The organism is Chromobacterium sp., assembly GCF_041912965.1.
Classification (GTDB): Bacteria; Pseudomonadota; Gammaproteobacteria; order Burkholderiales; family Chromobacteriaceae; genus Chromobacterium; species Chromobacterium aquaticum.
The window spans coordinates 1-57,671 of sequence record NZ_JAYSGF010000012.1 but is presented as its reverse complement, the minus strand read 5'-3'; the positions used below and the strand labels follow the sequence as shown (position 1 = coordinate 57,671).

47 protein-coding genes and 1 tRNA gene (1 of these 48 running past the window's edge) are annotated in these 57,671 nt (G+C 62.8%); 24 read left to right on the top strand and 24 right to left on the bottom strand.

The genetic code is table 11. The features are described from left to right. Positions 1–780 carry the 3' portion of a methyl-accepting chemotaxis protein gene (locus ACE3QM_RS08685; protein ID WP_374421416.1) on the top strand. 861 nt of this gene lie to the left of the window's left edge, so the window shows 780 of its 1,641 coding nt (coding positions 862–1,641); its start codon lies beyond the left edge, outside the window; it ends in the stop codon at positions 778–780. Between the two features lie 470 nt (positions 781–1,250). Further along, complete coding sequence (locus ACE3QM_RS08680; RefSeq protein WP_231461743.1) at positions 1,251–2,888, top strand: APC family permease; 1,638 nt, start codon at positions 1,251–1,253, stop codon at positions 2,886–2,888. Positions 2,889–2,906: 18 nt separating this feature from the next. On the opposite strand, the gene cynR is transcribed toward ACE3QM_RS08680, so the two are convergent. After that, positions 2,907–3,833, bottom strand: a complete 927-nt coding sequence (cynR, locus tag ACE3QM_RS08675) for a transcriptional regulator CynR (RefSeq protein WP_374421415.1) — start codon at positions 3,831–3,833, stop codon at positions 2,907–2,909. Between the two features lie 109 nt (positions 3,834–3,942). Here cynR and ACE3QM_RS08670 point away from each other — a divergent pair, with 109 nt between their 5' ends. The 5 genes from ACE3QM_RS08670 to ACE3QM_RS08650 all read left to right on the top strand — a co-directional run bounded on the left by ACE3QM_RS08670 (position 3,943) and on the right by ACE3QM_RS08650 (position 9,159). After that, on the top strand, positions 3,943–4,578 hold the full coding sequence (locus ACE3QM_RS08670; RefSeq protein ID WP_048408696.1) for a carbonic anhydrase: 636 nt from the start codon (positions 3,943–3,945) through the stop codon (positions 4,576–4,578). 39 nt (positions 4,579–4,617) lie between these two features. Beyond that, positions 4,618–5,088 carry a cyanase gene (gene cynS, locus ACE3QM_RS08665; protein WP_374421414.1) on the top strand — a complete coding sequence of 157 codons (471 nt, stop codon included), beginning with the start codon at positions 4,618–4,620 and terminating at the stop codon, positions 5,086–5,088. A 297-nt stretch (positions 5,089–5,385) separates the two neighbouring features. Further along, the gene (locus ACE3QM_RS08660; protein ID WP_374421413.1) at positions 5,386–6,945 is read left to right on the top strand and encodes an OPT/YSL family transporter; all 1,560 of its coding nucleotides are present in this window, start codon (positions 5,386–5,388) and stop codon (positions 6,943–6,945) included. An 11-nt stretch (positions 6,946–6,956) separates the two neighbouring features. Then, the gene (locus ACE3QM_RS08655) at positions 6,957–7,934 is read left to right on the top strand and encodes a DUF1177 domain-containing protein (protein ID WP_374421412.1); all 978 of its coding nucleotides are present in this window, start codon (positions 6,957–6,959) and stop codon (positions 7,932–7,934) included. Positions 7,935–8,043: 109 nt separating this feature from the next. Continuing rightward, positions 8,044–9,159 carry a diguanylate cyclase gene (locus ACE3QM_RS08650; RefSeq protein WP_231461749.1) on the top strand — a complete coding sequence of 372 codons (1,116 nt, stop codon included), beginning with the start codon at positions 8,044–8,046 and terminating at the stop codon, positions 9,157–9,159. A 212-nt stretch (positions 9,160–9,371) separates the two neighbouring features. Here ACE3QM_RS08650 and tpx read toward each other — a convergent pair whose 3' ends face one another. The 7 genes from tpx to ACE3QM_RS08615 form a co-directional block, all read right to left on the bottom strand. Then, the gene (tpx, locus tag ACE3QM_RS08645; protein WP_048408624.1) at positions 9,372–9,869 is read right to left on the bottom strand and encodes a thiol peroxidase; all 498 of its coding nucleotides are present in this window, start codon (positions 9,867–9,869) and stop codon (positions 9,372–9,374) included. Positions 9,870–9,966: 97 nt separating this feature from the next. Beyond that, positions 9,967–10,794 (bottom strand): ABC transporter permease, encoded by an 828-nt coding sequence (locus ACE3QM_RS08640; RefSeq protein WP_374421411.1) that lies wholly within the window; start codon positions 10,792–10,794, stop codon positions 9,967–9,969. Between the two features lie 40 nt (positions 10,795–10,834). After that, complete coding sequence (locus ACE3QM_RS08635; protein WP_374421410.1) at positions 10,835–12,094, bottom strand: ABC transporter permease; 1,260 nt, start codon at positions 12,092–12,094, stop codon at positions 10,835–10,837. 60 nt (positions 12,095–12,154) lie between these two features. Beyond that, complete coding sequence (locus ACE3QM_RS08630; protein ID WP_374421409.1) at positions 12,155–13,189, bottom strand: ABC transporter substrate-binding protein; 1,035 nt, start codon at positions 13,187–13,189, stop codon at positions 12,155–12,157. Positions 13,190–13,502: 313 nt separating this feature from the next. Then, positions 13,503–14,609, bottom strand: coding sequence for an ABC transporter ATP-binding protein (locus ACE3QM_RS08625; RefSeq protein ID WP_374421408.1), 1,107 nt, complete (start codon positions 14,607–14,609; stop codon positions 13,503–13,505). A 148-nt stretch (positions 14,610–14,757) separates the two neighbouring features. Continuing rightward, on the bottom strand, positions 14,758–15,387 hold the full coding sequence (locus tag ACE3QM_RS08620) for a response regulator (protein ID WP_374421407.1): 630 nt from the start codon (positions 15,385–15,387) through the stop codon (positions 14,758–14,760). Continuing rightward, positions 15,384–17,771 carry a PAS domain S-box protein gene (locus ACE3QM_RS08615; protein WP_374421406.1) on the bottom strand — a complete coding sequence of 796 codons (2,388 nt, stop codon included), beginning with the start codon at positions 17,769–17,771 and terminating at the stop codon, positions 15,384–15,386. The genes ACE3QM_RS08620 and ACE3QM_RS08615 overlap by 4 nt, the downstream gene beginning before the upstream one ends. Before the next feature lie 322 nt (positions 17,772–18,093). On the opposite strand from ACE3QM_RS08615, the gene ACE3QM_RS08610 reads away from it, so the two are divergent. Beyond that, a complete protein-coding gene (locus tag ACE3QM_RS08610; protein WP_048408694.1) occupies positions 18,094–18,642 on the top strand; it encodes a cupin domain-containing protein in 549 nt (182 codons plus the stop codon). A gap of 286 nt (positions 18,643–18,928) precedes the next feature. Here ACE3QM_RS08610 and ACE3QM_RS08605 read toward each other — a convergent pair whose 3' ends face one another. The 4 genes from ACE3QM_RS08605 to ACE3QM_RS08590 form a co-directional block, all read right to left on the bottom strand. Continuing rightward, the gene (locus ACE3QM_RS08605) at positions 18,929–20,365 is read right to left on the bottom strand and encodes a sodium:solute symporter family protein (protein WP_048408623.1); all 1,437 of its coding nucleotides are present in this window, start codon (positions 20,363–20,365) and stop codon (positions 18,929–18,931) included. Between the two features lie 315 nt (positions 20,366–20,680). Beyond that, entirely contained in the window at positions 20,681–23,491 is a 2,811-nt protein-coding gene (locus ACE3QM_RS08600; RefSeq protein WP_374421405.1) for an ATP-binding protein, read from the bottom strand. Next, on the bottom strand, positions 23,491–24,243 hold the full coding sequence (locus ACE3QM_RS08595; RefSeq protein ID WP_231464033.1) for a hypothetical protein: 753 nt from the start codon (positions 24,241–24,243) through the stop codon (positions 23,491–23,493). Before ACE3QM_RS08595 ends, ACE3QM_RS08600 begins: the two co-directional genes overlap by 1 nt. Beyond that, positions 24,243–25,520: a hypothetical protein gene (locus ACE3QM_RS08590; RefSeq protein ID WP_231464035.1), complete on the bottom strand. Its 1,278-nt coding sequence runs from the start codon at positions 25,518–25,520 to the stop codon at positions 24,243–24,245. Before ACE3QM_RS08590 ends, ACE3QM_RS08595 begins: the two co-directional genes overlap by 1 nt. A gap of 153 nt (positions 25,521–25,673) precedes the next feature. Between ACE3QM_RS08590 and ACE3QM_RS08585 the strand changes: the two genes are divergently transcribed. Then, positions 25,674–26,801, top strand: coding sequence for a succinylglutamate desuccinylase/aspartoacylase family protein (locus tag ACE3QM_RS08585; protein WP_374421404.1), 1,128 nt, complete (start codon positions 25,674–25,676; stop codon positions 26,799–26,801). Between the two features lie 18 nt (positions 26,802–26,819). Then, positions 26,820–27,056: a DUF333 domain-containing protein gene (locus tag ACE3QM_RS08580; protein ID WP_048408618.1), complete on the top strand. Its 237-nt coding sequence runs from the start codon at positions 26,820–26,822 to the stop codon at positions 27,054–27,056. Between the two features lie 111 nt (positions 27,057–27,167). Here ACE3QM_RS08580 and ACE3QM_RS08575 read toward each other — a convergent pair whose 3' ends face one another. The 5 genes from ACE3QM_RS08575 to ACE3QM_RS08555 all read right to left on the bottom strand — a co-directional run bounded on the left by ACE3QM_RS08575 (position 27,168) and on the right by ACE3QM_RS08555 (position 31,401). After that, positions 27,168–27,935, bottom strand: a complete 768-nt coding sequence (locus tag ACE3QM_RS08575) for an ABC transporter ATP-binding protein (protein ID WP_374421458.1) — start codon at positions 27,933–27,935, stop codon at positions 27,168–27,170. A 15-nt stretch (positions 27,936–27,950) separates the two neighbouring features. After that, entirely contained in the window at positions 27,951–28,664 is a 714-nt protein-coding gene (locus ACE3QM_RS08570; RefSeq protein WP_048408617.1) for an ABC transporter permease, read from the bottom strand. After that, complete coding sequence (locus ACE3QM_RS08565; protein WP_048408692.1) at positions 28,661–29,350, bottom strand: ABC transporter permease; 690 nt, start codon at positions 29,348–29,350, stop codon at positions 28,661–28,663. The genes ACE3QM_RS08570 and ACE3QM_RS08565 overlap by 4 nt, the downstream gene beginning before the upstream one ends. A gap of 293 nt (positions 29,351–29,643) precedes the next feature. Then, entirely contained in the window at positions 29,644–30,423 is a 780-nt protein-coding gene (locus ACE3QM_RS08560) for an ABC transporter substrate-binding protein (protein ID WP_374421403.1), read from the bottom strand. A 525-nt stretch (positions 30,424–30,948) separates the two neighbouring features. Next, a complete protein-coding gene (locus ACE3QM_RS08555; protein WP_374421401.1) occupies positions 30,949–31,401 on the bottom strand; it encodes a winged helix-turn-helix transcriptional regulator in 453 nt (150 codons plus the stop codon). Between the two features lie 111 nt (positions 31,402–31,512). On the opposite strand from ACE3QM_RS08555, the gene ACE3QM_RS08550 reads away from it, so the two are divergent. Beyond that, complete coding sequence (locus tag ACE3QM_RS08550) at positions 31,513–32,748, top strand: MFS transporter (protein ID WP_374421400.1); 1,236 nt, start codon at positions 31,513–31,515, stop codon at positions 32,746–32,748. A 173-nt stretch (positions 32,749–32,921) separates the two neighbouring features. On the opposite strand, the gene obgE is transcribed toward ACE3QM_RS08550, so the two are convergent. The 3 genes from obgE to rplU form a co-directional block, all read right to left on the bottom strand. Continuing rightward, positions 32,922–34,082 (bottom strand): GTPase ObgE, encoded by a 1,161-nt coding sequence (gene obgE, locus ACE3QM_RS08545; protein ID WP_048408613.1) that lies wholly within the window; start codon positions 34,080–34,082, stop codon positions 32,922–32,924. Positions 34,083–34,226: 144 nt separating this feature from the next. Next, entirely contained in the window at positions 34,227–34,502 is a 276-nt protein-coding gene (gene rpmA / locus ACE3QM_RS08540; RefSeq protein WP_048408612.1) for a 50S ribosomal protein L27, read from the bottom strand. 12 nt (positions 34,503–34,514) lie between these two features. Then, positions 34,515–34,826, bottom strand: a complete 312-nt coding sequence (rplU, locus tag ACE3QM_RS08535) for a 50S ribosomal protein L21 (protein WP_039753142.1) — start codon at positions 34,824–34,826, stop codon at positions 34,515–34,517. Between the two features lie 230 nt (positions 34,827–35,056). Here rplU and ACE3QM_RS08530 point away from each other — a divergent pair, with 230 nt between their 5' ends. The 5 genes from ACE3QM_RS08530 (at position 35,057) to ACE3QM_RS08510 (ending at position 41,510) form a co-directional block, all read left to right on the top strand. Next, positions 35,057–35,986, top strand: coding sequence for a polyprenyl synthetase family protein (locus ACE3QM_RS08530; protein ID WP_374421457.1), 930 nt, complete (start codon positions 35,057–35,059; stop codon positions 35,984–35,986). A gap of 155 nt (positions 35,987–36,141) precedes the next feature. Then, positions 36,142–36,216: transfer RNA gene (locus ACE3QM_RS08525), tRNA-Arg, on the top strand. Between the two features lie 102 nt (positions 36,217–36,318). After that, entirely contained in the window at positions 36,319–36,507 is a 189-nt protein-coding gene (locus tag ACE3QM_RS08520) for a hypothetical protein (RefSeq protein ID WP_374421399.1), read from the top strand. 811 nt (positions 36,508–37,318) lie between these two features. Further along, positions 37,319–39,574: a hypothetical protein gene (locus ACE3QM_RS08515; RefSeq protein WP_374421398.1), complete on the top strand. Its 2,256-nt coding sequence runs from the start codon at positions 37,319–37,321 to the stop codon at positions 39,572–39,574. An 871-nt stretch (positions 39,575–40,445) separates the two neighbouring features. Continuing rightward, positions 40,446–41,510 carry an alpha/beta hydrolase family protein gene (locus ACE3QM_RS08510; RefSeq protein WP_374421397.1) on the top strand — a complete coding sequence of 355 codons (1,065 nt, stop codon included), beginning with the start codon at positions 40,446–40,448 and terminating at the stop codon, positions 41,508–41,510. A gap of 32 nt (positions 41,511–41,542) precedes the next feature. Here ACE3QM_RS08510 and ACE3QM_RS08505 read toward each other — a convergent pair whose 3' ends face one another. Further along, positions 41,543–42,496, bottom strand: a complete 954-nt coding sequence (locus ACE3QM_RS08505) for a LysR family transcriptional regulator (protein WP_374421395.1) — start codon at positions 42,494–42,496, stop codon at positions 41,543–41,545. A gap of 84 nt (positions 42,497–42,580) precedes the next feature. On the opposite strand from ACE3QM_RS08505, the gene ACE3QM_RS08500 reads away from it, so the two are divergent. The 3 genes from ACE3QM_RS08500 (at position 42,581) to ACE3QM_RS08490 (ending at position 45,111) form a co-directional block, all read left to right on the top strand. Beyond that, positions 42,581–44,077 (top strand): MFS transporter, encoded by a 1,497-nt coding sequence (locus ACE3QM_RS08500; protein WP_374421394.1) that lies wholly within the window; start codon positions 42,581–42,583, stop codon positions 44,075–44,077. A 76-nt stretch (positions 44,078–44,153) separates the two neighbouring features. Continuing rightward, a complete protein-coding gene (locus tag ACE3QM_RS08495; protein ID WP_374421392.1) occupies positions 44,154–44,654 on the top strand; it encodes a hypothetical protein in 501 nt (166 codons plus the stop codon). Between the two features lie 4 nt (positions 44,655–44,658). Then, positions 44,659–45,111, top strand: coding sequence for an N-acetyltransferase family protein (locus ACE3QM_RS08490; protein ID WP_374421391.1), 453 nt, complete (start codon positions 44,659–44,661; stop codon positions 45,109–45,111). 15 nt (positions 45,112–45,126) lie between these two features. Here the strand turns inward: ACE3QM_RS08490 and ACE3QM_RS08485 are convergent, their stop codons facing one another. Then, positions 45,127–46,185 carry an ATP-binding protein gene (locus tag ACE3QM_RS08485; protein ID WP_374421390.1) on the bottom strand — a complete coding sequence of 353 codons (1,059 nt, stop codon included), beginning with the start codon at positions 46,183–46,185 and terminating at the stop codon, positions 45,127–45,129. After that, complete coding sequence (locus ACE3QM_RS08480; RefSeq protein WP_231460851.1) at positions 46,182–46,919, bottom strand: response regulator; 738 nt, start codon at positions 46,917–46,919, stop codon at positions 46,182–46,184. The genes ACE3QM_RS08485 and ACE3QM_RS08480 overlap by 4 nt, the downstream gene beginning before the upstream one ends. A gap of 133 nt (positions 46,920–47,052) precedes the next feature. Here ACE3QM_RS08480 and ACE3QM_RS08475 point away from each other — a divergent pair, with 133 nt between their 5' ends. The 5 genes from ACE3QM_RS08475 to ACE3QM_RS08455 all read left to right on the top strand — a co-directional run bounded on the left by ACE3QM_RS08475 (position 47,053) and on the right by ACE3QM_RS08455 (position 55,635). Continuing rightward, complete coding sequence (locus ACE3QM_RS08475; protein ID WP_374421389.1) at positions 47,053–48,195, top strand: efflux RND transporter periplasmic adaptor subunit; 1,143 nt, start codon at positions 47,053–47,055, stop codon at positions 48,193–48,195. An 18-nt stretch (positions 48,196–48,213) separates the two neighbouring features. Next, positions 48,214–51,354 (top strand): multidrug efflux RND transporter permease subunit, encoded by a 3,141-nt coding sequence (locus ACE3QM_RS08470; RefSeq protein ID WP_374421388.1) that lies wholly within the window; start codon positions 48,214–48,216, stop codon positions 51,352–51,354. A gap of 3 nt (positions 51,355–51,357) precedes the next feature. Next, positions 51,358–52,758 carry an efflux transporter outer membrane subunit gene (locus tag ACE3QM_RS08465; RefSeq protein ID WP_374421387.1) on the top strand — a complete coding sequence of 467 codons (1,401 nt, stop codon included), beginning with the start codon at positions 51,358–51,360 and terminating at the stop codon, positions 52,756–52,758. A gap of 344 nt (positions 52,759–53,102) precedes the next feature. After that, positions 53,103–54,674, top strand: a complete 1,572-nt coding sequence (locus ACE3QM_RS08460; RefSeq protein WP_374421386.1) for a diguanylate cyclase — start codon at positions 53,103–53,105, stop codon at positions 54,672–54,674. Between the two features lie 223 nt (positions 54,675–54,897). Next, positions 54,898–55,635, top strand: a complete 738-nt coding sequence (locus tag ACE3QM_RS08455) for a hypothetical protein (protein WP_374421385.1) — start codon at positions 54,898–54,900, stop codon at positions 55,633–55,635. A 592-nt stretch (positions 55,636–56,227) separates the two neighbouring features. Here ACE3QM_RS08455 and ACE3QM_RS08450 read toward each other — a convergent pair. After that, positions 56,228–57,106, bottom strand: a complete 879-nt coding sequence (locus ACE3QM_RS08450; protein ID WP_374421384.1) for a DUF5677 domain-containing protein — start codon at positions 57,104–57,106, stop codon at positions 56,228–56,230. Positions 57,107–57,671: the final 565 nt, after the last annotated feature.

The window sequence follows — 57,671 nt, the reverse complement described above, 5'->3', positions numbered from 1 at the left end:
GCCGCCCACGCCGTGGCCGACAGCGCCCAGAGCGTGGCCGGCCATCTGCAACAGGCTGACGCCCACACCCGCCAGGCGGCGGCGGACACCGAGAGCGCGCGCGAACTGGGCCAGCGCAACGCAGAAGCGATGCAGGCGCTGGCCGGCAATATGGAGCACGCCCAGGCGGAAATGCGTCAGCTCAAGCACAGCCTGGACGATATCGCCGGCGTCAGCGGCCTGATCCGCGATGTGGCCGAGCAGACCAATCTGCTGGCGCTCAACGCCGCGATCGAAGCCGCCCGCGCCGGCGAAAGCGGCCGCGGCTTTGCCGTGGTGGCCGACGAAGTGCGCAAATTGTCCGAGCGCACCCGCGCCGCCACCGGCAGCATCTTCGACGCGCTGGGCAAGGTGGAGGGCGCCACCGGCTCGCTGCATGCCGCGCTGGAACAGGCCGGCGACGCCTGCGCCGACAAGCTGGATTCGCAGCAGGCGCTGGACCAGGCGCTATTGCAAGTGGACGCCGGCCTCGGCCGGCTGAACCGGCTGATGGCCGATATCCGCGAACACAGCGCCGCCCAGGCCCGCGCCGGCGGCGACATCCGTCAGCATGGCCACGAGGTGGCCCACCTCGCCGCCGCCATCGATCAGCAGATGCAGCAAGCCGCGCCGGTGATGCAGCACCTGGCCGACGCGGCCCAGGATCTGAACCAGACCCTGAGCTGGTTCCGCATCGATGCGCCGCAACCCGCCGCGGCCGATCCTGCGCCGAGCTGGCGGCTGCAACAGCAGCCGGCCTGACGCGCCGCGCCGCCGGCAATTAGGCATAAAATTGCCGGAGGCGAAAATTTCGAGCATTTATTCCAGACAAAGACTTGCCATGCGCTCATGCGCGCAATGGTTTGCCCTTTTCATCGCCATTTTCAATCTTCTGTCATAAGCGAGAATACATTTCGTTACATACCGTAATGAAAAGCAAAGGTAGATTAGCCCCCTCTTATAAAAGAGCACATCAGACCGGGCCCACCCGGCACCCGGGACAAGCTCGCCGGCGCTCTCCGCGCCGACGCATCCAGCACGCCGTCATCCTCTATGCCATGCCTCCGCCCCGGACGGCCGGGCGAGCGCGTCGTGGCCGGAACTTGTCTCCATCGCTTGCCCGCCGTGTCCGGCGCTGACTCCACCGGGCCGTCGGGTTTTTAGAACCCGTCTTCGCCTTGCCGCGCGTTTGCGCGCGAGATCGCGAGCGGGCTCTTTGACAGGAGATACCTTTGACACAGCAACACTCGCGCCATATCGGCCCCATCGCCCTGATGCTGACCGGCCTGGGCTCCATCATCGGCTCCGGCTGGCTGTTCGGCGCCGCCCATGCCGCCCAGATCGCCGGCCCGGCCGCCATCGTCGCCTGGATAGTCGGCATGGTGATCATTCTTTCCATCGCCCTCAGCTACGCGGAACTGGGCGCCATGTTCCCGGAAAGCGGCGGCATGGTGCGTTACGCCCGCTACTCCCACGGCTCCCTGCTCGGCTTCATCGCCGGCTGGGCCAATTGGATCGCCATCGTCTCGGTGATCCCGATCGAAGCCGAAGCCTCGGTGCAATACATGAGCTCCTGGCCCTATGCCTGGGCGCAGCATTTGTATTCCCAGGGCGAGCTGACCCCGCCCGGCCTGATGCTGGCCGCGCTGCTGGTCATCGTCTACTTCATGCTCAACTACTGGGGCGTCAAGCTGTTCGCCAAGGCCAATAGCGCCATCACCATCTTCAAGGTGATCGTGCCGGCGCTGACCGTGGGCGCGCTGATCTACAGCGGCTTCCACCCCGGCAATCTGGGCGGCGCCACGCCGGGCGGCTTCGCGCCGTTTGGCTGGGCCAGCGTGATGACCGCGGTGGCCACCAGCGGCATCGTGTTCAGCTTCAACGGCTTCCAAAGCCCGATCAACCTGGCCGGCGAGGCCCGCAATCCGGGCAAGAGCGTGCCCTTCGGCGTGGTCGGCTCCATCCTGCTGGCGGCGGTGATCTATGTGGCGCTGCAAGTGGCCTTCATCGGCGCGCTGTCGCCGGCGGACCTGGCCCACGGCTGGCAAGGCCTGAACTTCAGCTCGCCCTTCGCCCAGCTGGCGATGGCGCTGGGCCTGAACTGGCTGATGCTGCTGCTGTACTTCGACGCCTTCGTCAGCCCCAGCGGCACCGGCGCCACCTATATGGCCACCACCTCGCGCATGATCTATGGCATGCAGCGCAACGGCACCATGCCGGAGATCTTCGGCCGCATCCACCCGCTCTACCACATCCCGCGCCCGGCGATGTGGTTCAACCTGGCGGTATCCTTTGTCTTCCTGTTCTTCTTCCGCGGCTGGGGCACGCTGGCGGCGGTGATCTCGGTGGCCACCGTGATTTCCTATCTGACCGGACCGATCAGCGCCGCCGCGCTGCGCCGCTGCGCCGCCGATCTGCCGCGCCCCTTGCGCCTGGCCGGCCTAGGCGTGGTCGCCCCGTTCGCCTTCGTCTGCGCCTCGCTGGTGCTGTATTGGGCGCGCTGGCCGCTGACCGGCGAGATCATCTTCCTGATCGTGGCCGCGCTGCCTGTGTATTTCTGGTACCAGGCCCGCGCCGGCTGGCCCGAGTTCGGCCGCGAGCTGAAAGGCGCGCTGTGGATGGTGCTCTACCTACCGACGATGGCGCTGCTGTCTTATATCGGCAGCCAGGACTTCGGCGGCATCGGCCTCTTGCCCTACGGACCGGACATGGCGGTGGTGGCCGCGGTAGCGCTAGCCTTCTACTACTGGGGCGTCAACAGCGGTTGGCGCACCCGTTACCTGGACGCCGAGCACGACGCCCGCGCCGTCGCCGACATGGAAGCCGCCGAGAACGCGCCGCGCGGCAAGCTGGCCGGCCAGCAAGCCTAAACCCCTGCCGGGAGCCGCTCAGCCGGCTCCCGCCGCGGGCGGCCTCGCGCCGCCCTCGGCTTCCATCTCCTCTCCCAAAGCATCCAGCACTGGCAGAAGCGCTCGCAAGGCGGCGCTGCGATACCCGCCCTTGCGCGTCAGAACCGCCGCGGTGCGCGCCGGCAACGGCGTTTGCAATCCCAACGCTCCCAATTCCGGATGCCGCCGCGTGATCGCCCACGGCAGGATGGTGGCGCAATCGCCGTGACGGACCATTTCCAACACCGCGCCTATGCTATTGGCTTGCGCCGCGATCCGCGGCTTCAGGCCCAAGTCCTGGAAATAGCGATCGATATGGCCGCGGGTGGCGAAATCCGCGCTCAATAGCGCCCACGGCGTCCGCGCCAATGCCTCCGCGCCGAGCGCCTGCGTCCGCTGTCGCCACGGGTGGAGGCCGCCCACCACCACGGCCAGGGTTTCGCTGAATAGCGGGCGCGCGTCTATCTCCACCGAGCGCGCCTGATCGAAAGCGATTCCCACGTCGATCTCGTCCGCCAGCAAGGCCAGCTCGATCGCGTCCAGCGTCGCCTCGCGCACGCATAGTTCGATGCCGGGGTAGAGCCGGCGCAGCCGCGCCGCCAGCGGCCCCAGCAGATAACTGGCGAAGGTCGGCGTCATCGCCAGCCGCAGACTGCCGCGCGACAGATCGCCGACGTCCCGGGTGGCGCGCTGCGCCGCCTCCAGCTCGCGCAGCGCGCGGCGCGCGTATTCCAGATAGGCGGCGCCGGCATCGGTGGGCCGCACCGTGCGCCCCCCGCGGTCCAGCAGCTGCGCGCCCACCATCTCTTCCAATTGCTTGATCTGCTGCGACAGCGTGGGTTGCGACACATGCAGCGCCTCGGCCGCCCGAGTGAAATTGCCGTGCTCGACCACGGCCTGCAGATAACGGATATGTCGGAGAATCATGCGTCCAAACTATAGGAAATAATTATGGAAATCATTTTATATCGGTCTTGTACCCTATAGATAAAAAGCCTCATCCTTGACGCATCCCTTCCCCGCCAAGGAGCAAGCCATGCAAGCCCTCATCGACGGTTTTCTGAAATTCCAACAAGAAGCCTATCCCCAGCGTTCGGCGCTGTTCCGCCAATTGGCCGATAGCCAGGCCCCCGGCGCGCTGTTCATCACCTGCTCGGACAGCCGCGTGGTGCCGGAACTGCTGACTCAGCAAGAACCCGGCGCGCTGTTCGTGATCCGCAACGCCGGCAACATCGTTCCCTGCTACGGGCCGGAGCCGGGCGGCGTCACCGCCTCGGTGGAATACGCGGTGGCCGCGCTGGGCGTCGCCGACATCGTGGTCTGCGGCCATTCCGACTGCGGCGCGATGACGGCGATCGCCAATGGCTGCTGCCTGGACCATCTGCCAGCGGTGGCGGGCTGGCTGCGCCACGCCGACTCCGCCAAAGTGGTGAACGCGGCGCGCCGGCACGACAACGCCCGCCAGCGGCTGGACGACATGGTCAGGGAAAACGTCATCGCCCAACTGGCCAATCTCAAAACCCACCCCTCGGTGGCGCTGGCGATGCGCCAGGGCCGGCTGACCCTGCACGGCTGGGTCTACGACATCGAAACCGGCGCCATCCTGGCGCTGGACCACGCCAGCCAGCGCTTCGTTTCCCTGGCGGATTTCCCGCTGACCCGCGCCGCCTGAAAGCGGCGCCTCCCGCAAACCACAAGAAAGGACCATCCCATGCAACAATCCAATATCAGCCAGGACCTCCGCGTCGAACTGACCGCCCGCGCCCTCGCCGCCAAGGCCTTGAAGGACCTGAGCTGGGAGCAGTTGGCCGCCGGCACCGGCCTCAGCCTGGCCTATGTCACCGCCGCCGTGCTGGGCCAACACGCGCTGCCCAAGCCCGCCGCGGAGCTGGTCTGCGAACGGCTGGGCCTGAACGCGGCCGACGCCCTGCAACTGCAGGCCATTCCGCTGCGCGGCAGCATACCCGGCGGCATTCCCACCGACCCCACCATTTACCGCTTCTATGAAATGATCCAGATCTATGGCACCACGCTGAAGGCCTTGGTGCATGAGAAGTTTGGCGACGGCATCATCAGCGCCATCAATTTCAAGCTGGACATCCGCAAAGTGGAAGACCCCGACGGCGGCGAACGCGCGGTAATCACCCTGGACGGCAAGTTCCTGCCCAATAAGCCCTACTAAGAACCTGTTTACGATCTGCTGCGCATCGGCGATACGGCGTTGAAAACAGGTTCTTAAGAAGCGCTCCCGGCTCTTTCCGGCATCAAGCCCACTCGGATAACCATGGGCATACCCATCCGGATATCCGGCGAGGCGGGGCTTCCCCGCCTGTTGCCTGGCGGCGCATCTTGCGCCGCCATCTTTTTACCGCCGGCTGCCGCCGACCAAGGCCGCTTGACACCGCTGGCGCCACCCAATTAGTTTGCAAGTTAATTTTCTCCAGCCTGCCGCGCCGCCAGTCCATCAGGGGGTCACGCCATGCAGAACGACAATCCGCTCAAGCACATCCCCACTCTGGCGATGCTGATCGCGCTGTCCATCGCCGGCGCCATCATCGGCATCCAGCTGCTGTGCACCCTGGGCATCACCCCGAGCACCTCCATCATCGGCGCGCTGCTGGCGATGCTGCTGTCCAGGCTGCCCTGGGCCGCATTCCGCCACTACCGCTCCATCCACACCCAGAACCTGGCGCAGACCGTGATTTCCTCCGCCACCTTCGGCGCCGCCAACAGCCTGCTGATGCCCATCGCCGTGCCCTGGGCCATGGGCATGCCCGAGCTGATCCTGCCGATGTTCTGCGGCGTGGCCGCGGCCATGCTGCTGGATGGCTATCTGCTCTACCGCCTGTTCGACACCCGGGTCTTTCCGGCCGGCAATGCCTGGCCGATAGGCGTGGCCACCGCGGAAGCGATCCAGGCCGGCGACCAGGGCGGCCGCAACGCACGCCTGCTGCTGGCCGGCATTGCCGCCGGCATCGCCGGCGCCATGCTCAAAATCCCGATGGCGGCCTTTGGCACCGCCTTCATCGGCAATATCTGGGCGCTGAGTATGCTGGGCCTGGGCCTGCTGCTGCGCGCTTACGCCGAGCCGGTCGCCGGCATCGACCTCAACGCCCGCTACGTTCCGCACGGCGTGATGGTGGGCGCCGGCCTGGTCGCCCTGTTCCAAGTGGCGCGCGTGATCCGCGCCAAGCAGCCCGACGGCGGTCGCGCCGCTCGCCCGGACCGCGAAGTGCGCCACGCCCTGGGCCTGGGCGCGGCGGGCTATCTGCTGATCTCCATGTTGCTGGCGCTGGCCGGCGGCCTGTGGAGCGAAATGACGCTGCCCATGCTGCTGCTGTTCGTGCTCTACGCCGCGTTCGCCGCCTTCGCCCATGAGTTGATCGTGGGCATCGCCGCCATGCACTCCGGCTGGTTTCCGGCCTTCGCCGTGGCACTGATCACCTTGATCGTCGGCATCCTGCTCGGCTTTCCTCCGCTGGCGCTCTGCCTGCTCACCGGCTTCTCCGCCGCCACCGGACCGGCCTTCGCCGACATGGGCTTCGATCTGAAAACCGGCTTCATCCTGCGCGGCCACGGCCGGGACCTGGCGGCGGAGCTGCATGGGCGGCGCATTCAGATGTTCGCCGCCATCGGCGCCTTCCTCATCGCCATTCCGGTGGTGTGGCTGGTCCATGCCGGCTATTTTGCCCAGGATCTGCTGCCCCCGGCGGCGCGGGTGTTCGCCAAGACCATAGCCGCCGGCAGCCAGGCCAACCTGGCCTACACCCTGGGGCTATGGGCCCTTCCCGGCGCCATCATCCAGCTGGCCGGCGGGCCTGGACGCCAACTCGGCGTGCTGCTCGCCACCGGCCTGCTGATCAACAACGCCGGCGCCGGCTGGGCGCTGCTGCTCGGCATCGCTTTGCGCATCTATATCAGCCGCCGCTGGGGCGCCGCCAGCCGCCCACCGATGGAGGTGATCGCCGCCGGCTTTATCGCCGGCGACGCGCTCGCCAGCTTCTTCGCTTCCATCGCCGCCACGCCCGGCAAACGTTAAGGACACACGCCATGAGCTTGCAACAAACCCTGCAGGTATTCGAACTGATGGATAGCGCCAAGGTGAGCGGCGCGGACATCGTCGAACTATTCGCCGCCGATCCCGGCATCCGCGCCGTCAGCCGCCGCGTTCAGGGCGTCAAGGGCGGCACCGACTTTGTCCGCATCGACATCCCCGGCGCCAACGGCAAGAGCGCCGGCGGCGCCGCGCCGACGCTGGCCATCATCGGCCGCCTGGGCGGCATCGGCGCCCGTCCCGACCGCATCGGCCTGGTTTCCGATGCCGACGGCGCCATCGCCGCCGTCGCCTGCGCGTTGAAACTGGCCCGGATGCAACGCAACGGCGACGCTTTGCCCGGCGACGTGATCGTCACCACTCACATCTGTCCCGACGCCCCCATCCTGCCGCGCCAGCCGGTGGACTTCATGGATGCGCCGGTGGACGACGCGACGATGAACCGCCACGAAGTGCCGGCGGAAGCGGACGCCGTGCTGTCGATCGACACCAGCAAGGGCAACCGCATTCTCAACCACAAGGGCTATGCGATTTCGCCCACCGTCAAGGAGGGTTACATCCTGCGCGTGGCGGAAGACCTGCTGCGCATCATGGAACAGAGCAGCGGCCGCGCGGCGGTCGCCTTCCCCATCACCACCCAGGACATCACGCCTTACGGCAACGGGGTCTACCATTTGAACAGCATTTTGCAGCCGGCCACCGCGACAAGCGCGCCGGTCGTCGGCGTCGCCATCTGCGCCGAAACCGTGGTGCCGGGCTGCTGCACCGGGGCCAGCCATGAAACCGATATCGCGCTGGCGGTGAAGTTTGCGCTGGAGGTGGCCAAGGCGTTCGGCCGCGGCAACTGCCGTTTCTACGACGCGGACGAGTATGCGCGCCTGCTCGAGCTATACGGCAGCCTGCGCCATCTGCAACTCAGGCAAGCATCGGAAACGGATGGCGTGGAAGGGACGATAATGCCGGCCACCAGTTAAAGCGCCGCCGCCCAAACCGGAACGAACACATGGCCAAAACCGCGCTGGCTTGACCGGTACCGGGCTTTGGCTATGCTGTGATAGTCCTCTCCCGTTTCCGGTTCCATGTGTGTCGCTGATCGTCGCTTCCCTCATTGTGGCCTGCATCGGCGTGATCACTTGGCAGCACTCGGTGCGCGCGGAATTATTACTGCCAAGAAAACGCTGGCTGCAAGCTTCCTTATTACTATCCGCCGGCATGCTGCTGGAAGGCGAGATATCCACCCAGCGCGACTGGCTCCTGGCGGTGGGCAGCGGTTTCAGCAATGCCGGCATCAGCTTGCAACTGACCATCATCGCCCGCTTGATCGGTTTGCGCCCGCCACGCTGGCTATGGCTGGCGGTGGGCGTTTACTCGGCCATCGACAAATGGGTGCCCAATCCGCTGCTCAGTACCCTATTGGACGCGCTGGAAATTCCCTTGCTTTATCTGTGCGCCAGCTGGCTGTTCATGACGGCGGAACAGCGCATCTGCAATAACCGCTATAGCCTGACCGCCTTATTGTTCCTGCTCGGCGCCATGGTGTACGGCTGGCGGGACGGCCACGGCATTTACCAGCAATACCTGGGCTTTGGCTTCATTCCGCACCAGGAACTGCCGCTGCACGCCCTGGCCTTGACCCTGGCATCCGCGGCCCAGGTGTGCGGTTCCGTGGGTTTTCTCAACATCGTGCTGCAAAAGCAGAACAGCCGGCTCCAGGATGTCGCCAGCCTGGACCCGCTGACCTCGGCCGGCAACCGGCGCGCCTTGCAGCACTGGCTGGATCATCTAGACCCGTCGATGGAAATCGCCTGCGTGATCATGCTGGACATCGATCACTTCAAGGCCGTGAACGACCGCTATGGCCACTTGGCTGGCGACCAGGTGCTGCAGTCCTTGAGCCAAGAACTGCGCGGCCACATCCGCGATCAAGACCTGTTGATCCGCTATGGCGGGGAGGAATTCTGCCTGGTGCTGCCGAATATAGGCATCAGCAGCGGCGAGAGAATCATTGATCGGCTGCGGCGGCAGTTCAGCCAGTTGCAGCCGCTGACGCAGCATCCCGAGGCGCGCTGCAGCTTTTCCGCCGGCATCCATCTGTGGCGCTGCCAGCAGCAGGACTTCGGCCAGGCCCAGCAATCGGCGGATCAGGCCTTGTACCAGGCGAAACAGGCCGGCCGCAATCAAGTGGTCCGCTCACGCTGAGCATCGGGCATGGCCACAAAAAAACCGCCGGGTTTCCCCGGCGGTCGTCGTGTGCAAGGCTGACGGCTTAGAGCCTGTTTACGATCTCGCGAGCTAGAGCGAGACAAGGCGTTGCGGCTGAGAAAGCGGAGTGTACACACGGTACATGGGCATTTCGAAGCGGTACTCACCGTGTCACGTCTCACGACGCGCAACAGATCGTCAACAGGTTCTTAGAGCACCGCCAGCGCGGCGTCGTAGTTCGGCTCCTCGCCAATCTCAGCCACCAGCTCGCTGTGCAGCACCTTGTTATCCTTGTCCAGCACCACCACCGCGCGGGCGGTCAGGCCGGCCAGCGGGCCGGAGGCCAGCTTGACGCCGTAATCGGCGGCGAACTGCGGATTGCGGAAGGTGGACAGGGTCACCACATTGTCGATGCCTTCGGCGCCGCAGAAGCGCTTCTGCGCGAACGGCAGGTCGGCGGAGATGCACAGCACCACGGTGTCGGCCAGCTTGGCCGCGCGTTCGTTGAACTTGCGCACCGACATCGCGCAGGTCGGGGTGTCCACGCTAGGGAAAATGTTCAGCACCTTGTTCTTGCCGGCGTAGTTGTCCAGCTTGGTCTCGGCCAGGTCGGCGGAGGTCAGGGTCAAGGCCGGGGCTTGCTGGCCCTTGGCCGGCAGCGCGCCGGCCACTTCAACCGGATTGCCGCGCAGGGTAACGGTAGCCATATGGGAATTCCTCATTGGGTTTCAGGGGGTGAATGCCTTCTAGTGTGCGGCAGCTTGGCTGAATTTCAACCCCTCCCAAAGTAGGGCCAAGCCGGTATCAGGCCATCGGCCGGCTGCGCAGCCGCTCGGAACGACCACGCAGCCACTCCAGCGTCAACAGCATCAGCACCGAAAACCCGATCAACAGCGTGGCCGCCGCGGCGATGGCGGGGCTGAGGTTTTCGCGGATGCCGCCGAACATCGCCCGCGGCAGCGTCGCCTGACCCGGCCCGGCGACGAACAGCGTCACCACCACCTCGTCGAAGGAGGTGCCGAAGGCGAACAGCGCGCCGGAAATCACGCCAGGCGCGATCAGCGGCAGCGTCACCTTGAAGAAAACCCGCAGCGGCGACGCGCCCAGGCTGGCGGCGGCGCGCACCAGATTGCGGTTGAAACCCTGCAGCGTGGCGCTGACGGTGATCACCACAAAGGGCACGCCCAGCGCCGCGTGCAGCAGCACCAGCGTCAGATAGCTGTTGTCCATGCCCAAGGGCGCGAAGAACAAATAGCCGGCCACGCCGACGATCACCACCGGCACCACCATGGGCGAGATCAGCACCGCCATCAACAGGCCCTTGCCGGGAAACTCGGCGCGGGTCAGGCCGACGGCGGCCAGCGTGCCCAGCGTCATCGCCAGCGCGGTGGCCAGCGGCGCGACGATCAGGCTGTTCTGCAAGGCGCGCATCCACTCCGCCGAGGAGAAGAACTCCTGATACCAGCGCAAGGAAAAGCCATTGAGCGGATAAACCAGGAAGGCGCTGCCGTTGAAAGACAGCGGAATGATCACCAGTACCGGCAGCACCAGGAACAGCAGCGTCAGGCCGCCCAGCAGGCGATGCAGGTAAAACCACAGCCGCTCTTCCGGCAAGGTGTGATGGCTTGGCATCGGTTTGGCTCTCCAGTATCGGTTGGGTCCAGGCTGCGGCTCAGCCCAGCCGCAGCCGTTCGCTGCCCACCAGCCGGTGGTAGACCGCGTACAGCAGCAAGGTGGCCGCCAGCAGCAGGCCGCCCAGCGCGGTGGCCATGCCCCAGTTGATGGTGGTGTTGGTGTAGAAGGCGACAAAATAGCTGACCATCTGATCATTGGGACTGCCCAGCAAGGCCGGGGTGATGTAATAGCCTATGGACAGGATGAACACCAGCAGGCAGCCGGCGCCCACCCCGGCCACGGTCTGCGGCGCGTACACCCGCCAGAAGCCGGCGAAGGGGTGGCAGCCCAGCGAGATCGCCGCGCGCAGATAGCTGGGGGAGATGCCCTTCATCACGCTGTAGATGGGCAGAATCATGAAGGGCAGCAGGATGTGCACCATGGCGATGTAGACGCCGACGCGGTTGAACACCAGCTGCAGCGGCTGCTCGATCAGGCCCAGGCTCAGCAAGGCCGAGTTGATCAGGCCGCCGGACTGCAGCAGCACGATCCAGGCGGCCACCCGCACCAGCACCGAGGTCCAGAACGGCAGCAACACCATGATCATCAGTAGATTGCTGCGGCGCGTGGGCAGGCTGGCCAGCAGATAGGCCAAGGGATAGGCCAATAGCAGGCATAGCGCGGTCACCACCAGGCTCATCCAGAACGTGCGGGCGAACACGCTCAGATAAATGCCCTGGTCCGGCATCGCGCGGCTGAGTTCGCCCAGATCGTCGATGCGATGGTCCAGCGCCGCCAGCAGATAATAAGGCGTGTAGGCGGACTGGTTGCGGCGTATCGCCAGCCAGTAGGCCGGGTCGCCCCAGCGTTCGTCCAGCTCGGTCAGCGCCTGCTTGAACGAAGCCGGCCCCGGCTCCAGCGGCAAGGCGCGCGAGGTCTTGCCCAGCAGGCTGCGGAAGCCGGGCACCTCCATGTTCAGCCGCTTGCCCAGATCGCCCAGCGTCTGGCGCTCGCCGGCCAGCCGCACATCGTCGGCGAGCGCGCGGTAAGCCGCCTCCGGCGGCAGCGACTTGCCGTCCCAGGCCGCCAGCGCCCGCACCGTCCGCGGCAGCGAGCCCGCCACTTCCGGATTGTCGACGCTGCGCAGCAGCAGCGCGCCGATGGGCACGATGAAGGTCAGCAGCAAGAACAACAGCAGCGGCGACACCAGCGCCAGCGACTTGAGCTTGCCCAGCCGCTCCGCCTGGGCAAGCCGCGCCTTCAGGGGCCGCGCGTCCGGCACGGACGCGCGGGAATGGGATACGGTGGAGGCCGTCATGGCTTTACTCCGTCAACAGCCGCCGAACGGCGGCCTGCGCGCTTGAACATGGCGGCCGCCCTACTTCGCCGCCCAGACGTTGAATCGCTGCTCCAGGCTCTCCGCGTGGTCGGCCCAGAACTCCAGATTGATCTTCAGCGCGTCCTTGATGTTCTGCGGCGCGGTCGGCAGATCCGGCAGCTCGCTCTTGTCCAGCAGCGGAATCGCCCGCTTGTTGCTGGGACCGTAGGCGATGTTCTGCGAATAGACCTTCTGGTTTTCCGGCTTGCTGGCGAAGGCGATGAACTGGTAAGCCTGATCGCGCTTGGGCGTGCCCTTGGGAATCGACCAGTAATCGAAGTCGTAAAGATTGCCGTTCCACACCACTTTCAGGTTCTTGCCCTCCTTGCGCGCCACCGCGATGCGGCCGTTGAAGGCGGAACTCATCACCACATCGCCGGAGGCCAGGTACTGCGGCGGCTGGGCGCCGGCCTCCCACCACTGCAGATAGGGCTTGATCTGGTCCAGCTTCTTGAAGGCGCGATCCACGCCAGCCGGGGTGCCCAGCGCCGCATAGACGTCCTTGGCCGCGACGCCGTCGGCCAGCAGCGCAATCTCCAGCGTGCCCTTGGCACCCTTGCGCAGGCCGCGCTTGCCAGGAAATTTCTTCAAGTCCCAAAAATCCTTCCAGCCGGCCGGCGCGGTTTTCAGCTTGTCGGCGTTGTAGGCCAGCGCGGTGGACCAGACGAAAATGCCGATGCCGCAAGGCTGAACCGCGCCGGGCACGAAGTCGGCCTTATTGCCGATGCGCGCGTAGTCCAGCCGCTCCAGCAGGCCTTCGTCACAGCCGCGCACCAATTCCGGCGATTCCACCTCCAACACGTCCCAGGAGACGCTCTTGGTGTCCACCATGGCCTTGAGCTTGGCCATCTCGCCGTTGTATTCGCCGCTGACCAGCTTGAGCCCGCTGCTCTTTTGGAACGGCGTGTAATAGGCCTTGCCCTGGGCGTCCTTGTTGGCGCCGCCGTAGGAAATCACCGTCAAGTCCCTGGCCGAAGCCGCGCCGGCCAAAACCAGCGCGGCGCCCAGCAGGATGAATCCTTGTTTGACCACCATCCTCATTCTCCTTGTTGACTGCATCGTGACCCCGGTCAGGCCGGCGACCCATACGGCCGCGGCCGGCAAGGCGTAACTACGTCATCATCACTCTCCCGCACATGGGCGGCGGAACCGCGATAAGAACCTGTTTACGATCTGCTGCGCGTCGTGAGACGTGACACGGTGAGTGCCGCTTCGAAATGCTCATGCACCACGTGTACATTCCGCTTTCTCAGCCGCAACGCCTTGTCTCGCCTTAGCTCGCGAGATCGTAAACACGTTCTAAGGAGTGATGAAGAACCGGCCCGCGCGGCGAGCCGGACAAGCATGCTTAATCCTGCAGCGCCAGCGCATCCAGCGCCCGCGCGTGTTCCACCTGCCAGCCCAGCGGCACCACATCGCCCACCGCCAGTTGCGGGTCGAGATCGGCGATGGGTTGTTTGACGTAGAAATCGGCGCGGCCGCAAGCCTCCAGCCGCACCCGCACGTGGTCGCCCAGATAGATGAATTCGGCCACCCGGCCGGAAAAGCGGTTGGCGCAGGCCTCGCTGCGCGCGTTCAGGTGCACGCGCTCCGGCCGCACCGACAGCGACACCCGGCTGCCGGCCTCGCCCACCTTCACCGCCAGCGCCGTCACCCGTTCGCCGCGCTCCAGTTCCACCAGACAGCGCTCGCCGTCCTGGCTCAGCAGGGTGCCTGGCAGGCGGTTGTTCTCGCCGATGAAGTTGGCGACGAAGGCGTTGTCCGGCCGTTCGTAAAGCTGGGCCGGCGCGGCGACCTGCTGGATTTCGCCCTGGTGGAACACCGCCACCCGGTCCGACATGGTCAGCGCCTCGCCCTGATCATGGGTGACGTAGACCACGGTCACACCCAGCCGCTGGTGCAGATGCTTGATCTCCATCTGCATGTGCTCGCGCAATTGCTTGTCCAGCGCGCCCAGCGGCTCGTCCATCAGCACCAGCTGCGGCTCGAACACCAGCGCGCGCGCCAGCGCCACCCGCTGCTGCTGCCCGCCCGACATCTGGCCCGGATAGCGGCCGGCGAAAGCATCCAGCTGCACCATGGACAGCGCCCGTTTCACCTTGTCCTGGATATCCGCCTTGGACACCCCCCGCACCGACAGCGGGAAGGCCAGGTTTTCCGCCACCGTCATGTGCGGGAACAAGGCGTAGTTCTGGAACACCATGCCGATATTGCGCTTGTGCGGCGGCACACGGTTGATGGAACGGCCGGCCAGCTGAATCTCCCCGCCGGTGGGAGTTTCGAAACCGGCCAGCATCATCAGGCTGGTGGTCTTGCCGGAGCCGGACGGCCCCAGCAAGGTGAGGAATTCGCCCTGGCGGATGTCCAGGTTCAGGTTTTTGACGATGAGGTTCTCGCCGTCATAGCTTTTCTGGACGTCGAGGAAGCGGACAAGCACATCGCTGGCTGCGGACATGGCGGCGGCACCTGAGGGTGAATGCGTATGCCGACCATGCTAGGGAGCGCGGCGCGCGCCCGCCATCGGCGGGCGGCGGATTTTGCCGTCGGGATAAACGGCGCGCGCTGTAGGGAAATTCTTAGTGCGCCGCAGCAGCCAAGCTGCGTTAAAACAGCTGATGCTCGATCGCGTAACGCACCAGATCCGCCAGCGACTGCGCGCGCAGTTTCTGCATCAGCCTGACCTTGTGGGTGCTGACGGTCTTGGCGCTGATCGCCAGCAACTGCGCCACCTCGTTGACATTGGCCCCCTGCGCCAGGCGCTGGAACACCTGGAATTCGCGCTCGGACAACTGGGCGTGCGGCGGCCGCTCATCGCTGAGATTGACTTCGAACACCAGCCGATCCGCCAATTGCGGGTCGATGTAGCGGCCGCCGCCGGCCACCTTGCGGATCGCGGTCAGCAGCAGCGCCGGATCGCTGTCCTTGGTGGCGTAGCCGGCGGCGCCGGCCTTGAGCGCGCGCGCCGCCATCTGCACCTCGTCGTGCATGGACAACACCAGGATGGCCGGCGGCTGCGCCAGCGCCCGCAAGCGCGGAATCACGTCCAGGCCGCTCAGGCCCGGCATGGAAATGTCCAGCAGCAGCACATCGCAGGCGGCGGCGCGCAAGGCGTCGAACACCGCGGCGCCGTTGGCGGCCTCGCCGACCACTTGCAAATCGTCGGCCAGGCCGATCAGTTGCTTGACGCCTTCGCGCACGATGGTGTGGTCTTCCGCCACAATCACTCGAATCATGTCTTCTCCTCCCCTTCATCCGGCCGCAAGGGCAAGCGGGCCGTCAAACTGCAGCCTTGTCCCGGCGCGCTGGCCACCTCCAGGCCGCCGCCGAACATCAGCAAGCGCTCGCGCATGCCCACCAGGCCGTAGGAACTGCCCGCTTCCCCCGGCCGCCGCTCGAAGCCCTTGCCGTCGTCGATAATGCTTAGCACCAGTTCTCCCGGCAAGGCCTGCAAGTGCAGCGTCACCGTGTGGGCCTCGGCGTGACGCATCACATTGGTCAGCGCCTCCTGCAACACCCGGAACAGGCCCACCGCCTTGGCGCCATCCAGGCGCAGCGGCGTGTCCGGCACCAGCACCAGGCAGGGGATGCCGCTGCGGGCCTCGAAGCGGCGCGCCTGCCATTCCACCGCCGAAGCCAGGCCCGCGTCCAGGATGGGCGGCCGCAGCGCGGTGGCCACGTCGCGCACCAGGGCGAAGGTCTGGGCGATCAGTTTCTTGATGCTGGCCAGCCGCTCCGCCGCCGCGCCCTCCGGCCGCCCCAGGCTCAGTTCCAGCATCGAGGTTTCCAGCTTGAGCACGGTCAGCACCTGGCCCAGTTCATCATGCACCTCGCGCGCGATATGGGCTTTTTCCTCCTCGCGCACCGTTTCGAGATGGGCGGCCAGATCGCGCAGCATCGCGCGCGACGCGCTCAGCTCCAGTTCATTGCGCTTGCCGGCGCTGATATCCCACAAAATGCCATCCCACACCATGCCCGTTGCGCCGTGGCGGCGGGCGCTGGCGCGCAGATCCGCCCAGCGCTCAGCGCCGTCGCGGGTCAGAATCCGGCCCTGCCAACTCCAGTCGCGCAGCTCGCGCCGGGCGGCCCGCCAGCTGTCGCGCAAGGCGGCGGCGTCCTCCGGGTGCGCCAAGGCTTGCAAGCCTTCCGGCCGCGCCAGCAAATCCGCGGCCGGATAGCCGGTCAGCGCCAGGCTGGCCTCGCTGACGAAGGCCAGCCGCGGGTCTTCCGCCGCGTCGGCGCGCTCCAGCCGGAACACCAGGCCCGGCACATTGCCGGCGATGCCCTTGAAACGCGCCTCGCTTTCCCGCAGCGCGGCGCGCGCCTGCCGCTTCTCGCTGACGTCATGCATGAAGGCCACCAGGTAGTCGGCGCCGCCGAAGCGCAGAAAGCTGAGCGAGACATCCAGCGGCAGGCGGCCGCCGTCGGCGCGCAGGCAGTCGGTTTCAAACTGCAGCAGGCCGCGGCTCCGCGCCCGGCTCCACAAGTCCAGCCAGCCGTCCATGTCCAAGTCCGGCTGGAAGCGCGACAGCGGCTGCCCCAGCGCCTGCGCCTCTTCGCAAGCCAGCATCGCCAGCGCGGCCTGGTTGGCGTAGCGCAAGCGGCTGTCCCAGTTCAGCCACAAAATGCCCACCGTGCTGTGATCCACCGAGAACTGGGTCAGCCGCAAGGCCTCGGCGCTGGCTTCCCGCTGCGCCAGCGCCTGCCGCGCCGCCGCCAGCGCTTGCCGAGACTGCCGCTGCTGCCGGCGCTGCCACAGCAGCGCGCCGGCCAAAAGCAGGATGAGCAGGATCGAAACCTGGCTCAGCCTGCGCCAGAACGGCAGGCTGTCGGCCAAGGGCGTCGGCTCGGCCTGCACCCAGCGCGTGTAGAGATGGCCGCGCTGCGAGGCCGGCAGCGCGCTCAAGGCCCGGTCCAGCAGCATCGCCAACTGCGGCCAATCCTGTCGCGACGCTACCCGCAGCAGCCGGGTGGCGCCGCTGTCGCCCACCGCGCGCAGACGCGAGAACTCCGGCTCGCGCAGCAGCTGGTTCAGTTGCGCCTCGTCCACCACCGCGTAATCCGCCTGCTGCTGCAATACCTGCTGCAGCGCGTTGCGGTCCGAGCCTGCCGGCCAGCGCCACAAGGCCGGATAGTTGGCGGCCAGGAAGGTCGCCGCCGCGCCCGACTCGGTCACCGCCACCCGCGCGCTGCTCGGCAGCTGCTCCAGTTCCAGCGCCGCCGCCGGCTCGCCGCGCCCGACCAGCTTGTAGGATATGCGCAGGAAGGGAGCGGAAAACAGCCAGTCGCGCAAACCGGCCGGGGTCTGCTCCAGGCCGGGCGCGACATCCACCTTCCCCGCCCGCGCCGCCGCGCTCAACTGCGTCTTGCTCGGATAGGCCGTCCAGACCAACTTGAGCCCCAGCTCGGCGGCCAACCGGTTCATCAGTTCCACATGCGCGCCGCTCAAGACCTGCCGGCGCGCGTCCAGCACCGCGTATGGCGCTTGCGGCACCACGCCCACCCGCAACACCGGGTGCCGGCTCAGCCAGTCCCGCTCCGCCGTCGCCAGGCTCAGCGCCCAGCTCGCCGGCGCCAGCCACAGCGCCGCCCATCCCGCCATCCACAATAAGGCTCTCAATGCGTCCCTCCCGCGCGCCGAACGGCGCGCATGCCACCATACTGTGGCAGCGCGGCGATACTGTCTAAAAAATCAAACGCAAGGCGGGAAAGTCTGTGGCAGGAGGCGCAGGCGGGGGCAATCGAGTCGGTGATGGGAGGATTGAGAACGAGCGACGGATGCGGGGAACGATTGCGGGCTTCAAAAATGCGCCGCCGCCGGCCAGAAAGCGCGAATTGCACTGCATCGCCGGCGGCGACATCAGTATACTGTGACGCTATTCGAAAACTTGTCGAAAATACTGAGCAGAGGCCGGCAACGGCACGCCATCGAGGTGATAGGCATGGACATTGGATTACGCGTCAAACAAGTGCGCGAGCACTTCTCGCTGTCGCAGCGCGAGCTGGCGAAACGGGCCGGCATGGCCAACGCCACCATCTCGCTGATAGAACAGAACCGGGTCAGCCCGTCCATCAGTTCGCTATTGAAGCTGATCCAGGGTTTCCCGATGACGCTGACCGAATTCCTGACCTTTGGCGAACCACCGCCCAGCGACCCTTACACCTTCCGCCGCGAACAGCAGCCGGACCTGGGCCGCGACGGCCTGAAGCTGCTGCTGATCGGCGCGTCCAATCCCAATCGTCAGATGCGCATGCTGCGCGAACTGTATTCGCCGGGCGCGGACACCGGCAAGGAAATGATCACCCACCCGGAAGGCGAGGAATGCGGCGTGGTGGTGCGCGGCAGCGTGGAGCTGACCGTGGACGGCCACATCAGCATTCTCTCCGCCGGCGACGGCTATTACTTCCCCAGCACCCTGCCGCACAAATTCCGCAATATCGGGCCGGACGAGGCGGAGATCATCAGCGCCAACACCCCGGCCAATTTCTGATAACCCGTTTACGATCTGCTGCGCTTCGCGCAGCATTGCACGGTGAGTACGGCTTCGAAATGCTCATATACCTTATGACCATTCCGCTTTCTCAGCCGCTTTCGCCTTAGAGCCTGTTCAAAGTCTCGCGAGCAAGAGCGAGACAAGGCGAAAACGAGCGAAAAAGCGGAATGTACTCGTGGTACATGAGCATTTTGAGCTTGGTTTCAACGCCGTATCGCCGAAGCGCAGCAGACTTTGAACAGGTTCTTAGCTCGCGCGATCGTAAACAGGCTCTAACGCCGGATCAGGCGCGACCCACCGCGGCCAGCGCCCCGCGTCCCAGCCGCTGCGGCAGCAAGCTGCCGGCCACCATGCCGAAAATGCTGAAGCCCAGGCCCACCAGCTGCGGCGGCCAGAACGCGTCCGCCGGGCCGAACCAATCCAGCGCCAGCCAGCTGGACAGGCCGAAGGCGATGGCCAGCAGCGCCCCCTGCGGCGTGGAACGCTTCCAGAACAGGCCGGCGAACAGCGGCGCCACCGCCGATACCAGCGTCACCTTGTAGGCATTGCCCACCATCTCGTAAATGGTGGCGTCCGACACCAGCGCGAACACCGTGGTGACGATGGCCAGGCCCACCACCGTCAGCCGCATCGCCAGCAGGAACTGGCGGTCCGACATCACCGGGATGAAGCGGCTGAGCACGTTCTCGGTGAAGGTCACCGACGGCGCCAGCAAGGTGCCGGACGCGGTGGACATGATGGCGGACAGCAGCGCGCCGAAGAACATCACCTGCGCGAACAGCGGCGTGCGCTCCAGGATCAGGCTGGGCAGAATCATCTGCGCGTCCTGCTGCATCCAGCGGCTCACCATGGTCGGATCGATCAGCGTGGCGGCGAAGCCGATGAAGATGGGCAGCATGCAGAAGGTCAGATACAGGCCGCCGCCGACGATGGACGCGCGCGCGGCGACGTTCTCGCTCTTGGCCGACATCACCCGCTGGAAGATATCCTGCTGCGGGATGGAGCCCAGCATCATGGTCAGCAAGGCGCCGACGAAACCGACGATGTCCTTGGGCGCCATGCTGGGAATCATGGTGAACTTGTCCTGCGCCGCCGCGTGCTGCAGCACCTTGACCGGGCCGCCGGCCATATCGCCTATCAGCCAGGTCAGGTAAAGCAGGCCGGCGACGATCACCGTCATCTGGAAAAAGTCGGTCAGCGCCACCGACCACATGCCGCCGAACAGCGTGTACACCAGCACGATGGCCGCGCCCAGCAGCATGCCGGCGTTGGCGCTGATCGCGCCCTGGGACAGCACATTGAACACCACTCCCAACGCGGTCAGCTGCGCCGCCACCCAGCCCAGGTAGGACGCGATGATGCACAGCGACACGAACAACTCCACATTGCGGCCGAAGCGCTGCTTGTAGAAATCGCCTATGGTCAGCAGGTTCAAGCGGTACAGCGGCCGCGCGAACAGCAGGCCCACCAGCACCAGGCACATGGACGAGCCGAACGGGTCTTCGACGATGCCGGCGAAGCCCTTGTCGATGAAAGTGGCCGGGATGCCCAGCACCGCCTCCGAACCGAACCAGGTGGCGAACACCATGGCGGTGACGATGGGAAACGGCAGGCTGCGGCCGGCCACCGCGAAATCGCGGGCATTGCGCACGCGGGTGGCGGCATACAGGCCTATGCCCACGGACAAGAGCAGATAAACAACGACGAAGCCAATCAGCATGGGAAGGATGTTCCTCTTCTGGCGGCGCGCGCACGCGCACAAACGGAAGCCCAAAAGCAAGAGGCCGGCGGGGGCATCTGACACCCCGCCAGCCTCTCTCAATTCCTGAAAACCTTGATATCTTGCTTTGCCATCAAGGGTTTGGGGGGCGATGATAACGCAGCTTTTTCCCGCTGTGTACCCATGAAGGAATGGTTTTTTTACGCAGGCGGCAAATTGCCCGGATGTCATCCGCGGCCAGCCGCCTGTCAGCGCCCGGCGCGGCGGCGGCGGGGTCAAAAAAAGCCGCCCAGGCGGGCGGCTTTGGCGTCAGGCTCAGGCGGTTTCGCCGCCGTCGACGCGGCGGCGGGTTTGCAGGATGGGCGGCGCCCATTGCTCGCCCGGCCGTTTCTTGCGCGTGGCCAGCGTCAGTTCCGACGGCGCGAAGATATTGATGTTGTGGGTATTCGGCGTGGTGATCAGATACTGCGCTTCGGTGGCCTTGAGGAAGCCGGCGACGCGGTCGATGTTGAAGATGTCCAGGTGGGCGAACGGTTCGTCGATGAAGACGAAGCCGGACGGGTTGGACTCGTCCATCATCAGGCCTATCAGCAGGATCAGCGACTTCATCACCTGCTGGCCGCCGGAGGCCTCGCCGTCGTTCATGCCCATCAGGCCCTTCTGGTCGAAGTTGAACTTGAGCACCAGGCCCGCCTGGGCCAGCGCGGCGTCGTCGTTGGACAGCTGCGGCAGCTCCACTTCCACCTGGATGCCGGCCAGTTCGCCCAGACGCTTGACGTTCTGGCCGTAGGCGCGGACGGTGGCGCGCAGCTTGCCCATATAGGCGGCGCGCGCTTCGTCGGTCAGCTCGCGCGAACGGTCCACCTCGCTCTGGCGGCGCTGGCGCTCGCGGTCCAGGCCGCTCAGGTCTTCCACCAGCTTGTCCTTCAAGGCCAGCACCGCTTCATCCTGTTCCCAGTCGCCGTTCTGCAGCCGCTCTTCCAGATAGTTGAGCTGGTGCTTGGCGTCGGCGGCGGTGTCGAACTCGCTTTCGAGCGCCGCGACGTTCTCGCTCGCCAGCGCATTGGCCGGCAGCCGCTGCGCCCATTCGCGCAACTCAGCCAGCAAGCGGCGCACCTGGCGGCGCGCCTGCTCCACTTCCTGCTGTTTGCGCTGGAACACCGCCAGGCTGTCCTGCTCGCGCTGGCAAACGCGGTCATGCGCCAGCCGCGCGTCGCTATAGCGCTGATCGGCGGCCTCTTTCTCGGCGCTGGCCTCGCCCAGCGCCGCGCCCAGGCGCTCCACTTCCGCTTCCAGCCCCTGTTTGCGCGTTTCCAGCGCGGCGAACTCTTCGGCGCGGCTGTCCAGCTGGCGGATGGCGTCCATGCCGCCCAGGTATTCGGCCAGGCCGGCGGCTTCGCGCGTCGCCGCCACCAAGCGTTCTTCGTCGGCGAGGATGCGCGTGTTCAGCGTCTTCAGTTCTTCGCGCAGCGCCAGCAGCCGCGATTGGCGCGCGGCTTCGCCGAAGGCGAATTCATGCGCCGGCACGCCGATGTGGCGCGCGCCGCGGCGTTCGCGGAAATAACCGTCGCGGGTGATCCAGTCGCCATTGATGTCGGCGCCCTGCTCGGCGTTGTCGACGCGGCTGACGCTGTTCATCTGCCGATACAGCCATTCCGGCGCGTCGGCGGAGAAGCGCACCACTTCCATCAGACTGCCGGCGTTGGCGCGCGGCGGGCTGCAGCGCTCCGGCACCACGAAATGGCGGTAGCGCAGTTTCTCGCCGATGCGCCAGGCGTCGCGACGGTCGCTTTCCCGCTCCAGCAGCACCACGTGGCGATAGCCGCGCAGCAGCGCTTCCACCGCTGCCTGCCAGTTGGGGTCCAGCACTTCCACGATGTCGGACAACATCTGATGGCCGATGCCGGCATCGTCCAGCGCCGCCTTGAACTGGCGCACGTCTTCCGGCGAGCGGCCGCGGCCGATCTCCAACGCTTCCAAGTGCTGGGAGCTGTCCTGGCGCTGCTTTTTCAGTTCGCGCAGGCCGTCCTTCAATTGCTCGGCCTCGCCGCGCAAGGCGGCCAGCTGGTCGGCGAGCTGGGCGGCGTCGGCGCCGTATTCCTTGCTGGCCAGCGCCTGCAGCCGGTCGCGCTCCTTGAGCTGGCCGGCCACGCCGGCGTGCTCGCCCTTGGCGGCGACAAAGGCTTCCTGCGCGCCGACGCGCGAGGTTTCCGCCGCCTTGCGCGAGGCGTCGGCGGCCACTTCCGCCGCCTTCAGCCTGGCCACCAGTTGCAGGGTGTCGGCGTGCTCGGATTGGGCCTGGTTCAGCACATGGTAGTTGGCGCGGTAGTTCTGCCAGACATTGCCCAGCGAGGTCTTGGCGTCCAGATAGGCCAGCACCGGCAAGGCCTCGTCGCGCAGCCGGGCGATGCCGGTTTGCAACTGCCGCCATTCCAGGTAGCGGTTGGCGCGCGCCTTCATGGTTTCCACCCGCGTCTGCAAGGCTTCTTCCTGGCGGCTCAGCGCTTCCAGCTCCAGCTCGGTGGCGCGTTGTTCGTCGCGCGCGCGCTGGTAGTTGTCCAGCACATCCTTGTCGCCGAAGACCTGGAACACCAGGTCCAGCAGTTGGCGCGGGCTGTATTCGGTGAGCTTGTCGGTATCGCCCTGTTCCAGCGCCAGCACTTCCGCCACCGCCGGGGTCAGGCCGGCCATTTCCAACCGGCGGCGGTATTCCTGCACCCCCAGCCATTGGGCCTGGCCTTCGGCCAGCTCCAGCGCCACGTCGCCGTCCAGGATCGCGTAGTGGCGCACCCAGTCGCCGCCCTGTTTCTTGACCCGGCACAGCAGGGTCACGGTGTCGGAGACGATGGGGAAAAAGGGTGTCGGATACAGGCCGCCGCTGGGGCGGCGCGGATTGTCCACCACGCCGCGCAGATAGGCGAAGGGTTCCTTGTTATTGCGCACATAGCGCTTGTAATCGCGCTTGCCCGAGCATTTGATCGCCAGCAGGGTGCGCATCGCGTCCAGCAAGGTGGTCTTGCCGGAGCCGTTGGGGCCGATGATGGTGACGATCTGCGCGTCCAGCGGCACGGTCAGCCGCTGCCAGAAATCCCAGTGCACCATTTCCACCGATTTCATCTGGAACATCAGCGCGTCTCCTCTTGCGCCGCGTCGTCGGGCGGCAGATCAAACAATGGGCCGGCGGAAGCCTCGGCGGCGTCCTCCTCTTCCGGCGCGGCTTCGGCGCGCTTGTCGGCCAGCGCGTCGCGGCCTTCGCGGCGCAGCAGCACATCGGCCAGCGCGCCTTCGATGATGCGCGGCGCCAGCTGGGCGTAATCTATCATCAGGTCCAGCATCGGCCCCTCGTCCAGCCAGCGGCTGCGGCGCACGATGAAGCCGAGATTGACCAGGCGGCCGAGGTTGGCGTTGAAACGGGTGCGGCCGCCCAGCGCCTTGCCGAAGTCGGCGTAGAGCGCGTCCTCGGACAGGCCGGTGGACACGGTTTCTCCGGTTTCCAGCGGCTTTTGCGCGCCGAACATATCGCTCTGGTTTTCCTTGCCGGCTTCGACGCGGGCGATCTGACGCTCGCGCTTGGGCAGGATGATCAGCGCCCACAGAATGACCAGCAGCGCCACGCCGTCGCGCGGCAGGCCCAGGTTGTTATTCAGCCAGGCGTCGCCGGAGCCGAACACCGGCTCGGTCATTTCCGGCAGCAGCGCCACCGCGATGTGCTCGGCGTAAGGATTCTCCACCAGGCGCAGGCCGACTGCGGCCAGGCTCTTGTCCAGTTCCAGGCGGAAGCTGTCGTCCAGCAGCGCCTTCTTCGCCAGCGCGTCGCCGCGCGGCACCACCCGGTGCGCCAGCAGACGGGCGGTCAGGGTTTTGATTTCTGTTTCCATTAAGAACCTTTTTGAGCCGCGCCCACCAGCCGCGCGTCGGACAGCGTGGCCACTTCGGGGTGTTCCGGCTCGATCACGCCTTCGCCGCCTTCCAGGCTGAACGGCAGCTTGGCCAGCGCGGCGACTATGCTTTGGTCGTTGCGGGTTTCCGGATCGCCGATCAACGACAGCAGCGACAGCCGATAAGCGGTTTCGTCGTAACTGTCGGCCAGCACCGCCTGGCTGATGTGGACATCGGCCGCACCGGCCATGCCCAGCTCCAGCAGCACGTCGTACATGGCCTCGGCCTCCAGCAGGCGCTCCATTTCCGGCGCGTCCGCCAGCGGCGCGGCTTCGCCGCCCGGCAAGCTCATGTCGCCGGCCTTGGCGCGCTCGCGCGCCAGCAATTCGAATTCCGCCACATCGCCCAGCTCCGGCGTGGACAGGAAGGCCGGCTCGGGATTGATGTCCAGGCAGCCGTCCAGCTTGTGCGCCAATTGCCCGGCGGCCATGCGCCGCAGCCAGTCGGCGATGTCGGTGGACGTGAGGCCGGAGCCGCCCAGATGCACGCGCTGCGCCGCCAATTGCGCCAGCCGGCGCTCGAAGGTGCCGGCCAGCGCCAGCATGCGGCTTTGCGCCAGCGCGATGGCCTGGGCCTGGTTGAGCACCAGCAGGCTCAGCGTGTCGTCCTGGGTCAGCCCCTTGATCACCTCGGTGGACTTGGCCACCCAGCGCCACACCGCCTCCAGGCGGTGCTGGGCGGCGCGGATGCGGAATTCCGACTGCGACTCCAGCGCTTCCTCGAACTCGACGTACAGCTCGTTCAAGCGCGCCAGCAAGTGTTTCAAGGCCTCGTCCGATACCTGGCCCACCGCCTGGCCGGCGGCCACCTGGCTGGTCAGATAGCCCAGCTCGACGTCGTCGCCGGCGAAATCCACCATGGTGGCCAGCGCCGCCAGCGCGATGCGCGCGCCCTCGGACAATTGGTAGACGCCGCCGTCGCTGTCATAGACCAGCAAGCCGCCCTCGCGCAGCCGCCCCAGGATGGTGGCCAGCTTGGTGTCGTTCAGATAGGCGAAACGCTGAGCGATTTCCTGCGGCGTCCACAATGGCGCTTCGGCGCGGCCGCCCAGCTCGCGCAACACCAGCAGCCGCATCAGCACTTCCTCGTCGCCGCCGCGGAACAGGGTGACGAAGACGGACAGATAGGGCCAGGCGCCGGTCAGCCGCGACACCGCCTGCAAGGAGGCGGGCTCGATGCCGGGCTGGAAAAAATCGGAGAGAGAATCCAAGGGCACTCCACCACGCGCGCGGGCGTGGAATGGCAAAAGCCATGATTGTCCGGGGGGCTTGGGCGTTCGTCAACGCATGCCCTGCGGCGGCGCTATCTTGGCCGGCCCGGTTTGGCATAAGATTCGACGATGGAGCCGCACACCGCGAGAGGAGAAGCCATGTACACCCACCGCCAGCCCTTGCTGTCGCCCAGCCTGGGCAGCCAGCGCGAGCTGATCAGCTTTCATTTCGGCGTGCCGCAAAGCGGCGAGAAAATCTACATCCAGGCCAGCCTGCACGCAGACGAACTGCCCGGCATGCTGACCGCCTGGCATCTGAAACAAGCCTTGCAGCGGCTGGACGCCGCGGGCCTGCTGCGCGGCGAAGTGATCCTGGTGCCGGTGGCCAATCCCATCGGCCTGAACCAGAACCAGAGCGAAAAGCTGCTGGGCCGCTTCGATCTGCAAAGCGGCCAGAACTTCAACCGCCATTACCCGGTGCTGTCCGAGACGGTGTACGAGGAGGTGAAGGCGCAACTGGGCCGCGACGGCAAGGCCAATACCGCGCTGATCCGCGCCGCCGCCCGGCGTCAACTGGGCGCACTGGCGGCCGGCAGCGAATTGCAATCGCTGCGCCACACCCTGGCCAAGCTGGCTTTCGACGCCGACGTGGTGCTGGATCTGCACTGCGATTGCCGCGCCGATCTGCACCTCTACACCGGCACCCCGCTGTGGGAGCAGTGCGAGCCGCTATCGCGCTATCTAGGCGCTTGCGCCACCTTGCTGGCCACCGACTCCGGCGACCATCCCTTCGACGAAGCCTGCAGCCAGCTATGGTGGCAGCTGCGCGACCTGGCGGCCGCCGAGGGCCTGGACGTCCAGATCGACATGGCCTGCCTGGCGGTGACGGTGGAGCTGCGCGGCGAACGCGACGTGCATCACGATTACGCGCGCCGCGACGCCGAAGGCATTCTCAACTTCCTGCGCCACCGCGGCGTGATCGCCGAGGCCGCGCCGCCGCTGCCGGAACTGCGCTTCCCGGCCACGCCGCTGGCCGGCTCGGAAAACCTGTACGCGCCCCACCCCGGCGTGGTGGTCTACCACGTCCAGCCGGGCAGCGAGGTGGCCAGCGGCGAGCTGCTGGCCGAAGTAATCGACCCGCTGAACGACCGCTGCAGCGAAATCCGCGCCAACCGTCCCGGCATGCTGTACGCCACCAGCGATCGCCCCTACACCACCACCGGCCTGTCGCTGGCCAAGGTGGCCAGCCGCGAGGCGTTCAAATCCGGCAAGCTGTTGTCGGCCTGAATCAGAAAGGAAATCGATATGAGAATCTTGATCTGCGCGATCGCGCTCCTGGGCCTGAGCGCCTGCAGCCAGACCAAGGCCCCGGAGCAGGCCAAGGTGGGCATGGCCAACCCCGCCTCGGTGTATTGCGGGGAGAAGGGCGGCAAGCTGTTGCCGCAGAAAGACGCCCAGGGCAATGAATACGCCTTGTGCCAATTGCCGGACGGCCGCACGGTGGAGGAATGGACGCTGTTCCGCGCCGATCACCCCCAGTAAAGGGCTTATCCACAGCCCACGACAAAATCCAAACTTATCCACAAAACAACAAAACCGCCGGCCATCATGCGCCGGCGGCTTGTATCCCCCTTGAGCAGGGTAAGGCTCAAATCACTTCAGGCTGCCCGACAGGAAGGCCTTCAAGCGCTCGCTCTTGGTATTGCCGAACACCTCGTCCGGATGTCCTTCCTCTTCCACCCGCCCCTGGTGCAGGAACATCACGTGGTTGGACACATTGCGGGCGAAACCCATCTCATGGGTGACCACGATCATGGTGCGGCCCTCCTCGGCCAGCGCCTGCATCACCTTCAGCACCTCGCCCACCAGTTCCGGGTCCAGCGCCGAGGTCGGCTCGTCGAACAGCATCACCTCCGGCTCCATCGCCAGCGCGCGCGCTATCGCCACCCGCTGCTGCTGGCCGCCGGACAAATGCGCCGGGTACTTGGCCTGGGCGCGCTCGTCCAACCCCACTTTCCGCAGGTATTTGACCGCGCGCTGGGTCGCCTCCTCCTTGGAAATTCCCAGCACGTGCACCGGCGCCTCGATCACGTTCTCCAGCACCGTCATATGCGCCCACAGATTGAAATGCTGGAACACCATGGCCAGCTTGGTGCGCATGCTTTGCAGCTGCTTCTGGTCCGCCGGCATCAGTTCGCCCTGCTTGGTGGGGCTGAGACGTATCGCCTCGCCGTTCAGGCTGATGCTGCCCTGATTCGGCTTTTCCAGGAAGTTGATGCAGCGCAGAAAGGTGCTCTTGCCGGAACCGGAGGAGCCGATGATGCTGATCACGTCGCCGGCCTTGGCCTGCAGCGAGATGCCCTTCAGCACTTCATGGTTGCCGTAGCTTTTGTGGATGTTCTGGATATTCAGCTTGTCCATCATGGAATCCGTTTCTCAGTGTTTCGTCGGCTGCAGATAGGCCAGCCATCTGGTCTCGGCCTTGCGGAACAGCCCCACCAGGATGAAGGTGACGCTCAAATAGATCAGCGCGGCGAGGCCGAAGGCATTGAAGGAGTCGTAGGTGGCGGCGTTGACGTCGCGCGCCACCTTCAGGATGTCCGGCACGGTGGCGGTAAAGGCCACGGTGGTGGCGTGCAGCATCAGGATCACTTCATTGCTGTACGCCGGCAGCGCGCGGCGCAGCGCCGACGGAATGATCACCCTCCGGTACAAGGTGAACTTGTTCATGCCATAGGCGCGGCCGGCTTCGATCTCGCCGTAAGGGGTGGCCTTGATCGCGCCGGCGAAGATCTCGGTGGTGTAAGCGCAGGTATTCAGCGCGAACGCCAGAATGGTGCAGTTATAGCCTTCGCGGAAGAAATGGTTGAGGAAGCCCACCTCGCGCACCGCGTCCAGGCTGTACATGCCGGTGTAGAAGAACAGCAGCTGCACATAGAGCGGCGTGCCGCGGAACACATAGGTGTAGAACCAGACGCTGCGCGCCAGCCATTTGACCTTGGACACCCGCGCCACCGCCAGCGGAATGGACACGACGAAGCCGAAGGCGATGGACAGCACCAGCAACCACATGGTGACGGCCAGGCCGGACAAGTGATAGCCGTCCGACCACAGGAAGGGGCGCCAGTACTGCTGAATGATGTCTATCATAGTTCGGCCTCCCGCACGCCCATGGAATAACGGCGCTCCAGCCACATCAGCACGAAATTGGACACGGTGGTGAGCAGCAGATAGATCACCCCGGCCACCAGGGTGAAGAAGAACACCTTGTAAGTGCTCTTGCCGGCGTCGATCGACACCTTGACCACGTCGGTCAGGCCGATGATGGACACCAGCGCGGTGGCTTTCAGCATCACCTGCCAGTTATTGGAAATGCCGGGCAGCGCGAAGCGCATCATCTGCGGAAACTGGATGCGGCAAAACACCTGCCAAGGATTCATGCCATAGGCGGTGCCGGCCTCCAGCTGGCCCTTGGGCACCGAGATGAAGGCGCCGCGCAGCGTTTCGGTGAAATACGCGCCGTAGATGAAGCCCAGCGTCACCACGCCGGACACGAAGGGATTCAAATCTATCCGCTCCATGCCCCGCCACTCGGTCAGACGGTTGATGCCGATCTGCAGGCTGTAGAAGATCAGCAGCATCAGCACCAGGTCCGGCACGCCGCGGATCAGCGTGGTGTACAAGGTGGACACCCCGCTCAGCAGGCGATTGCTGGACAGCTTGGCGCCGGCGCCGACCAGGCCGATCAGAAAGGCCAGCAATAAGGACAGCACCGCCAGCTCCAGCGTCACCAGCGTGCCTTCCCAGATAATGGAACCGAATCCATACAAAAACATGCTCATCCCCTTTCAGGAGCGGCGGCGCAACGCGTCGCGCCGGTCCTGACTTGCGCAAAAGACGAGCCGCCGACAAAACGGATGGCCTATGGCGGCCACGGAAGCGCTGCGGGTTCCAATGCAGCGGTTTTGTCGGCGGCTGGCTAGAACCCGTTCAAAGCCTGCTGTGCGTCGGCGATACGGCGTTGAAAACAGCTTCGAAATGCTCATGTACCACTTGTACATTCCGCTTCCTCAGCTGTTTTCGCCTTGTCTCGCCTTAGCTCACGAGGCCTTGAACAGGCTCTTAGCGTTTACTTGCCGTAAACGTCGAAGTTGAAATATTTCTTCTCAAGCTTCTTGTAGGTACCGTCTTTGAGCATGCCGGCGATGGCCTTGTCGATATCGGCCTTCAATTCCTTGTCTTCCTTGCGCAGGCCGATGGCGGCGCCTTCGCCCAGGGTTTGCGGATCCACCAGCTCCTTGCCGGCGAAGCCGAAGCCCTTGCCGTCCGGCTTCTTCAGGAAACCTTCGTCAGCCTGCACCGCGTCTTGCAGCGAAGCATCCAGACGGCCGGCCACCAGGTCGGACAGCACTTGGGTCTGGTTCTGGTAAGGCACCACTTCCACTCCGGCCGGCGCCCAGTGTTTCTTGGCGTAGGCTTCCTGGATGGTGCCCTGCTCCACGCCCACGCGCTTGCCCTTCAGCGCGGCCGGAGTCGGCATCAGGCCGGAACCGTTCTTGGCCACCATCCGTGTCGGGGTGTTGAACAATTTGGCGGAGAAGCTGATCTCTTTCATCCGCGCCTCGGTCACCGACATCGAGGACAGCACGCCGTCGAATTTCTTGGCTTTCAAGGCCGGGATCATGCCGTCGAAATCGTTTTCCACCCATACGCATTTGGCTTTCAAACGCTTACAGATTTCATTGCCCAGATCGATGTCGAAGCCGACCAGCTGGCCATTGGAGGCCTTGGATTCAAACGGCGCGTAGCTTGCGTCCACGCCGAAACGGACTTCCTTCCAGTCCTTGGCCCATGCCCCAATCGATGCGGTCATCAGACCCAAGGCCATCACAGCCAACGCTTTCTTCATTTGCTTCTCCTCATAGACTTCATCTACAGCCAACGGTGAAAACCCCGAGCCGACAGCCCGGCATATGCATTTCACAAGATAAAGCGCTTGGGGCTTTTGCCCTCTGGTTTGGTCCAGCTCCGCGAGGGGCTGAGCGGTTCATGTTATATAAATAGAGCAATTTGTCTATACCGTCTCCGCTGCCCGCCGCCAACACCGCCCTTATCTAAGCTTACGTCATGTCATCTGAAAAAATTAATGACTTGGTATTTCAGCGATCCGGCGAATTCGCGGCCCGTTGAGGACAAAATACAACATCCAAGCGCCCACACAAGTAACGCTTGGTATCGGAATGGGTGTACCTACAAGTGAAAAAGTCTTCACATGAACAAACTACCGTCCCCTGCCGGGGGCGCTGTTCAAATGGCAGACGAGGACAAAGCAGACAGGTAAGAAGGCGGGAAGGGTAAGGGGCCGCAGCCCTGAAGCATGGGGGAAGGATCAGCCCAGCGTCTGGCTGCGCGGCGGCTCCGGCGGCCTATCGGCTCACGCCAGCTTGCGCACCTCGGTGGCCTCAGGCGCCAGCTCGACGCCGTCCGCGTCCCGGGGCGACATCAAGGGCACGGGCTGGCCGCTCTGCTTGTCCACCAATAAGGAATGGCGCTCGCCCGGCGCGAACAGATGCCGCTCGCCCCACTGGCGCAAGGCCAGCACTACCACGAATAGGCTTTCCCCCTTCACCGTCAGCACATACTCCTGATAAGCGCTGCCGTCCGAAGCCGCCTGGGTGGCGAGGATTCCGGCATCGACCAGCTTGCGCAGCCGGTCGGACAAGATGTTGCGGGCCACGCCCAGGCTGCGCTGGAAATCGCCGAAGCGGCGCATGCCGTCGAAGGCGTCGCGCACAATCAGCAACGACCAACGATCCCCCACCACATCGACGCCGCGGGCAACGGGACAGGGCTCATCTTTCATGGTCATGGTCTTGCGGGGCGACATCGGCTTTCCTTGCATGCGGTGGTGAACGGGGCAATCAGTTGCATTTTAAAACCAGATGTCCTAGCATTCAATCGGTTTCATTTTGCAACTAGATTAAATGAACTCGAGACCATGAACGCCAGGCACACACCATCGTCACCCTTGAAGCGCGCGCCGGCGCGCCCGGCCAATATGCCCGCCGGCCTGCTATGGCTGTTTGCCGTCGCCAGCGGCCTGAGCGTGGCCAACGTCTATTACGCCCAGCCCCTGCTGGACGCGCTGGCCCGTGATTTCGCCATCAGCCAGGCCGCCATTGGCGGCGTGGTCACCGCCACTCAGATCGGCTGCGCGCTGGCCTTGCTGCTGCTGGTGCCGCTGGGCGATCTGCTGGAGCGCCGCCGGTTGATGAGCGCGCAGCTGCTGGCATTGGCTGCCGCGCTGGTGGCGGTGTCCATCGCGCGTTCCGCGCCGGCGCTGCTGGCCGGCATGCTCGCGGTCGGCCTGCTGGGCACGGCGATGACGCAAGGCTTGATCGCCTATGCGGCCAGCGCCGCCGCGCCGCATGAACAAGGACGCGTCGTCGGCGCGGCGCAAAGCGGCGTCTTCATCGGCCTGCTGCTGGCGCGGGTGTTCGCCGGCGCCGTCAGCGACCTGGCCGGCTGGCGCGGCGTCTACCTTGCCGCCGCCGCGCTGATGCTGGCGATTGCGCTGCCGCTGTGGCGACGGCTGCCCGCGCTGGTCGTCGCCAAGCCCTCAATGCGCTACCCGGAGCTGATCGCCTCCATGCTGACGCTGCTGCGGCGGGAAAAGACGCTGCAAATCCGCGGCATGCTGGCGTTGCTGATGTTCGCGGCCTTCAACATTTTCTGGAGCGCGCTGGTGCTGCCCTTGAGCGCTCCGCCCCACAACTACTCCCACACCGCCATCGGCGCCCTGGGCCTGGTGGGCGCCATCGGCGCGCTGGCCGCCGCGCGCGCCGGCCACTGGGCCGACCGCGGACATGGCCAGCGCACCAGCGCGGCGGCGCTGAGCCTGCTGCTCCTAGCCTGGGCGCCGCTGGCGCTGATGCAGCAATCGCTGGCGGCGCTGCTATTAGGCATCGTGCTGCTGGACCTGGGCGGCCAGGCGCTGCACGTCAGCAACCAAAGCCTGATTTTCCGCAGCCGTCCCGAAGCCCATAGCCGGCTGGTCGGGCTGTACATGCTGTTCTACGCGCTGGGCAGCGGCTTGGGCGCAATCGGCACCACCGCCGTCTATGCCCATGCCGGCTGGCAAGCCGTGTGTTTGCTCGGCGCCGCCGTCAGCCTGCTGGCGCTGCTGTTCTGGTGGGCGACGCGGCGCGCGATGCCCGCGATGGCGGATCGATAAAGAAAAGGCCAGTCGCGAGACTGGCCTTCTTGCTTGCAGCGGATGTCGACGCCTAGAGAGCCCGCCCAAAGTCTAGCGAGCAAGAGCGAGGCGGCTGAGAAAGCGGAATGTACCTAGGTACAAGACGGATTCAACGCAGCATCGTCTAAGCGCAGCGGACTTTGGACAGCTTCTTACTCTTCCGTCGTGTCCTGATGCATAGCCGCATCCGGAGTAATCATGGTCTGACGCGCGGCGGCGGCCTGCTTCTGAGCCTCGTCCGCCTGCTTGCGCTGCTCGGCGCGCACCACGTCCAGATAGGACATGATGGCGAAGGTCAGTTCGCGGGTGCCTTCATGGTTCAGCGCGGAAATGCTGAACACGCGCGGCGCCGTGAGATCGAAGCCGAAGCGATCGTCCGGCTGCTGTTCCGGCCAGCCATAGGCCTTGAGGAAGGCGGACACCGTCAGTTCACGCTCATCCGGCGGCAACATGTCCACCTTGTTCAGCACCAGCCAGCGCGGCTTGCCGTGCAGCTCATCGTCGTACTTCTTCAATTCCTCGACGATGGCGCGCGCCTCGCGCACCGGATCGACATTGGGATCGAACGGCGCCACGTCCACCACGTGCAGCAGCAGGCCGGTGCGCTGCAAATGCTTGAGGAAGCGATGGCCCAGGCCGGCGCCTTCCGCCGCGCCCTCGATCAGGCCGGGAATGTCGGCGATCACGAAGCTGCGGGTATCGTCCATGCGCACCACGCCCAGATTGGGGTGCAGCGTGGTGAACGGATAATCCGCCACCTTGGGGCGGGCCGCCGACACCGCGCGGATGAAGGTGGACTTGCCGGCGTTGGGCATGCCCAACAGGCCGACGTCGGCCAGCACCTTCAACTCCAGCTTCAGCGTGCGCTGCTCGCCCTGCTCGCCCGGCGTGCACTGACGCGGCGCGCGGTTGGTGGAGGATTTGAAATGGATATTGCCCAGGCCGCCCTTGCCGCCGCGCGCAATCATGATGCGCTGGCCGTGATGGGTCAGATCCGCCACCAGCTCGCCGGTGTCGTGGTCGGTGATCACCGTGCCCACCGGCATTTTCAGCTCGATGTCGTCGCCGCCCTTGCCATAGCAATCGGCGCCGCGGCCGCGCTCGCCGTGTTCGGCCAGGTATTTCTTGACGAAGCGGAACTCCACCAGGGTGTTGACGTTCTCGTCCGCCACCGCGTACACGCTGCCGCCCTTGCCGCCGTCGCCGCCGTCCGGGCCGCCGAAAGGAACGAACTTCTCGCGGCGGAAACTGGCCACGCCGTTGCCGCCGCGGCCCGCGAACACTTCAATGCGGGCTTCATCGATAAATTTCATGTTTTCAACCTCTGTTCTGGCGAGGAGTCAGGGGTCAGGATGGACTCGCGGCCACCCTCACGCCTTGCCCCTCGGGTATGAAAAAAGCCCTATCACAGGATAGGGCTTTCCCCGGAGGATCCATAGATCCCTAAGAAAGCGAATTTATTCGCCGTCTACGCCGGTGTACGGAACCACATTAACGATCTTGCGCTTCATTGCACCTTTAACGGTGAATTCAACGTAACCGTCAACCTTGGCGAACAAGGTGTGATCCTTGCCCTGACCAACGTTTTCACCAGCGTGGAAGCGGGTGCCGCGCTGACGCACGATGATGGAACCTGCCGGAATCAGTTCGCTGCCGTAAACCTTAACGCCCAGGCGTTTGGCTTCGGAGTCACGACCGTTGCGGGAGCTACCGCCTGCTTTTTTGTGTGCCATGACTGTTTATCCTTACTTCGAAATCGCGTCGATGCGGATTTCGGTGAAGTTTTGACGATGACCCTGATGTTTCTGGTAGTGCTTACGACGACGCATCTTGAAGATGCGGATCTTGTCGCCACGACCGTGGGAAACAACGGTGGCCTTAACAGTAGCGCCGGCAATCATCGGGGCGCCTACAACAACCTGTTCACCGTCAGCAATCATCAGCACTTCTTCAAGTACGATCTGGCTGTCGACGTCTGCAGGTATCTGTTCTACTTTGAGTTTTTCACCAACGACAACTTTGTACTGCTTGCCGCCGGTTTTTATGACCGCATACATTCGCATGTGCTCCTGATAATAAAATCTCGCCGCTCTAGCGCGGGAGAACGCGAAACTATACGGACCTGCCATCAAGTTGTCAATGATTTCATCGACTTAGTCCGGCAGTACGCGGCCCATGGCGGCTGGAGCGGCTTTTCTGGTAACATTCCCGGCTTTGGCGTACCCAATTCATATAACTGGTTGAGATCGTGTCCACCCCGCTTTTCCGTACACTGATAGCCGACGACATGCAGGCGGTCGACCGCGTCATCCGCGCCCGACTGCACTCCGATGTCGTCCTGATCCGCCAGGTAGCGGAATACATCATTTCCGCCGGCGGCAAACGCCTGCGCCCGGTATTGACCCTGCTGTCCGGCCGCGCGCTGGGCCATGGCGACGCGCAGCTGCACGAATTGGCGGCGATGATCGAATTCATCCACACCGCCACCCTGCTGCACGACGACGTGGTGGACGAATCCGACCTGCGCCGCGGCCGCGAAACCGCCAATGCGCTGTTCGGCAACGCCGCCAGCGTGCTGGTGGGCGACTTCCTCTACACCCGCGCCTTCCAGATGATGGTCACCACCCGCAATATGGACATCCTGGCGGTGATGGCGGAAGCCACCAACATCATCGCCGAGGGCGAGGTGCTGCAGCTGCTCAATATCGGCAACACCGACGTCACCGAAGACGAATACCTGCGCGTGATCAAGTACAAGACCGCCAAGCTGTTCGAAGCCTCCGCCCGCGTCGGCGCGCTCAGCGCCGGCGCCAGCGCCGAACAGGTGCAGGCGATGGCCGAATACGGCATGTACCTGGGCACCGCCTTCCAGATCATCGACGACGTGCTGGACTACAGCGGCGACGCCGACACCATAGGCAAGAGCCTGGGCGACGACCTGGCCGAAGGCAAGCCGACGCTGCCCCTGATCTACACCATGCGCAATGGCAAGCCGGAAGCCTCCGCCACCGTGCGCGACGCGCTGGAACACGCCAGCCGCGATCGTTTCCAGGACGTGCTGGCTGCGGTACAATCCTGCGGCGCGCTGGACTACGCCCGGGCCGAAGCGGTCAAGGTGGCCGAACAAGCCGTTGCCGCGCTGGCGCCGATTCCGGAATCGGACACCCGTCAGGCCTTGGTGGAGTTGGCCCGCCTGTCAGTGGACCGCAGCGCCTAAGGACAAAAGTCTGCTGCGCGTCAGCGATACCGCGTTGAAACCGTCTTTAGAATGCTCATGTACCGTATGTACATTCCGCTTCTTCAGCCGTTTTCGCCTTGTCTCGCTCTAGCTCGCGAGCCTTTTAATGATTTTTGAATCAAGCTTTTCACAGCGTCTCCGTAGTTAAATGGATATAACGGCCCCCTCCTAAGGGGCAGTTACAGGTTCGATTCCTGTCGGGGGCGCCACTTCTGCTTGTAAAGCAGCAAGCGCCGCAGATCAAAAAAGCCGCGACCGGCAAATGGCGCGGCTTTTTTGCGCCCTACTCAGCGGCTTAACAGGCTTATTCATTGCCACGCCGGCTTCGCCCGCCGAAGACCGACCGCATCTTCAAGCATCAGCTGCTGCAAAGCCCGGTGGTGCTGGCCGACGGCGTCGAGAAGACCATCCACGGCCGCCGCCAGGGCCACCTGACCGCGATCAGCCTGCCGCAACTGGAAAAGCTCGGCCTCTACGCCGCGCCGGACGTTCAGCCCTAAACCCCCCTCCCCTCCCTCGACAGCCCGCACAGCCCGCCTTGTGTGGGCTGTCACGCATTCCCCCGCTCAAACTGCAAAACAGTGAAGCCTTTTACACACCAAATATGACATTGGCAATGCAAAACCAGCGAGAACGGCCGGAAATCGCCGGTTTCCGCGCCATTGGGTAGGGGAGTATGTAAAAAAATTCCGTGGATTGCCCCCTACTCACGACCTAAGTCATTGATTGTTGAGAAGAACCCATCCACGGTTTGCCCTCCAAAATCCACGGTTTCCCCTCAAACTTCCACGGTTTGCCCCATTTCTTCCACATCGGGGTTTTACCCTTTTACGGCCTCTAAGTACTTCTTCTTATTTAAAAAACAAAGAGATAGAGATAAAAAGCAATGAAAAGGGAAGACAGGGGCCATCCACGGTTTCGGAGCGCTGCTTAAAAATTAATCCACGGGTTTGCCAGCGGAAGTCGTGGAAATGGTGGATTCGCCCTTCCCTTCATGACATTGATTTTATTGAAGTTTATGCGGCATCCACGGAATCGGGGGGAGAGGCCGTGGACAAACCGTGGATGAAAAGCCGTTACAGGACAAAGACTTAAGTCTCAATCCACGGTTTGGGGGGGATTTTAGGTGTGTGTGCCTAGATGAGGCTCCGCAAGAACTTGGGTTACAATTGATTGAAAATGACATAGAACTATTCGACTTTCTACATCGGAAAGCGGACAGTCCATTGTTTTACTTATGATCCAAAACAGAAAACAACGATCTGTCACGACTACCTAGTCATATAGACAGATCATAAGGGGCTCTACTGCATGACCGACTATGATTTCAAGACACTTAATGACAAAGAATTTGAAGTATTTTGTTCAGACCTTCTCAGCATATACTTAGACGTTCGAATAGAACGATTCAAACCTGGGCGTGATAGCGGTATAGATGGCAGGTATTTCGGATCGGATAACAAGGAGATTATTCTCCAATACAAGCACTGGGCCAACACTCCAATTAAAAGTCTCATTTCCTTTCTTCGCAAAGAAGAAAAACCAAAGCTCGATAAGCTTCAGCCGAATCGATACATTCTTGCCATATCAGCCCCCCTATCTCGAACTGACAAGAAAAGTATTGCAGAGGCTTTAGGCAACCACATTAATAGTGAGAGTGACATATTTGGAAAAGAAGACCTAAACGACTTGCTTAGCAAGAATAGTGACATAGAAAAGCGACACTACAAATTATGGCTGTGCAGTACCAATGTAATTTCTCACATACTAAACAAAGCAATATTCGAACGAAGTGAATTTTCCCACAATGCAATACTTGCCAGCGCAAAGAAATACGTTGAGACATCCGCACACCATGCCGCAATAGAAAAGTTAGAAAAGCTAGGCGCAATAATAATATCTGGAGAGCCTGGAATAGGAAAAACAACATTAGCAGAACACCTATGTTTACATTATATAGATGACGGCTATGAATTTATAAAAATTGAAGACGATGTTAAAGAGGCTGAAGACGCTCTTACCACAGAAAAAAAACAAATATTTTATTTTGATGACTTCCTTGGAAGGAACTACTTTGAGGCAATAAGTGGGCGCGCCAGTAGTAAAATTGTTGGATTTATCCGCCGCATTTCTTCGGACAAAAAACACAAACGGTTCATACTTACATCTAGAAGCACGGTTCTAAACCAAGGAAAAGTATTGGTTGACTGTTTTCAAAATCACAATTTAGATCGCAATGAATTTGAATTAACAGTCAATTCGCTATCGGAAATAGAAAAAGCAAGAATTCTTTACAATCATATCTGGCACACAGACCTACCCGCCAATTATGTGGATGAGCTCTATATTGACAAACGATACAAAAAAATAATATCTCACAAAAACTTCAACCCACGATTGATAAACTTTATCACTGACGTTAATCGATTAGAAACAACCCCAGCCAAATCGTATTGGTCCAGCATCGAAAGCGCTTTATCAAACCCAGCTGACATTTGGGAAAACCCCTTCATAGCACAGCAAGATGACTTTGGCAGATCGATTACACTTCTAGTCACATTAAACGGAAGGCAAATTGAAGAGTCTGAACTGGCTACCGCATACAATCGACTACTTTCATATCCAGAGAACGCTGGATTACAAGGCCGACGTGATTTCTTAACAAATCTAAAATATCTGACTGGATCTCTACTAACAAGGCATATCACTCAAGATGGAAGTGCACGGCTTGATTTATTTAATCCTTCTTTGGGCGATTACATATTAAGGCGATATGCCTGCGACATCCCATCTTTAAAGCTTGCATTAAAAAGCCTCCGCTCAATGGCCTCCCTAACAACTCTGTCAAATCTTTTAGTTAACAAAATGATTAACCAAGCCACACACTCAATGATATTACAATCGATCATTGAAGAGGGGTCATCATATTCTTTCATTGAATACAAGCCAGAATATATTGCAAGAGCAACAATGCAACAGATAAACCAAGGAAATCGCCCCCTCGAAAAATCAATAATAAAATCCGCTGTAGATTTTATCTCTAATGAAGACCTACCTAACAATTATGATGACATTATTGATCTAATAACCTACAGCATAAGAAATGAAATAACCAATCAAAAAGAAGCAAAAAAATACATAAAACTAGCCTGCGAGGTCGGAGTTGATTATTCATCCCTAACTTATTTAGCCGAGTTATGCAAACACCTAGATAAGGAGGATGAGAGTGACAATGCCGCAAAAAAAGAACTTGACAATAAAGCAATCCAATATCTATCAGAAACCATCAGTGATGACATTGATGATCAAGGCCTATTTTCCAATGTAGATTATGGCGACTATTATCAAGCAAGAAAAAACGTCGAAGCACTGATAGAAGCAAGACTGGATGAATTCGGCGTTAATGCAGACGCATCTATAGTTCAAGAAATACTTTCACATTGTGATTATGAAGAAGCTTTAGATTCCTTCTTTCATGCAAATTACGATGTGCCAGACTATAGGCAACATGAAAATAAATATTACCAACTGCTTGATGATGTGGATGACCTTTTCGATAGGAGATGAGTCATGCCGAGTTATTTTCAACAACAACCCATCATTAGTCATCTGGCGGATCAACATACTTCAATACTTAAATATATTTATTCCGAACCGGCTCTTCGAACAATAATTTCCGCAATCGAAAGAATACTCTTTTTTCAACTAGATTACATACTAAGAGCGGCTAACAAAAATTAGTTCCACGTCTGAGGCATGGCGTGCAATCGCAGGCTTCAGAACGGCAAGTCGGTGGGATGCAGCATCAGGAGTTTTGTTAGCCGCTCTAAAAACAATGGTGGATAAACAATTTTTCACCTGACCTTGAGCATCTAGCTCCTTGTTTGGATAAACATCTTCCAACCTAGTCAGGACTTGTTCAAAAACAACATGCAGGCATTTAGCAAAATTAGCATCCGGGGGCACAAAATGGGGCATCATCAAAAAACAAAACTAAATTATCAAAAAAATAAATTACTTATGAGTGCAATTCTATCCCTGTCGGGGCGCCACTTCGGTTCCAAACCGTCCACGCCATGCCTAAGAGCCTGTTTACGATCTGCTGCGCTGCGGCGATACGGCGTTGAAAACCACTTCGAAATGCTCATGTACCGCGTGTACATTCCGCTTTCTCAGCCGTTTTCGCCTTGTCTCGCTCTAGCTCGCTAGATCGTAAACAGGCTCTAAGCCGCATCCCAATCAGGATGGCGGCTTTTTTCATGTCCAACGCCCTCTCCGGCCCGCCCGGCATGCCCGCGCCGACACCCACGGCGCGGCAAAGGTTTGCAAAACAGTAGTACTCAATGGGAATATCCCTGGATCTTTGCAAACCCGCAGCCCGGACAGCATGACCCACCTTGCCGCCGGCCGCGGCGGGACGATGCCGGACACCCTTCTCATGAAAAAAACCCATCTACTGGCCGCCTCATTGCTGAGCGGCCTGCTATTGGCCGCCGCCGTCTTCTTCAGCAGCCATATCGACGACTTCGAGTTCAACGGCATCAAGACGGAAGAGCTGACGTTTCAGCACAATGGCCAGCAGCTTTCCGGCACCTTGCTGCAAGCCGAGAACACAACGCCGGATGCCGTGATCTTGCTGATCCATGGCGACGGGCCGATGGATCGCTATGCGAACCATGGCTATTACCCCTTGTTCAATCTGCTGTTGTCCGAGAACCTGGCCATCTTCAGCTGGGACAAGGCCGGCATAGGGAAAAGCCAGGGCAATTGGCTGCATCAATCCATGTCCGATCGGGCGGACGAAGCCATCGCCGCGCGGGAAATGATCGCCGGCCATTACCAAGGCCAAAAGATTCCCGTCGGCTATTTCGGCTACTCGCAAGCCGGCTGGGTCATTCCCATTGCCGCCTCGCGCCAGGCCAGCGATTTTTCCGTGATCATAGGCGGCGCCGCCAACTGGCGGGACCAAGGGCAGTACTACCAGGCTCTGCGCTATCGCAGCCAGGGTAAAAGCCCGGAGGAGATCCAAGCCTTGCTCGCGCGGGAGCGGCAAGAAAACGACGCCCTGTTCGGGCCTGCGGCCAAGAGCCAGGCGGCGCAACGCAGCGATATGTCGCCGGACCGCTTTATCTTTGTGCAGAAGAATTACCAAAGCGACTCGCGTCCGTTCCTAAGCCGCATGCAAGGCCCCGTCCTGATCGCCTTGGGCGAGGACGATTTGAATGTCGACGCCAAGACCGACAGCTGTCGCTTTCAACACAGCTTGCGCGCCAAGCCCGATGCCAGCGTGGCGCTGATTCCCGGCGGGACGCATAACTTGATGAAGGCATCCAGCTTCAATTACCAGCTCGAATCCGACTGGCCATGGTACAAGCAAGCCTACTTCCTGTATCAGGGCCGGGAATCGTATTTGCCCGGCGTCTATCGGCAGATCGGCAATTGGATCAAGCACCCAGACCAAGGCCTGGCGCGCTATGCGCCGCGCTGCCCCAGCGGCTCATAAGGCTCAGCTTTCACCTGCCAGGCATGCGCTTCTCAAGCAAGCGTGCCGGAGGCCGCTCCTAGCCGCCCATCCGCGCACTGCCCGGTCAACGCGGCCCGCACGAATTGATGGACCAGATCCTGATTCACCCGCGGATGCCAGAGCAACTCCACGTCTAGCTGCAAGCTGGGCTCGTCTATCCGCGCGCTGGCAATGCCCGCGTGATGTCGGCCGATGATGGCGCAAACGGCGGCGGGCAGCACCGCCAGCGCCGGCACCGCCGCCAGTATCGGCGGGATGGCCAGCAGGCTGGCGGTGCGGACCAGGATGCGGCGCTGCAAGCCGTGCCGCTGCAAATAGTGGTCGATCAGGCTCACCGCTTCGCCGGTATAAGAGGTGTAGACATGCGGCCAGGCCGCCACCTCCCCCGCCCCCACCTCTGGCGGCAACTGCAGTTGATCGCGGTGATAGAGGCAGGCGAAGCCGTTGCGCAGCAAGGTCTGCCGCTCCAGCCTTGGCGTGGGATAGGGAAAATAGCCGACGGCGTAATCGATCTGCGCCGACTCCAGCGCCGCCAGCGCCTGGGCGGAAGACAGCGCCGCCACATCCACGCTCAGGCCCGGCGCCTGCTCGCGGCAGGCCTTGAGCAAGCCGGGCAGCAAGGCCGCTTCCAGCGGGTCGGGCAGCGCCAGCCGCACCGTCCTCTCCACCTTGTCCAGCTCGGTCTGGCGCTGCCGGAACAGGCGCTCGCCGGCGCCCAGCCAGGCCTCCAGCTCCGGCAGCAGCGCCTCGGCGAACGGGGTGGGCATCATCCCCTGGCCGTGCCGGCACAGCAGCGGGTCCTGCAATTGCTCCCGCAACTGCTTGAGCAAATGGCTGACCGCCGGCTGGCCCAGGCACAGCCGCCGCGCGCTTTCGCTGACGCTGCGCGTGCTCAGCAGGGTATGCAGGGCCACCATATTGTTGAGGTCCAGCCTGCGCAGCCACAGCGCGTCTATATCATTCATTTCGATAGCTACCATGCCAACAATCGATTTCATTGAATTATAGCCGGCTCCGATAATGGGGACACCATCCCGAGTGTCTATCCCATGAATGCCGAACGCCCCCACCCCACCCGCTGGTATCTGATTTCCATCATGCTGGTCGCCTGCCTGGAATTCTTCCAGAACGGCCTGCTCAACTTCGCGTCCAGCCAAGTGATGGGCGGCGTCGGCGCCGCGCCGGAAGAATTCAGCTATGCGGCGATGGCCTATGCCAGCGCCGCCATCCTGGTGCTGTTGCAGCACGAATGGCTGAGCCGCCGCCTGGGCATGCGGCGCTATATCCGCCTGTCCATCATCGTGTTCGGCATCGGCGCGCTGACATGCGGTTTCGCCAACAGCCCCGGCCAACTGATACTGGGCCGGGCGCTGCAAGGCCTGGGCGGCGCGGCCTTCTTCACCGCGGCGCGGGTGGAAGTGAACGCGCTGAGCGACCAGGCCAAGATGCTGGGCCTGCTCTGCTTTGGCTATGCGCTGATGCTGGGCTCCGCCTGCGGCCCGCTGCTGGGCGCGGAACTGATCAGCCACCAGGACTGGCGCTGGATTTTCTTCGCCGTGCTGCCGGCGCTGGCGCTGGCCTGGCCGGCCACCCGGCTGCTGAGCCAGCAGGCGGAGCCGGCCCATCCGCAGACCCAGGGCTCGCGCGCCTTTCTATTCATGATCATCGGCGTGCTGGCGCTGCAATGGCTGATACAGCAACTGCCCTACGACTTCTTCGCCCGCCCCGAATGGCTGCTGGCCATCCTCGCGCTGGCCCTGCTGGCCGGCTGGGGCTGGCAATACCACCGCCGGCGGCACCCGCTGCACCGGCAGGCGCTGTTTCAGCTGCGCTACCTGGCCGGCCTGGGTTTTTACAGCTGCTGTTATTTGCTGGTTTCCGCCAACAGCTACATCCTGCCGGTGATGGCGCAGCAGGCGCTGGGCTTCGACCTGCCGACCACCGGGCGCTTGCTGTCGGTGAGCTTTTTCGCCGGCATCCTGTTCTCCACGCTCTACGCCTTCTTATTGCTCAAGCGCCGGGCGCGCGGCGTGCGCACCATGATGGCGGCGGCCTGCGGCCTGCTGCTGCTCTACGGCGTGCTGATGTCCGGCCTCAATCAAAACGCGCCGGCCAGCCTGATCGTGACGATATTGATCTGCAACGGCGGCTTCATGTCCCTGTTCATCATGGCGGTGGCGCAGGCCACCTTCAGCCATATCGGCCAGCCCGACTTCGCCCGCGCCTACCAGACCAAGAACATCGTCCGCCAGCTGTCGCTGTCCATGGGCGTGGCCGCCAGCACCGTGTTCCTGCAAGCGCGCAACGCCTTGCACTACCAGCGGCTGTCCGAGGGCTTCAGCCAGCTCAACCCGGCCTTCAACACCGCGCTGGACCAGTTGCAGCAGGCCTTGCCGGAGTTGAGCGCCAAGCAGAGGATCGCGGTGCTGGTCGGCCAGCTGATGCAGCAATCGCAATTGCTGTCCTGCCTGGATTTCTTCCGGCTGGAATGCATCATGGCCCTGGGTCTTATAGTGATAGTGCTGTGGCAACAACGGCTGGGCTGATGTTGAAGTGTTTTGAAGCAGCCAGGGCCGGCTAGCCGGCCTCAATGCAAACCCCAAGATGGCGAAGGAGAACAGCATGCTATTCGGACTCACCCCCTTAGGCGTATTCCACACCATCATCAGCCTGCTGGCGGTGGCTTTCGGCGCCGTCGCGCTGTGGCGCGACGGCAGGATCAGCCCGCGCAATCGCCTGGGCCAGGCTTATGTGATCGGCACCTTGATCAGCTGCGTCACCGCCCTGGGCATTTTTCAGCATGGCGGCTTCGGCAAGCCGCACGCGCTGGCCCTGATCACGCTGGCCACCCTGCTGCTGGCCTTGCTGGCCGAATTCAAAGGCGTCTTCGGCGGCAAGGCCGCCCATGTGTCCGCCATCGGCCTCTCCGCCACCTTCCTGTTCCACTGGATTCCGGCCATCACCGAAACCTCCACCCGGCTGCCCCTGGGCCATCCGCTGCTGAGCAGCCCGGACGCGCCCAGCCTCCAGATCGCCACCGGCGTCTTGCTGCTGCTATTCATCGCCGGCGCCGCCCGGCAGTGGAAAATCATCAACGCGGCCTTGAAAGCGGGCGCGGCATGACCACATGCAAACCATGCAAGAAATGGATATCAAGATACGGCGCGCGCAAACGGCGGACCTGTCCGCGCTGATCAGCATCGACCCCATCGCGCAGCGAGAGCCTGGCCGGCGCCAGATGCTGGGCGAGGCCATCGCCGCGCAAAGCTGCTGGCTGGCTGAAGCCGCGGAGGTGCTGGGCTACGGCATCCTGGACCGCTCCTTCTTCCAACAGCATTTTGTCGCGCTGCTGATGGTGGCGGAAACCGCCAGAGGCCGCGGCGTCGGCCACGCGTTGATGAGCGCGTTGGAAACGCGCTGCGCGGGCGACAAGCTGTTCACCTCCAGCAATGCTTCCAATCTGCCGATGCGGCGCTTGCTGGATAAGCTGGGCTTCAGGGAAAGCGGGCGCATCGACAATCTGGACGATGGCGACCCGGAAATCGTGTTCATGAAATGGGCTGAACGCCGGGCCGGCTAGCAGGCGCGGCCAGGCTCATTCCGGCTGCGGCCACACCAGCTCAAAGCGGCTGCCGCCGCCCACGCGGCTGCAACGGGCCTCGCCGCCGTGAGCCAGCGCGATGGCGGCCACCACCGCCAGCCCCAGGCCGCTGCCGCCCTTGCCTCTTTGGCGCGCGCCGTCGGCGCGCCAGAAAGCCTCGAACACATGCGGCGCGAGTTCCTCCGCAATCCCCGGCCCCTCATCCTCCACCCGCAGCAGGCACTGGCCATCGCTCAGCCGGGTCTGGATGCGGATCGCGCCGGGCGACGCATAACGGCGGGCATTGTCCAGCAAGGCCAGCAAGGCCTGGCGGATGCGCACCGGGTCGCAGCGCGCCATCTGGCCGTCCAGGTCCAGCACCGCTTGCTGCCCGGCCGCCAACAAGGCGTCCTCGAACACCTCCACCACCGCGCGCACTTCGGCGCCCAGATCAGTGTCGCGCAGCTCGATATCCAGATGCCCGCTTTCCGCCAGGCTGATCACCCGCAAATCCTCGATCAACTGCGCCAGGCCTTCCACCTGCACCAGCAAACGGCGGAACTGGCTTTCATCCGGCGTGAACACCCCTTCCGCCAGCCCCTGCAAGCGGCCGCGCAACACCGTGACCGGCGTGCGCAGCTCATGGGCGATGGCGGCGTTCCAGAACGTCTGCTCCTTGGTCATGCGCTGCAACTGGTCCGCCAGCGCGTTGAAATCGTCGGCCAGCGCCGCCGCCTCGCGCAGCGAACGGTCGCCGGCCGTGGCGCGCGCGTCCAGATCGCCCTGGGCGACGCGGCGTATGCTCTCCGCCACCGAGTTGAGCGGCACCAGGATGCGGCGCGCCAGGCGCAGGCCCATCACCACCGACAGCGCCAGGCCGGCCATCGTGCTGGACAGCAGCCACACCCACTCCGGCATCGTCATCTTCCAGCCCGGCGTCTCGAAATGCACCGGCCAGTAAGTCATCGCCACATAGTAGAAAGAGAAGCCGGTCACCACCACCAGCACGGTCACGCAGAAAGCCATCGTCGCCATCGACAGCGCGATCTGCCGGCTCAGCCCCGCCAGCCTCATTCCGCGCCCCACAGCTTGTAGCCCACGCCGCGCACGCCCACCGGCACGCCGTCCACGCCGCGCTCCTCCAGCTTCTTGCGCAGCTTGCTGATATGGCTGTCCACGGTGCGCTCCAGCGCGTCGCCTTCCGGCAGGCAGGCGGCCAGCAGTTCGGCGCGGCTGAACACCCGCCGCGGCGAACGCGCCAATTGCACCAGCAGCTTGAATTCGGTCAGCGTCAAGCTCAGCACATGGCGTTGCTTGCCCGCCATCACCGCCACCTCGTGGTTTTCCAGATCAATCTCGAACGGCGCCGCGCGCAGCACCCGCGGCTCCGCCTGGCGCGCGGACGACATGGAGCGGCGCAGCACCGCCTGCGCGCGCGCCACCACCTCCGCCGGATTGAAGGGCTTGACCACGTAATCGTCGGCGCCGATGCGCAAGCCCATCAGCTTGTCGATGTCCTGATCCAGCGCCGTCAGCATGATCACCGGCGTATCGCCGCGGTGGCGCACCTCGGCCAGCACCTGCCAGCCGTCGACATGGGGCATCTGCACATCCAGCAACACCAGATCCGGCTTCAGCGACAAATGCAGCTCCAGCGCTTGCCGGCCGTTGGCCGCGTGCACGCAGCGCATGCCGCTGCGCGTCAGATAGGCGGTGAGGATCTCCGCGATCTCGGGTTCATCCTCAGCGACGAGGATCAGGGCCTGGCGGTCTTGAGCCGCGCCGGGCGGCCGCATTGTGGAAGTCATGGCGCCGATTTCGCATCCTGTTTGCATCTCCATCGAATCTCCATGCTACCACACGGGAAACCCCATCCTGCATTGGCATACTGCCGCCTAATTTTTACGGGCAGCGTGCTGCCCATGCGTGATTGGAGTGGATATGACCCTAGAACAAAGCTGCCGCCACGGCATCGGCTGCCTGCTGACGGCAACGCTGCTGACCGCCTGCGGCCAGGCGGAACAACATGCGGCGCCGCAGCCGCTGCCGGTGCTGACCCAGACCGCGCAAGCGGCGCCGCTCAAACTGAGCGAAGACCTGCCCGGCCGCGTGGCCGCGCTGCGAGTGGCGGAAATCCGGCCGCAAGTCAGCGGCATCGTGCTGCGCCGGCAATTTGAGCAAGGCACCGAAGTGCGCGCCGGCCAGCCGCTGTTCCAGATCAACCCGGCGCCGTTCAAGGCGGAAGTGGACACCGCCGCCGCCGCGCTGCAACGCGCCGAGGCCGCGCTGGCGCGCGCCAAAGTGCAAACCGCCCGCCTCAAGCCGCTGGTGGAAACCGACGCCATCAGCCGCCAGGTCTACGACGACGCCGTGTCCCAGCGCGACCAGGCCGCCGCCGACGTGGCCCAGGCGCGCGCCGCGCTGGCGCGCCGCCAGCTGGACCTGAAATTCTCCAGCGTGGAAGCGCCCATCTCCGGCCGCATCGACCAAGCCCTGGTCACCGAAGGCGCGCTGGTGGGCGGCGCCGATGGCGCCCCGATGGCGCGCATTCAACAGATAGACCAGGTTTACGTGGACGTGCGCCAGCCGGCGGCGGCGCTGGAAGCCGTGCGCCAAAGCCTGGCCGCCCAGCCCGACAGCAGCGGCCACGGCCTGCCGGTGTCCATCCTGCGCGACAACGGCGCACCTTACGGCCTCAACGGCCGCATCCTGTTCTCCGGCGTCAACGTGGACGCTGGCACCGGCGACGTGCTGCTGCGCGTGCTGGTGGACAACCCGGAACGGCGGCTGCTGCCCGGCATGTTCGTGCGCGCCCGCGTGCCGCGCGCCCAATACGCCGACGCGCTGACCGTGCCGCAACAAGCGGTGGTGCGCATCGGCGGCAAGACCCAGCTGTGGACCGTGGACGCCAAGAACCAGGCGCGGCTCAGCGTGGTGGAACTAGGCGAACTGTCCAACCGCCAGTACCGCATCCGCTCCGGCCTTCGCGCCGGGCAAAAGGTCGTGGTGGAAGGCATGGAACGCCTTGCCGACGGCGCGGCGGTAGCCGCCCGCGAAGCCGCGCCCGCGGCCGCCAAGCACTGAGCGAAGGGAAGCGCCGTCATGTCTCAATTCTTCATCCGCCGCCCCATCTTCGCCTGGGTGGTTGCCCTGTTCATCATCCTGCTGGGGGTGATCGCCATTCCCCAGCTGCCGATCGCGCGCTACCCCTCGGTGGCGCCGCCCTCGGTCACCATCACCGCCAGCTACCCCGGCGCCACGCCCAAGACCATGAGCGACGGCGTGCTCAGCCTGATCGAACGCGAACTGTCCGGGGTCAAGAACCTGCTGTACTTCGAATCCTCGGCCGACACCTCCGGCATCTCCCAGATCACCGTCACCTTCAAGCCGGGCACGGACCCGGAACTGGCCCAGGTGGACGTGCAGAACAAGCTCAAATCCATCGAGCCGCGGCTGCCGGCGGCGGTGCGCCAGAACGGCCTGATCGTGGAATCCGCCTCCTCCGGCTTCCTGATGCTGATCGGCCTGCGCTCGGATAGCGGCCGCTTCGACGAAGGCGCGCTCAGCGACTACCTGTCGCGCAATATCGCCGAAGAACTGCGCCGCATCGAAGGCGTGGGCCGCGTGCAGCAGTTCGGCACCGAACAAGCGATGCGCGTGTGGGTGGACCCGGCCAAGCTGATCACCTACGGCTTGTCCATGAGCGAACTCTCCGCCGCCATCGCCCAGCAAAACGTGCAGATCGCCCCCGGCAGCCTGGGCGCCTCGCCCACCCTGCCTGGCCAGCGCGTCACCGTGCCGCTCACCGTGCAAGGCCAGTTGTCCTCGCCGGAAGAATTCGCCGCCATCGTGCTGCGCGCCAACGCCAACGGCTCCAAGGTAGTGCTGGGCGATGTGGCGCGGGTAGAGATCGGCTCCCAGGGCTATAACTTCGTCAGCCGCGGAAACGGCAAACCCGCCTCCTTCGCCGGCGTGCAGCTGGCGCCGGGCGCCAACGCGGTCAAGACCGCGGAAGCGGTGCGCACGCGGCTGGCCGAACTGAGCAAGGCCATGCCGGCCGGCATCAGCTACTCGGTGCCCTTCGACACCGCCCCCTTCGTCAAGATCTCCATCGAAAAAGTGGTGCACACCCTGCTGGAAGCGATGGTGCTGGTCTTCCTGGTGATGTATCTGTTCCTGCAAAACGTGCGCTACACCCTGATACCCTCCATCGTCGCCCCGGTGGCCATGCTGGGCACCTTCGCCGTGATGCTGGCCGCCGGCTTCTCCATCAATGTGCTGACCATGTTCGGCATGGTGCTGGCCATCGGCATCATCGTGGACGACGCCATCGTGGTGGTGGAAAACGTGGAACGGCTGATGGCGGAAGAAGGCCTGTCGCCCAAGGACGCCACCATCAAGGCGATGAAGGAAATCACCGGCGCCATCATCGGCATCACCCTGGTGCTCACCGCCGTCTTCATCCCCATGGCGCTGTCCAGCGGCTCCGTCGGCGTGATCTACCAGCAATTCTCGCTGGCCATGGCCGTGTCCATCCTGTTCTCCGCGCTGCTGGCGCTGACGCTGACCCCGGCGCTGTGCGCCACCATGCTCAAGCCCATCCCGCAGGGACACCATGAAAAACGCGGCTTCTTCGGCTGGTTCAACCGCCGCTTCGAACGCCTGACCGACTGGTACGAACAACGCGTCGGCCGGCTGATCGGCCGCGCCGGCCGCGTGATGCTGCTGTTCCTGGTGATTTCCGGCGCGCTGGCCGCCGGCTTCAAGACCCTGCCCTCCTCCTTCCTGCCGGAAGAAGACCAGGGCTATTTCATGACCAGTTTTCAACTGCCCGCCGACGCCACCGCCGAACGCACGCGGGACGTGGTTAAGAAACTCGATGATCATCTGGCGACGCGCCCTGCGATCGAATCGAGCATTTCCATCGGCGGCTACGGCTTCTCCGGCTCCGGCCCCAACGCGGCGCTGAACTTCGCCGTGCTCAAGGACTGGAAACAGCGCGGCCAGGCCAGCACCGTGGAAGAAGCCATGCGCGCCCAACACGCGATGGCCGGCGTGACCGAAGGCACGGTGATGAGCCTGCTGCCGCCGGCCATTGACGAACTGGGCACCAGCTCCGGCTTCACCCTGCGGCTGCAAGACCGCGCCAACCATGGCCATGCCGCGCTGAAAGCGGCCGAAGCCAAACTGCTGGAACTGGCCGCCCGCAGCAAGATCGTCCACGGCGTCTACCCGGACAGCCTGCCGGCCGGCACCAGCGTGCGCCTGGACATAGACCGGCAAAAGGCCGAAGCGCTGGGCGTGCCCTTCGCCAGCATCAGCGACACCCTGTCCACCGCCATGGGCTCCACCTATGTCAACGACTTCCCCAACGCCGGCCGCATGCAGCAAGTGATCATCCAGGCCGACGCGCCCTCGCGCATGCAACTGGACAATGTGCTCAAGCTCTACGTGCGCAACGTCAACGGCGGCATGGTGCCGCTGTCCGAAGTGGTGCGCCCGGCCTGGTCCGAAACCCCGCTGCAACTGGTGCGCTTCCAGGGCTACCCCTCCGCCCGCCTCTCCGGCGGCGCCGCCCCCGGCTACTCCAGCGGCGCGGCCATGGCCGAAATGGAACGCCTGGCGGCGCAACTGCCGCCCGGCTTCGCGGTGGAATGGACCGGCCAATCGCTGCAAGAACGCCAGTCCGCCTCCCAGGCGCCCATGCTGATGGCCCTGTCCATGATCGTGGTGTTCCTGGTGCTGGCCGCGCTGTACGAAAGCTGGGCCATCCCGCTATCGGTGATGCTGGTGGTGCCGCTGGGCCTGATCGGCGCGATTGGCGCGGTGATGCTGCGCGGCATGCCCAACGACGTGTTCTTCAAAGTGGGCATGATCACCGTGATTGGCCTGTCCGCCAAAAACGCCATCCTCATCATCGAGTTCGCCAAGCAACTGCATGAAGAAGGCAAGAGCCTGGTGGACGCCGCGGTGCAAGCCTCCCGCCTGCGCCTGCGCCCCATCCTGATGACCTCGCTGGCCTTCGGCCTGGGCGTGGTGCCGCTGATGCTGGCCACCGGCGCCAGCGCCGAAACCCAGAACGCCATCGGCACCGGCGTATTCGGCGGCATGGTCACCGCCACCGTGCTGGCCATCTTCTTCGTGCCGGTCTTCTTCGTGGTGGTGATGAGCCTGCAACAACGCTTTGGACAATGGCGGGCCGCCCGCCGCACCGTCGCCGTCGGCGGCGGCACAGAAAGTTAAACCATGAGATTGCTACTTCTCCCGCTGGCCCTGGCCCTCTCCGCCTGCTCGCTGACCCCGGCGCTGCTCAAGCCGGAGCTGCCGGTGCCGGCCCGCTACGCCCCCGCCGCCGCAACGGCGGACAGCAACGCCAACGCCGCCGACCTGGGCTGGCGCACCATGTTTGGCGACCGCCGGCTGCAAAGCCTGATCGACCTGGCGCTGCGCAATAACCGCGACCTGCGCCTGGCGGCTCTCAACGTGGAAGCCGCCGAAGCCCAGTACGGCATCCAGCGCGCCGCGCGGCTGCCGTCGGTGGACGCCGGCGTCGGCCTCAACCGCCAGCGCACCCCGGCCAACCGCGAAACCGACCCGGCCACCCCGGCCGCGGTGCAAAACCAGTACGGCGTCAACGTGGGCATCAGCGCGTTTGAGATCGACCTGTTCGGCCGCGTGCGCGCACTGTCCGACGCCGCCTTCGCCCGCTACCTGGCCACCGACCACGGCCGCCGCGCCGCCCAGATCACCCTGGTGGGCGCGGTGGCAGACGCCTACTTCGCGGAACGGCTGGCGCGCGAGCAACTGGCGCTGGCGGAACGCACCCAGGCCGACTGGCGGCAATCGCTGGCGCTGGCGCGCCGGCTCAAGGACGCGCAACAAGCCGGCGGCCTGGACGTGGCCCAGGCCGAAGGCCAGGTGGCCAGCGCCGACGCCGACCTGGAAGCCCGCACCCGCGCCGCGGAGCAAGCGCGCAACGCGCTGCGCCTGCTGCTGGGCACGGAACCGCCGGAAGACCTGCCCGAGCCGCTGCCGCTGGACCGCCAGCCGGTAGTGACCCGGCTGGCCACCGGCCTGCCGTCGGAACTGCTGTTCCGCCGCCCGGACATCCTGCAAGCCGAACAACAACTGCAAGCCGCCAACGCCGACATCGGCGCCGCGCGCGCCGCCTTCTTCCCGCGGCTGTCGCTGACCACCTCCGCCGGCTTCCTCAGCCCCGGCATGCGCAATCTGTTCGACGGCGGCCAGCACGTATGGAGCTTTGCGCCGCAAATCAACATTCCGCTGTTCCAGGGCGGCCGGCTGCGCGCCGAACTGCGGCTGGCGGAAGTGCGCAAATCCAGCGCCGTGGCCGAATACGAACGCGCAATCCAGATCGCCTTCCGTGAAGTGGCCGACGGCCTGGCCGGCCGCGAAACCTTCAGCCGCCAGATCGACGCCCAGGCGCGCGCGGTGGCCAGCGCAGAACGCCGCGCGGAACTCTCCAGCCAGCGCTACCGCGCCGGCGTGGACGGCCGGTTGGAACTGCTGGACGCCCAGCGCCAGCTCTACGCCGCCCAACAAGGGCTGCTGGACCTGCGCCGCGGCGAACTGAGCAACGCCATTGCGCTGTACAAGGCGCTGGGCGGCGGCCTTACCGAAAAATAACAGCGGCTAACAACTCAGCCGCGAAACTGAGTTTGTTAGCCACGCTAAGAACCTGTTCAAAGTCTCGCGAGCAAGAGCGAGACAAGGCGTTGCGGCTGAGAAAGCGGAATGGTCAAGCGGTACATGAGCATTTCTGAAGTCGTACTCACCGTGTAATGCATCCACGATGCGCAGCAGACTATGAACAGGTTCTAAGCGCCGCCGGTCACGCTCCGGCGGCCTCCCCCTTTCTCCCCCACTTGCGCGGCCCTCGTTGGCCGCGTTCTTTTTACCCCGCCTCCCGCCTTGCAATCCCGCGCCCGTGGATACAAACATAAAGCTGTACACCCATTGGCCGCACCAAGATGAAGCTTCTCTCCTACCTCTGGCCGGACAGTTTCCGGCTACGGCTCAGCCTGCTGATTGGCGGCCTGTTCCTGGTCACCACCCTGATAGACAGCGCCAGCCTGGAACCGCAGATGAACCAGCGCCTGCTGCAAGACAAGGGCGAAGTAATGCAAGCCATCGCCCAAGGCATCGCCAAATCCCTCGCCGCCGGCCTCCAGCAACGGCGGCGCGAACTGACGCTGCAAGCGCAAACCCCGGTCTTCATCGACGCGCCGCTGGACAGCCCCGCCTTGCGCGGCGGCCTGGAACAGCTCCGGCAAGCCAACCCCGGCTACGCCTGGGTCGGCGTCATCGCGCCGGACGGCCGCATCGCCTCCGCCAGTGGCGGCCCGCCGTCCCCCCGCATCGAATTCGCCGCTCCGCTGCACGACGCCGCCGGCAAACTACGCGGCGCGCTGGCCGCCCAAACCGCCTGGGACTGGGTGGATAAGCTGATTGCCGAACGGCTGCCGCGCAACACCGCCGGCGAAGCGCTGCAAGTCTTCATCGTCGGCCAGAACAATCAAGCCCTGTTCCCGCCCGCCGCGCCCGGCCAGGCCGGCATGCCCGCACCGCTGGACAACGCCGGCTACCACGAGGGCGACTGGCCCGACGGCAACGCCTACCTCTACGCCGACGCCAAGATAGACGCCGCCCCCGGCCCCGGCTGGCGCGTGATCGTGCGCCAGCCGCCGCAACACGCGCTGGCCGCGCTCAACCGGCTGCGCGCCACGCTGGCGCTGCCGGAATGGATCGCCACCCTGCTGCTGATGATAGTGGTGTACCGGCTAGCCAGCGCCTTCAGCCGCCCGCTGGAAACCCTGGCCGGCACCGCCCAGCGCATCAGCGCCGGCGAAGAACAAGTGGAATGGAACACTAACGCCGGCGCGCGCGAACTGCGGCAACTGTCCCAGGCGATACGCCAGATGGCCACCACCCTGCTGGCGCGCCGCGGCGAACTGGCCGCCATCAACGCCAGCCTGGAGAAAAAAGTGGAAGAGCGCACCGAAGCGCTGAGCGAAGCCAACCGCCAACTGGCCGAACGCGCCACGCTGCTGGAACAGATGGCGCGCAGCGACGCGCTGACCGGCCTGGGCAACCGCATGGCCGCCGCGGAACGGCTGACCGCGGAATACCAGCGCTTCCGCCGCAGCCATGCGCCCTATTCAGTGCTGCTGATGGACGCCGACCACTTCAAGCGCGTCAACGACACCTATGGCCACGCGGTGGGCGACCAAGTGCTGCAACAGATTGCCGCCACCCTGCACAGCGTGGCGCGCACCACCGACTTTGCCGCCCGCTACGGCGGCGAGGAATTCCTGCTCCTGCTGCCCGACACCGACGCCGAAGGCGCTATGGTGCTGGCCGAGCGCGTGCGCACGGCGATATCCGCCGCCTCCGACACCGTGGCCGGCGTCATCACCGTCAGCATAGGCGCGGCCAGCGCGCAGGAAGAAGACGACACCCACGAAACCATCGTCCAGCGCGCGGACGAAGCCTTGTATCGGGCCAAGGCGAACGGGCGGAATCGGGTGGAGGGGGCGGGGTGAGCTTGCTATTTATTGGGGGGCCGGTGTGGTGGCTCATTGAGCGAGGGTTTGTTGGCCAAAGTGGTCAACCAGAGCCTTGGCACTAGAACTGTGATACTCACCAAGACTCTCGTATAGATGCTAACTCACTTGCTCTACACAGCATTACATAAGCATAATATCAATATAAAATTTACCCAATTTTCCGGCCTTGTAGGTCAGAATAGAAATTGTTTAGAGATCAATGTCAGTCACCGAAGCATTACTATTAACCGCCAAGTGGTCAAATGACAATCAGGGCGTCATAACAATCATTGTCTTTCTGGTAACTCTCTGTTTGGGTTGGATTAGTGGTATTTTTTCAGCCTTGCGACACAAGCCAAAGTTTAGAATAGATATAATTCCTGGCCCTACATTTTGCTGCACCTACTTTACCGGCACGAGCTACCAGTCATTTGATGTGCACCGTACAGGGGTTGCACTATATTTGGCCATAGCAAATGTGGGAACTGCCCCTTCAAGCATTGAAGACATCTCTGTGGGCTATCATTGGCATCTCAAACCATTCAGCATCGCTTGGCTGAAGTACACCATCGGCTGGTTTTGGTTGCATCAGCAAACTGTGGCTCTTACAGACTTTCAAGCCGCAATTGGTGAAAACATCAAAGTCTATCCATTCTTGATGCAACGAAACTTTCTATCCGGCTCGAAAGCTGAAACCTATCTTGACGTAGGCCGCTCAACAAATGGTGTTGTCTATTTTGAGCAGGGCGACAGTTGGGGAGGCTTTTTCCCCTCGGTGCACAATGAAACTGTTCTGCTGAAGATCCGAATTAAAGATGTATTTGGCCGGTCTCACCATACTAAAATTCGGGTCCCCTCGGTTTCCCTTGAGGAGGCACGAAAGTACAATCCATCATTTGGTAAAACTTTAGTAGAGCTAAGAGATCAAGAGTTGCAAGCCTCCTCCCAACCCAATTAATCCCAAGACACATGACCTTATCCGACTGACAGAAAAATCGATATCAACCAACACAGTTTATAACAAGTCATTTCCCAAAGCAACCTAGCTCCAGATTACCTTAATATCTGTAAATTTCAATTTTGCAAAACCTCGAGCAAATAGTTAAATATTAAGCACGAAGCTTACGGACTCATCCACAGTGAAAACCACTACAAACACAACACCCCAAGCAACCTCCAAAATGGAAGCCATGGATATTGCAACAACTTTTTTCACAGTTTGGCACATAGCTCTCTTGACACAAGGCCAGATCACTAAACATAACTCTTACTAAATTGGAAAAATCCATTATCATACTTAACCTCATTGCAGTAGAAATTTGACGTTGTATATTAGCTGCACAGCAGAAATAACAGCTTTACACAACTCAATTTCACCGCAAAAAAACCTCTTACTAATGAATAACAACAACAGCGTCCTCACACACTTCAGAAAACCCCTCGCTCACAAATAAAACCCAATAGAATACTCCATTCACGCCTGGCCATTTTCATATTAGATTAGTCAATCCGGTTCACCTAAGGCAAGCATTCCACAGCAGAGAGCTTTACTAATTGTGTTCCCTATCAGCACGCCCTTTTAAAATGAGTTCATACTCCTCAAAAACAGCATTATGAGATTTATTAATTTCACTTAAAATAGCAGAACAACCATCCACCTCACCCACATCAACATTCAAGTCGTACCTATCAACCAACAAAGCAATAGTATTATAATAAAACGTTACCGCACAGGCATATAAATACACAGCAAAGCTGGCTTTCTCCGCGTTATTTGCCGCCAAATATTCACGAGGAATGTCGCGATGAATTATCGCCATACATGTCCGATTAAAGACATCTTCTGATAGAGAATGAACTGAGTCTGAAGCACTTGCAAAAACAGTCAGATACATCCCCTCTTCTTCCACGGCCTTAAACTTATCTCTGACTGTCTCTGGCCACTTCACCTTCCCATCCTCTTTCATCCATGGAATTAAATTCCTCCACCTCTCCAAATAAGCCAACACAGTATTTGCGTTATGTTTAGACTCCTGATCATCGACTCCCTCTGCCAACTTCAGCCATTTCTCTGCAGATCTCTTTTTTGATTTCAGATAACTTCTAGCAAAAGCTTTTGATGTTTCACGCAGATCCCCACTTATTAGCAAACGAAGATTAACAGACATTTCTATTGATATGCGAGACAAAGCCTCAACAGAGGAAAAGTGCTTGGCCTCTGCACAGATTCTCAACGAATTAATAGCTTCGACAGACGAAATCAAAAGATAATCAACTTGAACCTTTGGAATTACATATCTCGACATATCATTAACATCCAATCCTTCAGATATGGATGACAAGATATTCACAGCTTTAGATAGTGCAGCAATATGCTCAAGATGAGCAGAGTGATCACAGGAAAACTTTTCAATAAAGTCCAAATTCATCTAAATAGCCACCATTTATATATTATGAAACATCTCACATAAACACTTATATCCACATACAAGTCTACACCATCAAGAACCATTGGCTCACCCAAACCACACCCCTACCGAGCCATTCCCCTTATCTCCTTGCCCCTTGTGTTTTAAATCAATAGAACGCCTCCACCTAACTTCTTAAAAAGGATACCCCCTAACCAAAACCCAAACTCATAGTCAAACCAAGCCTCACCTAAACCAGAAGCCGAGTGAAAAACTCCAAAACCAGAAATCTTGGCTCCCCTTTCATCACTCCCCCACCCTTGACGCCCCCTCCCAGCCTGTTTAGGCTTGGTCCCGCGTCGTGCTCAATCACACGGCGCAGGGCTGGTAAACCCAAAACTGACTTTCCCGCAGACACAACAGTCCGCTTTGGCACTGTTACGTCTGCTGCCACGCCGTACCCATTCGGGGCGGGCCGTGGCAGGGAATCCGAAAGGATTGCCGGTCACTGGAAAGTCAGCCGGTTTTGCCACCTTGTCACGTGCCTGCCCTAGCCTCGCCTAGGCAGGTTTCCAAACTGACATGG

Bases quoted from the DNA above. Each gene is read 5' to 3' on its own strand.
- cynR (WP_374421415.1), bottom strand. From the start codon at position 3,833: ATGATTCTCCGACATATCCGTTATCTGCAGGCCGTGGTCGAGCACGGC.
- ACE3QM_RS08670 (WP_048408696.1), top strand. From the start codon at position 3,943: ATGCAAGCCCTCATCGACGGTTTTCTGAAATTCCAACAAGAAGCCTAT.
- cynS (WP_374421414.1), top strand. From the start codon at position 4,618: ATGCAACAATCCAATATCAGCCAGGACCTCCGCGTCGAACTGACCGCC.
- ACE3QM_RS08660 (WP_374421413.1), top strand. From the start codon at position 5,386: ATGCAGAACGACAATCCGCTCAAGCACATCCCCACTCTGGCGATGCTG.
- ACE3QM_RS08655 (WP_374421412.1), top strand. From the start codon at position 6,957: ATGAGCTTGCAACAAACCCTGCAGGTATTCGAACTGATGGATAGCGCC.
- tpx (WP_048408624.1), bottom strand. From the start codon at position 9,869: ATGGCTACCGTTACCCTGCGCGGCAATCCGGTTGAAGTGGCCGGCGCG.
- ACE3QM_RS08640 (WP_374421411.1), bottom strand. From the start codon at position 10,794: ATGCCAAGCCATCACACCTTGCCGGAAGAGCGGCTGTGGTTTTACCTG.
- ACE3QM_RS08635 (WP_374421410.1), bottom strand. From the start codon at position 12,094: ATGACGGCCTCCACCGTATCCCATTCCCGCGCGTCCGTGCCGGACGCG.
- ACE3QM_RS08630 (WP_374421409.1), bottom strand. From the start codon at position 13,189: ATGGTGGTCAAACAAGGATTCATCCTGCTGGGCGCCGCGCTGGTTTTG.
- ACE3QM_RS08625 (WP_374421408.1), bottom strand. From the start codon at position 14,609: ATGTCCGCAGCCAGCGATGTGCTTGTCCGCTTCCTCGACGTCCAGAAA.
- ACE3QM_RS08620 (WP_374421407.1), bottom strand. From the start codon at position 15,387: ATGATTCGAGTGATTGTGGCGGAAGACCACACCATCGTGCGCGAAGGC.
- ACE3QM_RS08610 (WP_048408694.1), top strand. From the start codon at position 18,094: ATGGACATTGGATTACGCGTCAAACAAGTGCGCGAGCACTTCTCGCTG.
- ACE3QM_RS08605 (WP_048408623.1), bottom strand. From the start codon at position 20,365: ATGCTGATTGGCTTCGTCGTTGTTTATCTGCTCTTGTCCGTGGGCATA.
- ACE3QM_RS08600 (WP_374421405.1), bottom strand. From the start codon at position 23,491: ATGTTCCAGATGAAATCGGTGGAAATGGTGCACTGGGATTTCTGGCAG.
- ACE3QM_RS08595 (WP_231464033.1), bottom strand. From the start codon at position 24,243: ATGGAAACAGAAATCAAAACCCTGACCGCCCGTCTGCTGGCGCACCGG.
- ACE3QM_RS08585 (WP_374421404.1), top strand. From the start codon at position 25,674: ATGTACACCCACCGCCAGCCCTTGCTGTCGCCCAGCCTGGGCAGCCAG.
- ACE3QM_RS08580 (WP_048408618.1), top strand. From the start codon at position 26,820: ATGAGAATCTTGATCTGCGCGATCGCGCTCCTGGGCCTGAGCGCCTGC.
- ACE3QM_RS08575 (WP_374421458.1), bottom strand. From the start codon at position 27,935: ATGGACAAGCTGAATATCCAGAACATCCACAAAAGCTACGGCAACCAT.
- ACE3QM_RS08570 (WP_048408617.1), bottom strand. From the start codon at position 28,664: ATGATAGACATCATTCAGCAGTACTGGCGCCCCTTCCTGTGGTCGGAC.
- ACE3QM_RS08565 (WP_048408692.1), bottom strand. From the start codon at position 29,350: ATGTTTTTGTATGGATTCGGTTCCATTATCTGGGAAGGCACGCTGGTG.
- ACE3QM_RS08560 (WP_374421403.1), bottom strand. From the start codon at position 30,423: ATGAAGAAAGCGTTGGCTGTGATGGCCTTGGGTCTGATGACCGCATCG.
- ACE3QM_RS08555 (WP_374421401.1), bottom strand. From the start codon at position 31,401: ATGTCGCCCCGCAAGACCATGACCATGAAAGATGAGCCCTGTCCCGTT.
- ACE3QM_RS08550 (WP_374421400.1), top strand. From the start codon at position 31,513: ATGAACGCCAGGCACACACCATCGTCACCCTTGAAGCGCGCGCCGGCG.
- obgE (WP_048408613.1), bottom strand. From the start codon at position 34,082: ATGAAATTTATCGATGAAGCCCGCATTGAAGTGTTCGCGGGCCGCGGC.
- rpmA (WP_048408612.1), bottom strand. From the start codon at position 34,502: ATGGCACACAAAAAAGCAGGCGGTAGCTCCCGCAACGGTCGTGACTCC.
- rplU (WP_039753142.1), bottom strand. From the start codon at position 34,826: ATGTATGCGGTCATAAAAACCGGCGGCAAGCAGTACAAAGTTGTCGTT.
- ACE3QM_RS08530 (WP_374421457.1), top strand. From the start codon at position 35,057: ATGCAGGCGGTCGACCGCGTCATCCGCGCCCGACTGCACTCCGATGTC.
- ACE3QM_RS08515 (WP_374421398.1), top strand. From the start codon at position 37,319: ATGACCGACTATGATTTCAAGACACTTAATGACAAAGAATTTGAAGTA.
- ACE3QM_RS08510 (WP_374421397.1), top strand. From the start codon at position 40,446: ATGAAAAAAACCCATCTACTGGCCGCCTCATTGCTGAGCGGCCTGCTA.
- ACE3QM_RS08505 (WP_374421395.1), bottom strand. From the start codon at position 42,496: ATGAATGATATAGACGCGCTGTGGCTGCGCAGGCTGGACCTCAACAAT.
- ACE3QM_RS08500 (WP_374421394.1), top strand. From the start codon at position 42,581: ATGAATGCCGAACGCCCCCACCCCACCCGCTGGTATCTGATTTCCATC.
- ACE3QM_RS08495 (WP_374421392.1), top strand. From the start codon at position 44,154: ATGCTATTCGGACTCACCCCCTTAGGCGTATTCCACACCATCATCAGC.
- ACE3QM_RS08490 (WP_374421391.1), top strand. From the start codon at position 44,659: ATGCAAACCATGCAAGAAATGGATATCAAGATACGGCGCGCGCAAACG.
- ACE3QM_RS08485 (WP_374421390.1), bottom strand. From the start codon at position 46,185: ATGAGGCTGGCGGGGCTGAGCCGGCAGATCGCGCTGTCGATGGCGACG.
- ACE3QM_RS08480 (WP_231460851.1), bottom strand. From the start codon at position 46,919: ATGACTTCCACAATGCGGCCGCCCGGCGCGGCTCAAGACCGCCAGGCC.
- ACE3QM_RS08475 (WP_374421389.1), top strand. From the start codon at position 47,053: ATGACCCTAGAACAAAGCTGCCGCCACGGCATCGGCTGCCTGCTGACG.
- ACE3QM_RS08470 (WP_374421388.1), top strand. From the start codon at position 48,214: ATGTCTCAATTCTTCATCCGCCGCCCCATCTTCGCCTGGGTGGTTGCC.
- ACE3QM_RS08465 (WP_374421387.1), top strand. From the start codon at position 51,358: ATGAGATTGCTACTTCTCCCGCTGGCCCTGGCCCTCTCCGCCTGCTCG.
- ACE3QM_RS08460 (WP_374421386.1), top strand. From the start codon at position 53,103: ATGAAGCTTCTCTCCTACCTCTGGCCGGACAGTTTCCGGCTACGGCTC.
- ACE3QM_RS08455 (WP_374421385.1), top strand. From the start codon at position 54,898: ATGTCAGTCACCGAAGCATTACTATTAACCGCCAAGTGGTCAAATGAC.
- ACE3QM_RS08450 (WP_374421384.1), bottom strand. From the start codon at position 57,106: ATGAATTTGGACTTTATTGAAAAGTTTTCCTGTGATCACTCTGCTCAT.